Source organism: Curtobacterium sp. VKM Ac-2889, from assembly GCF_015350855.1.
GTDB classification, from domain to species: Bacteria; Actinomycetota; Actinomycetes; order Actinomycetales; family Microbacteriaceae; genus Curtobacterium; species Curtobacterium poinsettiae.
Genome location: NZ_JADKSC010000001.1, coordinates 852,375 through 903,443, shown reverse-complemented (window position 1 = coordinate 903,443; position 51,069 = coordinate 852,375). Strand labels below are relative to the sequence as shown.

61 protein-coding genes (1 of these 61 cut by a window edge) are annotated in these 51,069 nt (G+C 69.3%); 4 read left to right on the top strand and 57 right to left on the bottom strand.

Translation table 11 applies throughout. The features are described from left to right. Positions 1-241: 241 nt before the first annotated feature. From tsaD to glmS, 9 genes are all read right to left on the bottom strand, one after another. Positions 242-1,297: a tRNA (adenosine(37)-N6)-threonylcarbamoyltransferase complex transferase subunit TsaD gene (gene tsaD, locus ITJ50_RS04600; RefSeq protein WP_071250154.1), complete on the bottom strand. Its 1,056-nt coding sequence runs from the start codon at positions 1,295-1,297 to the stop codon at positions 242-244. After that, entirely contained in the window at positions 1,284-1,829 is a 546-nt protein-coding gene (gene rimI, locus ITJ50_RS04595) for a ribosomal protein S18-alanine N-acetyltransferase (protein ID WP_194589999.1), read from the bottom strand. Before rimI ends, tsaD begins: the two co-directional genes overlap by 14 nt. Then, positions 1,826-2,461: a tRNA (adenosine(37)-N6)-threonylcarbamoyltransferase complex dimerization subunit type 1 TsaB gene (gene tsaB, locus ITJ50_RS04590; protein ID WP_194589998.1), complete on the bottom strand. Its 636-nt coding sequence runs from the start codon at positions 2,459-2,461 to the stop codon at positions 1,826-1,828. Before tsaB ends, rimI begins: the two co-directional genes overlap by 4 nt. A gap of 20 nt (positions 2,462-2,481) precedes the next feature. Beyond that, the gene (locus ITJ50_RS04585) at positions 2,482-2,844 is read right to left on the bottom strand and encodes a GNAT family N-acetyltransferase (RefSeq protein WP_323749884.1); all 363 of its coding nucleotides are present in this window, start codon (positions 2,842-2,844) and stop codon (positions 2,482-2,484) included. Positions 2,845-2,936: 92 nt separating this feature from the next. Then, complete coding sequence (tsaE, locus tag ITJ50_RS04580; protein WP_017885491.1) at positions 2,937-3,452, bottom strand: tRNA (adenosine(37)-N6)-threonylcarbamoyltransferase complex ATPase subunit type 1 TsaE; 516 nt, start codon at positions 3,450-3,452, stop codon at positions 2,937-2,939. Next, positions 3,449-4,615 carry an alanine racemase gene (alr, locus tag ITJ50_RS04575; protein WP_194589997.1) on the bottom strand — a complete coding sequence of 389 codons (1,167 nt, stop codon included), beginning with the start codon at positions 4,613-4,615 and terminating at the stop codon, positions 3,449-3,451. Before alr (ITJ50_RS04575) ends, tsaE begins: the two co-directional genes overlap by 4 nt. Beyond that, on the bottom strand, positions 4,612-5,715 hold the full coding sequence (gene alr / locus ITJ50_RS04570; protein ID WP_042537487.1) for an alanine racemase: 1,104 nt from the start codon (positions 5,713-5,715) through the stop codon (positions 4,612-4,614). The genes alr (ITJ50_RS04575) and alr (ITJ50_RS04570) overlap by 4 nt, the downstream gene beginning before the upstream one ends. Beyond that, positions 5,712-6,107: a holo-ACP synthase gene (locus ITJ50_RS04565; protein WP_017885494.1), complete on the bottom strand. Its 396-nt coding sequence runs from the start codon at positions 6,105-6,107 to the stop codon at positions 5,712-5,714. The genes alr (ITJ50_RS04570) and ITJ50_RS04565 overlap by 4 nt, the downstream gene beginning before the upstream one ends. 8 nt (positions 6,108-6,115) lie before the next feature. Next, positions 6,116-7,963 (bottom strand): glutamine--fructose-6-phosphate transaminase (isomerizing), encoded by a 1,848-nt coding sequence (gene glmS / locus ITJ50_RS04560; RefSeq protein ID WP_194589996.1) that lies wholly within the window; start codon positions 7,961-7,963, stop codon positions 6,116-6,118. A 70-nt stretch (positions 7,964-8,033) separates the two neighbouring features. Here glmS and ITJ50_RS04555 point away from each other — a divergent pair, with 70 nt between their 5' ends. Beyond that, positions 8,034-8,519: a glutathione peroxidase gene (locus tag ITJ50_RS04555; RefSeq protein WP_017885496.1), complete on the top strand. Its 486-nt coding sequence runs from the start codon at positions 8,034-8,036 to the stop codon at positions 8,517-8,519. Positions 8,520-8,624: 105 nt separating this feature from the next. Beyond that, positions 8,625-9,569, top strand: coding sequence for a type I pantothenate kinase (gene coaA, locus ITJ50_RS04550; RefSeq protein WP_056072020.1), 945 nt, complete (start codon positions 8,625-8,627; stop codon positions 9,567-9,569). Between the two features lie 93 nt (positions 9,570-9,662). Here the strand turns inward: coaA and glmM are convergent, their stop codons facing one another. The 13 genes from glmM to infA all read right to left on the bottom strand — a co-directional run bounded on the left by glmM (position 9,663) and on the right by infA (position 21,710). Then, positions 9,663-11,036 carry a phosphoglucosamine mutase gene (gene glmM / locus ITJ50_RS04545; protein ID WP_056072023.1) on the bottom strand — a complete coding sequence of 458 codons (1,374 nt, stop codon included), beginning with the start codon at positions 11,034-11,036 and terminating at the stop codon, positions 9,663-9,665. A 22-nt stretch (positions 11,037-11,058) separates the two neighbouring features. After that, entirely contained in the window at positions 11,059-11,544 is a 486-nt protein-coding gene (gene rpsI / locus ITJ50_RS04540; RefSeq protein ID WP_017885499.1) for a 30S ribosomal protein S9, read from the bottom strand. A gap of 37 nt (positions 11,545-11,581) precedes the next feature. Further along, positions 11,582-12,028 (bottom strand): 50S ribosomal protein L13, encoded by a 447-nt coding sequence (gene rplM, locus ITJ50_RS04535; protein WP_017885500.1) that lies wholly within the window; start codon positions 12,026-12,028, stop codon positions 11,582-11,584. 332 nt (positions 12,029-12,360) lie between these two features. After that, positions 12,361-15,432 carry an ExeM/NucH family extracellular endonuclease gene (locus tag ITJ50_RS04530; RefSeq protein WP_194589994.1) on the bottom strand — a complete coding sequence of 1,024 codons (3,072 nt, stop codon included), beginning with the start codon at positions 15,430-15,432 and terminating at the stop codon, positions 12,361-12,363. A gap of 84 nt (positions 15,433-15,516) precedes the next feature. Continuing rightward, complete coding sequence (locus ITJ50_RS04525; RefSeq protein ID WP_194589993.1) at positions 15,517-16,260, bottom strand: MBL fold metallo-hydrolase; 744 nt, start codon at positions 16,258-16,260, stop codon at positions 15,517-15,519. Beyond that, positions 16,257-17,165, bottom strand: coding sequence for a tRNA pseudouridine(38-40) synthase TruA (truA, locus tag ITJ50_RS04520; protein WP_194589992.1), 909 nt, complete (start codon positions 17,163-17,165; stop codon positions 16,257-16,259). Before truA ends, ITJ50_RS04525 begins: the two co-directional genes overlap by 4 nt. Positions 17,166-17,241: 76 nt before the next feature. After that, on the bottom strand, positions 17,242-18,360 hold the full coding sequence (locus tag ITJ50_RS04515) for an FUSC family protein (RefSeq protein WP_056072035.1): 1,119 nt from the start codon (positions 18,358-18,360) through the stop codon (positions 17,242-17,244). A 141-nt stretch (positions 18,361-18,501) separates the two neighbouring features. Continuing rightward, positions 18,502-19,068 carry a 50S ribosomal protein L17 gene (gene rplQ / locus ITJ50_RS04510; protein ID WP_042537495.1) on the bottom strand — a complete coding sequence of 189 codons (567 nt, stop codon included), beginning with the start codon at positions 19,066-19,068 and terminating at the stop codon, positions 18,502-18,504. Between the two features lie 63 nt (positions 19,069-19,131). After that, positions 19,132-20,127, bottom strand: coding sequence for a DNA-directed RNA polymerase subunit alpha (locus tag ITJ50_RS04505; protein ID WP_017885506.1), 996 nt, complete (start codon positions 20,125-20,127; stop codon positions 19,132-19,134). 205 nt (positions 20,128-20,332) lie between these two features. Further along, a complete protein-coding gene (rpsK, locus tag ITJ50_RS04500) occupies positions 20,333-20,731 on the bottom strand; it encodes a 30S ribosomal protein S11 (RefSeq protein WP_017885507.1) in 399 nt (132 codons plus the stop codon). 9 nt (positions 20,732-20,740) lie between these two features. After that, the gene (gene rpsM / locus ITJ50_RS04495; RefSeq protein ID WP_017885508.1) at positions 20,741-21,115 is read right to left on the bottom strand and encodes a 30S ribosomal protein S13; all 375 of its coding nucleotides are present in this window, start codon (positions 21,113-21,115) and stop codon (positions 20,741-20,743) included. 186 nt (positions 21,116-21,301) lie between these two features. After that, entirely contained in the window at positions 21,302-21,418 is a 117-nt protein-coding gene (gene rpmJ, locus ITJ50_RS04490; protein WP_022903266.1) for a 50S ribosomal protein L36, read from the bottom strand. Positions 21,419-21,488: 70 nt separating this feature from the next. Continuing rightward, positions 21,489-21,710, bottom strand: coding sequence for a translation initiation factor IF-1 (gene infA / locus ITJ50_RS04485; RefSeq protein WP_017885509.1), 222 nt, complete (start codon positions 21,708-21,710; stop codon positions 21,489-21,491). A gap of 296 nt (positions 21,711-22,006) precedes the next feature. Here infA and ITJ50_RS04480 point away from each other — a divergent pair, with 296 nt between their 5' ends. Next, positions 22,007-23,296 (top strand): LCP family protein, encoded by a 1,290-nt coding sequence (locus ITJ50_RS04480; protein WP_042537499.1) that lies wholly within the window; start codon positions 22,007-22,009, stop codon positions 23,294-23,296. Between the two features lie 150 nt (positions 23,297-23,446). Here the strand turns inward: ITJ50_RS04480 and map are convergent, their stop codons facing one another. The 34 genes from map to ITJ50_RS04310 all read right to left on the bottom strand — a co-directional run bounded on the left by map (position 23,447) and on the right by ITJ50_RS04310 (position 47,019). Beyond that, positions 23,447-24,226, bottom strand: coding sequence for a type I methionyl aminopeptidase (gene map, locus ITJ50_RS04475; protein WP_042537634.1), 780 nt, complete (start codon positions 24,224-24,226; stop codon positions 23,447-23,449). A gap of 59 nt (positions 24,227-24,285) precedes the next feature. Then, positions 24,286-24,876 (bottom strand): adenylate kinase, encoded by a 591-nt coding sequence (locus ITJ50_RS04470; RefSeq protein WP_017885512.1) that lies wholly within the window; start codon positions 24,874-24,876, stop codon positions 24,286-24,288. Next, positions 24,873-26,195: a preprotein translocase subunit SecY gene (gene secY / locus ITJ50_RS04465; RefSeq protein WP_017885513.1), complete on the bottom strand. Its 1,323-nt coding sequence runs from the start codon at positions 26,193-26,195 to the stop codon at positions 24,873-24,875. Before secY ends, ITJ50_RS04470 begins: the two co-directional genes overlap by 4 nt. Before the next feature lie 147 nt (positions 26,196-26,342). Further along, positions 26,343-26,807, bottom strand: a complete 465-nt coding sequence (rplO, locus tag ITJ50_RS04460; RefSeq protein WP_017885514.1) for a 50S ribosomal protein L15 — start codon at positions 26,805-26,807, stop codon at positions 26,343-26,345. Next, a complete protein-coding gene (gene rpmD / locus ITJ50_RS04455; protein ID WP_017885515.1) occupies positions 26,804-26,989 on the bottom strand; it encodes a 50S ribosomal protein L30 in 186 nt (61 codons plus the stop codon). Before rpmD ends, rplO begins: the two co-directional genes overlap by 4 nt. After that, entirely contained in the window at positions 26,989-27,837 is an 849-nt protein-coding gene (gene rpsE, locus ITJ50_RS04450) for a 30S ribosomal protein S5 (RefSeq protein ID WP_017885516.1), read from the bottom strand. Before rpsE ends, rpmD begins: the two co-directional genes overlap by 1 nt. Further along, positions 27,834-28,208 carry a 50S ribosomal protein L18 gene (gene rplR, locus ITJ50_RS04445; protein ID WP_031259041.1) on the bottom strand — a complete coding sequence of 125 codons (375 nt, stop codon included), beginning with the start codon at positions 28,206-28,208 and terminating at the stop codon, positions 27,834-27,836. Before rplR ends, rpsE begins: the two co-directional genes overlap by 4 nt. A 2-nt stretch (positions 28,209-28,210) precedes the next feature. Then, positions 28,211-28,747 (bottom strand): 50S ribosomal protein L6, encoded by a 537-nt coding sequence (gene rplF, locus ITJ50_RS04440; protein WP_017885518.1) that lies wholly within the window; start codon positions 28,745-28,747, stop codon positions 28,211-28,213. Positions 28,748-28,753: 6 nt separating this feature from the next. Further along, the gene (rpsH, locus tag ITJ50_RS04435) at positions 28,754-29,152 is read right to left on the bottom strand and encodes a 30S ribosomal protein S8 (RefSeq protein WP_017885519.1); all 399 of its coding nucleotides are present in this window, start codon (positions 29,150-29,152) and stop codon (positions 28,754-28,756) included. A 153-nt stretch (positions 29,153-29,305) separates the two neighbouring features. Continuing rightward, positions 29,306-29,896, bottom strand: a complete 591-nt coding sequence (gene rplE / locus ITJ50_RS04430) for a 50S ribosomal protein L5 (RefSeq protein ID WP_042537502.1) — start codon at positions 29,894-29,896, stop codon at positions 29,306-29,308. Continuing rightward, positions 29,896-30,255 (bottom strand): 50S ribosomal protein L24, encoded by a 360-nt coding sequence (rplX, locus tag ITJ50_RS04425; RefSeq protein WP_017885522.1) that lies wholly within the window; start codon positions 30,253-30,255, stop codon positions 29,896-29,898. The genes rplE and rplX overlap by 1 nt, the downstream gene beginning before the upstream one ends. Before the next feature lie 3 nt (positions 30,256-30,258). After that, complete coding sequence (rplN, locus tag ITJ50_RS04420; protein ID WP_017885523.1) at positions 30,259-30,627, bottom strand: 50S ribosomal protein L14; 369 nt, start codon at positions 30,625-30,627, stop codon at positions 30,259-30,261. A 31-nt stretch (positions 30,628-30,658) separates the two neighbouring features. Then, a complete protein-coding gene (gene rpsQ / locus ITJ50_RS04415; RefSeq protein WP_017885524.1) occupies positions 30,659-30,943 on the bottom strand; it encodes a 30S ribosomal protein S17 in 285 nt (94 codons plus the stop codon). Beyond that, the gene (rpmC, locus tag ITJ50_RS04410) at positions 30,943-31,263 is read right to left on the bottom strand and encodes a 50S ribosomal protein L29 (RefSeq protein ID WP_017885525.1); all 321 of its coding nucleotides are present in this window, start codon (positions 31,261-31,263) and stop codon (positions 30,943-30,945) included. The genes rpsQ and rpmC overlap by 1 nt, the downstream gene beginning before the upstream one ends. Beyond that, entirely contained in the window at positions 31,263-31,682 is a 420-nt protein-coding gene (rplP, locus tag ITJ50_RS04405; RefSeq protein WP_017885526.1) for a 50S ribosomal protein L16, read from the bottom strand. Before rplP ends, rpmC begins: the two co-directional genes overlap by 1 nt. 2 nt (positions 31,683-31,684) lie before the next feature. Continuing rightward, positions 31,685-32,497 carry a 30S ribosomal protein S3 gene (rpsC, locus tag ITJ50_RS04400; RefSeq protein ID WP_017885527.1) on the bottom strand — a complete coding sequence of 271 codons (813 nt, stop codon included), beginning with the start codon at positions 32,495-32,497 and terminating at the stop codon, positions 31,685-31,687. Further along, entirely contained in the window at positions 32,497-32,889 is a 393-nt protein-coding gene (rplV, locus tag ITJ50_RS04395) for a 50S ribosomal protein L22 (RefSeq protein ID WP_017885528.1), read from the bottom strand. Before rplV ends, rpsC begins: the two co-directional genes overlap by 1 nt. 25 nt (positions 32,890-32,914) lie before the next feature. Beyond that, positions 32,915-33,196, bottom strand: a complete 282-nt coding sequence (rpsS, locus tag ITJ50_RS04390) for a 30S ribosomal protein S19 (protein WP_017885529.1) — start codon at positions 33,194-33,196, stop codon at positions 32,915-32,917. Between the two features lie 11 nt (positions 33,197-33,207). Then, a complete protein-coding gene (rplB, locus tag ITJ50_RS04385; RefSeq protein WP_017885530.1) occupies positions 33,208-34,047 on the bottom strand; it encodes a 50S ribosomal protein L2 in 840 nt (279 codons plus the stop codon). An 18-nt stretch (positions 34,048-34,065) separates the two neighbouring features. After that, positions 34,066-34,365, bottom strand: a complete 300-nt coding sequence (gene rplW, locus ITJ50_RS04380; RefSeq protein WP_017885531.1) for a 50S ribosomal protein L23 — start codon at positions 34,363-34,365, stop codon at positions 34,066-34,068. Further along, positions 34,362-35,021: a 50S ribosomal protein L4 gene (gene rplD, locus ITJ50_RS04375; protein WP_027466730.1), complete on the bottom strand. Its 660-nt coding sequence runs from the start codon at positions 35,019-35,021 to the stop codon at positions 34,362-34,364. Before rplD ends, rplW begins: the two co-directional genes overlap by 4 nt. Positions 35,022-35,023: 2 nt before the next feature. Then, positions 35,024-35,680, bottom strand: coding sequence for a 50S ribosomal protein L3 (gene rplC, locus ITJ50_RS04370; protein ID WP_017885533.1), 657 nt, complete (start codon positions 35,678-35,680; stop codon positions 35,024-35,026). 12 nt (positions 35,681-35,692) lie between these two features. After that, on the bottom strand, positions 35,693-36,001 hold the full coding sequence (gene rpsJ, locus ITJ50_RS04365) for a 30S ribosomal protein S10 (protein ID WP_017885534.1): 309 nt from the start codon (positions 35,999-36,001) through the stop codon (positions 35,693-35,695). Between the two features lie 521 nt (positions 36,002-36,522). Then, entirely contained in the window at positions 36,523-37,350 is an 828-nt protein-coding gene (locus ITJ50_RS04360) for a DarT ssDNA thymidine ADP-ribosyltransferase family protein (RefSeq protein ID WP_052481641.1), read from the bottom strand. A gap of 79 nt (positions 37,351-37,429) precedes the next feature. Further along, positions 37,430-38,407, bottom strand: coding sequence for a DNA topoisomerase IB (locus tag ITJ50_RS04355; RefSeq protein ID WP_042537504.1), 978 nt, complete (start codon positions 38,405-38,407; stop codon positions 37,430-37,432). 173 nt (positions 38,408-38,580) lie between these two features. Further along, positions 38,581-39,768 carry an elongation factor Tu gene (tuf, locus tag ITJ50_RS04350; RefSeq protein WP_017885537.1) on the bottom strand — a complete coding sequence of 396 codons (1,188 nt, stop codon included), beginning with the start codon at positions 39,766-39,768 and terminating at the stop codon, positions 38,581-38,583. A gap of 147 nt (positions 39,769-39,915) precedes the next feature. Further along, entirely contained in the window at positions 39,916-42,033 is a 2,118-nt protein-coding gene (gene fusA, locus ITJ50_RS04345; RefSeq protein ID WP_017885538.1) for an elongation factor G, read from the bottom strand. Between the two features lie 87 nt (positions 42,034-42,120). After that, the gene (rpsG, locus tag ITJ50_RS04340) at positions 42,121-42,591 is read right to left on the bottom strand and encodes a 30S ribosomal protein S7 (RefSeq protein ID WP_017885539.1); all 471 of its coding nucleotides are present in this window, start codon (positions 42,589-42,591) and stop codon (positions 42,121-42,123) included. Positions 42,592-42,596: 5 nt separating this feature from the next. Then, positions 42,597-42,965: a 30S ribosomal protein S12 gene (gene rpsL, locus ITJ50_RS04335; RefSeq protein ID WP_017885540.1), complete on the bottom strand. Its 369-nt coding sequence runs from the start codon at positions 42,963-42,965 to the stop codon at positions 42,597-42,599. A gap of 228 nt (positions 42,966-43,193) precedes the next feature. After that, positions 43,194-44,426 (bottom strand): hypothetical protein, encoded by a 1,233-nt coding sequence (locus tag ITJ50_RS04330; protein WP_017885541.1) that lies wholly within the window; start codon positions 44,424-44,426, stop codon positions 43,194-43,196. A 37-nt stretch (positions 44,427-44,463) separates the two neighbouring features. Then, positions 44,464-44,991, bottom strand: a complete 528-nt coding sequence (locus tag ITJ50_RS04325; RefSeq protein ID WP_042537507.1) for a DUF6121 family protein — start codon at positions 44,989-44,991, stop codon at positions 44,464-44,466. Positions 44,992-45,018: 27 nt separating this feature from the next. Continuing rightward, a complete protein-coding gene (locus ITJ50_RS04320; RefSeq protein ID WP_194589991.1) occupies positions 45,019-45,630 on the bottom strand; it encodes a CBU_0592 family membrane protein in 612 nt (203 codons plus the stop codon). Between the two features lie 161 nt (positions 45,631-45,791). Then, complete coding sequence (locus ITJ50_RS04315; RefSeq protein ID WP_194589990.1) at positions 45,792-46,040, bottom strand: hypothetical protein; 249 nt, start codon at positions 46,038-46,040, stop codon at positions 45,792-45,794. 61 nt (positions 46,041-46,101) lie between these two features. Further along, positions 46,102-47,019, bottom strand: a complete 918-nt coding sequence (locus ITJ50_RS04310) for a prepilin peptidase (RefSeq protein WP_228500613.1) — start codon at positions 47,017-47,019, stop codon at positions 46,102-46,104. A gap of 185 nt (positions 47,020-47,204) precedes the next feature. Here ITJ50_RS04310 and ITJ50_RS04305 point away from each other — a divergent pair, with 185 nt between their 5' ends. Further along, positions 47,205-47,600 carry a VOC family protein gene (locus tag ITJ50_RS04305; RefSeq protein WP_017885546.1) on the top strand — a complete coding sequence of 132 codons (396 nt, stop codon included), beginning with the start codon at positions 47,205-47,207 and terminating at the stop codon, positions 47,598-47,600. A gap of 129 nt (positions 47,601-47,729) precedes the next feature. On the opposite strand, the gene rpoC is transcribed toward ITJ50_RS04305, so the two are convergent. After that, positions 47,730-51,069: the 3' portion of a DNA-directed RNA polymerase subunit beta' gene (gene rpoC / locus ITJ50_RS04300; protein ID WP_017885547.1), read on the bottom strand. It continues 542 nt past the right edge of the window; the window shows 3,340 of its 3,882 coding nt (coding positions 543-3,882); its start codon lies beyond the right edge, outside the window — the gene reads right to left on this strand; it ends in the stop codon at positions 47,730-47,732.

Sequence of the window (51,069 nt, the reverse complement as noted above, 5' to 3'; positions counted from 1 at the left end):
TGGCCGTGCGGGTTCTGGGGCGCTTCCGGAGCCGACGGGGCCTGCGGCGCGTCAGGTGCTTGCGGGGCGTCCGGGGCGGGTGCACCGTCGGGCTGTCCGTTCGCCGCGCCGTTCGGCGTCTCGCCCGGCTTCGGCCACTCGTTCTGATCGGACACCGTCCACCCCTCTCGGGCGTCCGGTCTCTCCGACGCCCGTGTGAATCCTCCCACAGGCTCCCCCAGAAGGACCGGGGCCGAACTGGTCAGACCTGGACGGTCGTCACCGGCAGGGTCGAGTCCGCCGCGATGCCGAGGTCGCTCGGCGCGTGCCCCTCGGCCACGAGTCGGGCGCCGACGGCGGCGATCATGGCGCCGTTGTCCGTGCACAGGTCGAACGGCGGGATCCGCAGCCGCACGCCCACGGCCGCGCAGCGTTCCTCGGCGACCTGCCGCAACCGGGCGTTCGCGACGACGCCGCCACCGAGTAGCAGCCGGTCGACACCGGTTTCGCGGCAGGCGTTCAGGGCCTTGGTGAGCAGGACGTCGACGACGGCCTCGCGGAAGCTCGCGGCGACGTCGGCCACCGGCACCTCTCGGCCCTCGTCGCGGCAGCGTTCGACCCAGCGTGCCACCGCGGTCTTCAGCCCCGAGAACGAGAAGTCGTACCGGTGTGCGGCCATGTCCTTCGGCAGCGTCAGCCCGCGGGGGAACCGGATCGCCGTCGGGTCGCCCTCGGCCGCGGCCCGGTCGATCTGCGGGCCGCCGGGGTAGGGCAGTCCGAGCAGCCGCGCGACCTTGTCGAACGCCTCGCCCGCCGCGTCGTCGATCGTCTCGCCGAGCAGTTCGACGTCACCGACCAGGTCCCGCACCAGCAGCAGCGACGTGTGCCCACCTGAGACGAGCAGCGCGATCGTCGGCAGCTCGATCTCGCTGCCGTCCTCGCGCAGCACGTCGGCACCGACGTGCCCGACCAGGTGGTTGACGCCGTACAGCGGCTTGCCCGTGGCCACGGCGAGCGCCTTCGCTGCCCCCACCCCGACCATGAGCGCCCCAGCCAGACCCGGCCCGGCGGTCACTGCGACGGCGTCGAGCTCGTCGAGGGTGACGCCGGCACGGTCGAGTGCCTCGTGCAGCGTCGGGGTCATCGCCTCCAGGTGGGCCCGTGCGGCGACCTCGGGCACGACCCCGCCGTAGCGCGCGTGCTCGTCCATGCTCGAGGCGATCACGTTCGCCAGCAGGGTGTTCCCCCGCACGATCCCCACGCCCGTCTCGTCGCAGCTCGTCTCGATGCCGAGCACCAGTGGTTCAGTCGCGCTCACCGAGGGCCTCCTGTCCGATGGGTCCGACGTCCGACGACGGTTCCGCGTCCGGGCCGGGCAGCTCCGCCCGCATCACCCACGCGTCGATGCCGTCCGGTTGGTAGTAGCGCGGCCGGGTCGCGATGTGCTCGAACCCGAACGCCGTGTACATCGCCTGCGCCACGGGGTTGTCCGCCCGCACCTCGAGGAACACCTCGCGCACCCCGCGGCGCCGGGCCTCGTCGAGCAGTTCCGTGAACAGGACCCGTCCGAGCCCCTTGCCGCGCTGATCGGCGGCGACCGCGATGGTCTGCACGTCGGCCACCGGGTTGCCCGCCAGAGACGAGAGTCCGGCGTACCCGACGACCATCGGCGCTGCGGTGTCGTCGACGGTCTCGATCACGACGTAGTACCCGTGCGGCGAGTACAGCTCGCCCGACATCTGCGACGCCGACCAGGCGTCCGACGGGAACGAGACGTGCTCGAGCCACATGATGTCGTCGAGGTCCTGCGGGTGGGCTCGGCGCAGGCGGAGCCCGTCCGGCAGGGTCACTGCTTCACCCGTTTCGGCGCACCGGGCACCGTGACGTCGGGGTCGCGCAGGTACAGGGGGGTGTCCTGGTCGAACGCCGCGCCGGACGCGAGTCGGTCCGCGGCGAGCGCGCCGAGCCTCCAGGCCGGGATGGACGTGACGGTCACGCGGTCCCAGCCCACCGCTGCGGGCCGGGAGGCGCGGATCGCGTCGTCGAGATCGGCGGGCTTGGCGAGTCCGGGGCCGGCCACGCGGACGCCGTCGGCGTCGTAGGCGCTCCAGTAGACCTCGCGGCGGCGGGCGTCCGTGAGGACGACGAAGGGGCCGGCGAGGCCGGCGACGCGCTGGTCGAGGGCGACGGCGTCGTGGCTGACGAGCGGCAGGACGGGGACGCCGCGGGCTGCGGCGAAGGTGCGGGCGGCGGCGATGCCGACGCGCAGGCCGGTGAAGGGGCCCGGGCCCATGCCGGCGACGACACCGGTGACGTCGGCGCCGGTGATGCCCGCCTCGGCGAGGGTGTCGGCCAGGAACGGGCCGATCACCTCGGCGTGCCGGCGGCTGTCCTCGGTGTCGCGGGTCGCGAGGGCCTGGCCGGTGGCCGGGTCGACGACGGCGACGGAGGTCCCGGCGGAGGTGTCGATCGCGAGCAGCACCCGTCCATCGTAGGCGGCGGTCAGCGCACCGGCAGTCCCAGGGACCACGCGACCTCGTGCTCCAGCTGCCCCGTCCGGCGGAACAGGCGGACCTGGTGGGTGTCCGGCAGCGCGGCAGCCAGGGCCTGTCGGTCGGCGGGTGCGAAGCCGAGCGACTGCCAGAACGGACCGGAGCGACGGGAGAACAGCCACGCACGCCGGGCGCCGGCCTCGGCGGCCCGGTCGATCGCGAACCGTGCGAGGCGGGTGCCGGCTCCGGACCCACGGTGCTGCGGAGCGACGGCCACGCTGCGGACGAGGACGTGCACGCCGTCCGCGCTCGACTCGAAGCCGGTGCTGCCGATCACGCTGCCGTCGTCGGCGCGGTCGGTCCAGAGCCGCACGGTCGGGACGTCGAGCCCGGCCAGGGTCAGGTCGGCCTCGACGAGGAACGCCCGGAGCGCCTCGACGTCGTCCGCGGCGACGGGCCGCAGGGTCAGAGGACCACGCCCTGCCAGCGCGGACCGGAGGCGGTGACGACGACCCGGCGGGGCTCGTCGGGGACGTCGTCCGGGTCCGTGTCGTCGGGAGCTGCGGGTCCGGCGTCGGCACCGGTCGCCCGCGTGATCTCGACGTCGAGCAGGCTGTCGCTGACGCCGTCGACCATCCCGCGGCCCCACTCGACCACCACGATCGCGGCGTCCCAGTCGAGGTCGAGGTCGTCGAGCTCGACCGGGTCGGACAGGCGGTAGGCGTCCACGTGCACCAGGTCCGGCCCGGCGGTGGTCGGGTGCGTCCGGGCGAGGACGAAGGTCGGGCTGGACACCTGTCCACGCGCACCGAGTGCTGCGCCGAGCCCACGGGTCAGGGTCGTCTTGCCGGCGCCGAGGGGGCCGGTCAGCACGACGAGGTCTCCGGCGCGCAGCACCCGGGCCAACCGGGCACCGAGCTCCCCCATCGCCTCGGTGCCGTCGACGGTGGTGTCGAGCAGGACGTGGGACGACCCGGTCACGGCCGCTCGCCCCGCAGGTACTCCCCGACGCGTCCCTCGATGTCGTGACCCTCGTAGGACCGGGGCACACGGCTGCCGATCCGGCAGACGATCTCTTCACCGATGGTCTCGAGCGCCGCGCCCCACTCGAGCACGGTCATCTCGTCGTGCTCGCCGGTGCCGAAGAGGACGACGGTGTCACCGGTCCGCACGTCGTCGTCGCCGACGTCCACCAGGAACTGGTCCATCGCGACGCGGCCGGCGATCGGGTAGCGCTTGCCGCCGATCGCGACCTCGATGCGGCCCTGCGCCAGTCGCGGGACCCCGTCGGCGTACCCGACGGGCACGAGCGCCAGGGTCGTCTCGGTCGCGGTGCGGTACGTGTAGTCGTACGAGACGCCGGTGTCGACGGGGACACGCTTCGTCTTCGCCACCGACGCGGTCAGGGTCATCACCGGCTCGAGCCCGAGGTCTGCTGCCGAGACCCCGTCGGCCCCGGGGATGCCGAACAGGTTCGCACCCATCCGGACCATGTCCTTGCGGAACTCCTTGCGTTCCAGCCCCGCGAGCGACGCGGCGACGTGCTCCGTCGGGACGTCGAGCCCCAGGTCCTCGGCGATCTCGATCGCGGCGTCGAACACGGCGACCGCGGCGCTGTCCTCGTGGTCGGACGACTCCGCCAGGTGCGTGTAGGCGGCGACGACCTCGAGGCGGCCGTTCCGCTGGGCGTCCCGCGCGGCCTCGACGAGGGCCGGCCAGTCCGCGGGGACCGCGCCGTCGCGGTGCAGTCCGGAGTCGACGCCCAGGTGGACCCGGGCGGGGCGCTGGTCGACGGCGTCGACGATGCGCTGCAGTTCGGCGACGTTCGAGACACCGAGGTCGACGGCCGAGTCGATGGCGTCACGGAAGTCCAGGTCGGGGTCGTGCTGCCAGGTGAACAGGTGGACGTCCTCGCCCACCCCGATCGACCGCAGGCGCAGGGCGGCGGGGACCGTCAGCACACCGATCCACCTGATGCCGGCGTCGACTGCGGCGAGCGCGATCGGTTCGAGGCCGTGCCCGTACGCGTCGGCCTTCATGATCGCCATGACCTCGACCGGGTCCATCCACTCGCGGACACGCTCGAGGTTGGCGCGGTACGCGTCGAGGTCGATGCGTGCCTGACGCAGCGGTGCGGAGCTCACGTGGTCCTCCGTTCCACGCTGCGGCCGATCCGGGCGACCACCTCGTAGTTGATCGTGCCGATGGCGTCGGCCCAGTCCTCGACGGCGGGGTCGCCGTTCGCGGGGTCGCCCCACAGCACGGCCTCGTCGCCGACCTGCACGTCCGCGTCGCCGACGTCGACGTGCATGGCGTTCATCGCGACGCGTCCGACCACCGGGAACGTGCGGTCCCCGATGCGCACCGAGACCCGGTTGCCGAAGTCGCGGTCGAAGCCGTCCGCGTAGCCCAGGCCGATCACAGCGAGGCGGGTGTCGGTCTCGGCGCGCCAGGTGTACCCGTACGAGACGCCGTCACCCGCGGCGACCGGCACGGTGCGGAGCACGGCGGCGGTGACCCGCATCGCCGGACGCAGCCCCAGGTCGGCCGAGGTGCGGCCGTCGAAGGGGCTCAGTCCGTACAGGGCGAGTCCGACGCGGGACAGGTCGTGGCGGGTCTCCGGCACGGCGATGCTCGCGGCACTCGCGGCGAGGTGCACCACGTCCGGCACGATGCCGTTCGCGGCGAGACCGTCCAGCGCACGCTGCAGTGCGGCGTCCTGGTCGAGGTCGTCGGTGCGCGAGGCGTTCGACAGGTGGGACATGAGCCCCTCGACCCGGGTGCGGTTGCCGCCGCGGGCCAGGGCACCGGCGGTCGCGAAGAGCTCGGCCCACTCGGACTCGACCGCCCCGTTGCGGCTCAGGCCCGTGTCGACGCACAGGTGCACGGCACGGACGTCGGAGTCCGCGGCGGCGGACAGCTGCTCGACGCTCGACACCGCCGGCGTGACGTCGAACTGCGCGGCGCGACGGAAGTCCTCGTCGGGGGCGTGCAGCCACGTGAGGATCCGGACACCCTCGTCGATGCCGCCCTGCCGGAGCGCGACGGCCTCGTCGATGTCGGCGACCCCGAGCCACTCGGCGCCCGCGTCGACGAAGGCCTGCGCGGCGTCGAGGGCCCCGTGGCCGTAGGCGTTCGCCTTGACGACCGCGATCACACCAGCCGGGGCGACCCGGTCGGCGATCGTCGCGTAGTTCTCGATCAGGGCTCCGCGATCGATCGTGATGCCGGTGAACGCACTCACCGGGCCGTTCCTTCCAGGACCACGTCTGTTCCTTCCAGGACCACGAACGCGGTCGCGATCCCTCCATCATGCGAGAGCGACAGGTGCACGCTCGTCACGCCACGCGCATCCGCGACCCGGCGCGCACCCTGGCGCAGGGTGAGCGAGGGGTTCCGCTGGTCGTCGGACACGACCTCGAGGTCCTGCCAGCTGAGCCCGGCACTCGACCCGAAGGCCTTGATCAGTGCTTCCTTGGCGGCGAACCGTGCCGCCAAGGACGCGATCGGACGGGGTTCGCCGTCACGGACCTGCTCGGACGGCGTGAACAACCGCGCCCGCATCGCCGGTGTGCGTTCCAGCACCCGTTCGAACCGCTCCAGGTCGACCACGTCGACCCCGATCCCGATGATCACCGTCTCGACTACTCGACGGTGACCGACTTCGCCAGGTTGCGTGGCTGGTCGACGTCGAGGCCCTTGGCCGCGGCGAGCTCCATGCCGAACATGTGCAGCGGGGCCACGGCGAGCAGCGGCTCGAACAGCGGGGTCGCGAGCGGGATCCGCAGGACCTCATCGGCGAAGGGCAGCACCGCGGCGTCGCCTTCTTCCGCGATGGCGATGACCCGGGCACCGCGGGCACGGATCTCCTGGATGTTCGAGACGACCTTCGGGTGCAGCGATCGCGGGTCGCGGGGCGACGGCACGATGACGAAGACGATCTGGCCCGGCTCGATCAGCGCGATCGGACCGTGCTTGAGCTCACCGGCGGCGAAGCCCTCGGCGTGGATGTACGCGAGTTCCTTCAGCTTCAGCGCACCTTCGAGCGCGATCGGGTAGCCGACGTGGCGACCGAGGAACAGCACGCTCCGGGTGTCCGCCATCCAGCGGGCCAGGTCCTTGATGCCGGCGGCGTCCTCGATGGTCTGCTGCAGCTTCGGTGCGAGCCCCTCGAGCTCGGCCACCTGCTCGGCGATCTGCTCGGAGGTGAGCGTGCCGCGCAGCGTCGCCAGGTGCAGCCCGAGCAGGTACAGCGCGACGCCCTGGGCGATGAACGCCTTGGTGGACGCGACGGCGACCTCGGGCCCCGCGTGCGTGTAGATCACGGCGTCGGACTCACGCGGGATCGTGGCGCCCTGGGTGTTGCAGATCGACAGGACCTGGGCGCCCTGTTCGCGGGCGTACTTGACGGCCATGAGCGTGTCCATGGTCTCGCCGGACTGGCTGATCGAGACGACCAGGGTGCGCTCGTTCAGCACCGGGTCGCGGTAGCGGAACTCGTGGGCGAGCTCGACCTCGACCGGGATGCGGGCCCACTGCTCGATGGCGTACTTGCCCAGGATGCCGGCGTAGGCGGCGGTGCCGCAGGCGATCACGATGACCCGGTCGACGGTCGCCAGGCGCTCGGCGATCGGGTCGAGGTCGGTCAGGGTGACGGCGCCGTCGTGGACGCGGCCGAGGATCGTCTTGGCGACGGCCTCGGGCTCCTCGCTGATCTCCTTCGCCATGAACGAGGACCAGCCGCCCTTGTCGGCGGCGGAGGCGTCCCAGTTGACCTCGAACTCGGTCGGCGTGGCGGGGGTGCCGTCGAAGTGGATGACGTCGACGCCGTCGGGGCGGATCGTGGCGATCTCGTCCTGCCCGATCGACAGCGCGCGCTGCGTGTAGGCGACGAACGCGGCGACGTCCGAGCCCATGAAGTTCTCGCCGTCGCCGAGCCCGACGACCAGGGGCGAGTTGCGACGGGCGCCGACGACGACACCGGGCTGGTCGGCGTGCACGACGAGGAGCGTGAAGGCCCCCTCGAGCCGCTGCACGGCCTGCTGCATGGCGGCGGTCAGGTCACCGGTGTCGCGGAAGGCCCGCCCGACCAGGTGCGCGGCGACCTCGGAGTCGGTCTCGCTGCGGAACTCGATGCCCTCGGCCTGCAGTTCGGCGCGGAGCTCGGAGAAGTTCTCGATGATGCCGTTGTGGATGAGGGCGAGCTTGTCGCCGTCGGCCAGGTGTGGGTGGGCGTTGCCGTCGGTCGGGCCGCCGTGGGTCGCCCAGCGGGTGTGCCCGATGCCGGTCGTGCCGTCCGGGATCGGCGACGACTCGAGTTCGTCGACCAGGGCCTGGAGCTTGCCGGCCTTCTTGGCCGACACGAGGTCTCCGGCTGGGTCGACCACGGCGATGCCCGCCGAGTCGTAGCCGCGGTACTCGAGGCGGCGGAGGCCACCGAGGAGGACGTCCTGGCTGCTGTTGCTGCCGACGTAGCCGACGATTCCACACATGGGACCGATCCTACGGTCTGCCTGGACGCCGACCCTGCGAAGTCCCGGGGGTGGGGATAACGTTTCGGCCATGGGACGCTTCGACGACATCGCCATCACCACGCTGCACGGCGAGGACACCACGTTCGGCGCCTACGCCGACAAGGCCGTACTGGTCGTGAACGTCGCCTCCCGGTGCGGCCTCGCCCCGCAGTACGAGCAGCTCGAGGCCCTGCAGAAGCAGTACGGCCCCCGCGGGTTCACGGTGCTGGGCTTCCCGAGCAACCAGTTCCTGCAGGAGCTCGGCTCGTCCGAGGCGATCGACGAGTACTGCTCCACCACGTGGGGCGTGACGTTCCCGATGTCCGAGAAGGTCAAGGTCAACGGCAAGAGCGCCCACCCGCTCTACCAGGCCCTCAAGGAGACCCCGGACGCCGACGGCAAGGCCGGTCGGGTGAGCTGGAACTTCGAGAAGTTCCTCGTCGCCCCCGACGGCACCGTCACGCGCTTCCGCCCCACCACGAAGCCGGACGCCCCCGAGGTCGTCGCCGCCATCGAGGCGGCCCTGCCCGCCTGACGCGTCGCGTCCTGCGGGCGCGCACCGAGCACTGGCCGGGAGGCCCGGGGCACGTGAGCCGACCGGCTCACGTGCCCCGGGCCTCCCGTCTGTACGCTCGATCCCATGCCGATCCCGGAGACCGCCGTCGCGCACCCGACCCCGTTCGTGGAGATCCCGCGTGCCGAGTGGTCGCAGCTCGCACCCAAGGAGCACCTGTCGCTCACCGAGACCGAGATCGTGCAGCTGCGCGGACTCGGCGACCGGTTGGACATGCAGGAGGTGCAGGAGGTCTACCTGCCCCTGTCCCGCCTGCTCACGCTCTACGCGGCCGGCGCACGGAACCTGCACGCCGAGACGAGCCGGTTCCTGGGTGAGCGCGCCGGACGCACGCCGTTCGTCATCGGCGTCGCGGGTTCCGTCGCCGTCGGCAAGTCCACCGTCGCCCGTCTGCTGCGGGAGCTGACGAAGCGCTGGCCGGACACCCCTCGCGTGGAGCTCGTGACGACCGACGGCTTCCTGTACCCGAACGCCGAGCTGGAGCGCCGCGGGATCATGGACCGCAAGGGCTTCCCGGAGTCGTACGACCGCCGCTCCCTGCTGCGCTTCGTGAGCCAGGTGAAGAGCGGGGCAACCGAGGTCCGGGCACCGTACTACTCGCACCTGGTCTACGACATCGTGCCTGATGCCGAGATCGTCGTCCGGCAGCCCGACGTGCTCATCGTCGAGGGTCTCAACGTGCTGGCGCCCCCGGTGCACGGGCGGCTCGCGCTGTCCGACCTGTTCGACTTCACGATCTACGTGGACGCGAAGACCAAGGACATCGAGTCCTGGTACGTCGACCGGTTCCTCGCCCTGCAGGAAGAGGCGTTCTCGAGCCCCGACTCGTTCTTCCACCGGTTCGCCTCGCTCTCGCGTGAGGACGCGGTGCGGACGGCGACCGAGGTCTGGCGGGCGATCAACGAGCCGAACCTGCTCGAGAACGTGCTGCCCACGCGCTCCCGCGCCACCCTGGTGCTGAAGAAGGGCGCGAACCACAAGGTGAACTCGGTCCTGCTCCGCAAGATCTAGCGCGAGCGGGTAGCAAAACACCGGTGTTCGCGAGCTGAACCGCGTCCTGCGCGTGTTCAACCGGCGAACACCGGTGTCTTGCGGAGGGGAACCCTACGCGGCGTCGAGCGCCAGGCGGTCCTGCACGACGGCGGCGAGCTCCTCGGCGATGCGCTGGGCGTCGTCCTGCGACGCAGCCTCGACCATGACCCGCACGACCGGCTCGGTGCCGGAGGGTCGGAGCAGCACGCGACCGGTGTCGCCGAGTGCCGCGGACGCCGCAGTCACGGCGTCCTGCACGCCCTGGTCGGCGAGCCCGTGACGATCGACGCCGCGGACGTTGAGCAGCACCTGCGGGAACACCGTCATGCACGAGGCGAGCTCCTGCAGGGTCTTGCCCGTCCGCGCCATCTCGGCGACCAGGTGGAGCCCGGTGAGGATGCCGTCGCCCGTGGTGGCGAACTCGTTGAAGATGATGTGGCCGGACTGCTCGCCACCGATGGAGTAGTCGCCCTCGGTCATCTTCTCGAGCACGTAGCGGTCGCCGACACCGGCCTCGATCACGGTGATGCCCGCGTCGGCCATGGCCCGCTTGAGCCCGAGGTTCGACATGACCGTCGCGACGAGGGTGTCGTCCTTCAGGCGTCCGCGCTCCTGCAGCGACAACGCCAGGATCGCCATGATCTGGTCGCCGTCGATCGCGTTGCCCGCGGCGTCGACCGCCAGGCAACGGTCCGCGTCGCCGTCGTGCGCGATGCCGACGTCCGCGCCGGCTTCGAGCACGGCGCGCGACAGGTTGTCGATGTGGGTCGACCCGACGCCGTCGTTGATGTTCCAACCGTCGGGGTCGGCACCGATGAGCGTCACGCGGGCACCCGCGTTGACGAAGACCTCGGGTGAGACGCCAGCGGCGGCACCGTTGGCGCAGTCGAGCACGACGTGGATGCCGTCGAGCCGGTGCGGCAGCGTGCCGAGCAGGTGGACGACGTAGCGGTCCTCGGCGTCGGCGAACCGCGAGATGCGCCCGACGTCGATGCCGGTGGGGGTCGGTGCGGAGTGGTCGTGCATGGCCGCTTCGATGCGGTCCTCGACCTCGTCCGGCAGCTTGCGACCACCCGTGGCGAAGAACTTGATCCCGTTGTCGGGAGCGGGGTTGTGCGACGCGGAGATCATCACGCCGAAGTCGGCGTCGATGTCCGCGACGAGGAACGCCGCGGCGGGCGTGGGGATGACCCCGGCGTCGAGCACGTCGACGCCGGCCGAGGCGAGCCCGGCCGCGACGGCGGCACCGAGGAACTCGCCGGAGACGCGCGGGTCACGCGCGAGGACCGCGCGCGGGCGCGGTCGACCCGACGCCCGGCGGGCGTCGGCATGGTGTCCGTGTGTGAGGACGGCCGCGCTCGCCTGGGCAAGACCCAGTGCGAGCGCGGCCGTCAGCTCGCCGTTGGCGAGACCACGAACCCCGTCGGTACCGAACAGACGCGGCATGGCGATCTTCAGCCGGTGACGACTAGCGCTTCGAGAACTGCGACGCCTTGCGGGCCTTCTTGAGACCGGCCTTCTTGCGCTCGATGACGCGGGCGTCACGGGTGAGGAAGCCGGCCTTCTTGAGGGCCGCGCGGTTGTTCTCGCGGTCGATCTCGTTCAGGGTGCGGGCGATGGCGAGGCGGAGCGCGCCGGCCTGGCCCGAGGGGCCGCCACCGGTGATGCGGGCGACGACGTCGTACGAGCCGAGGAGCTCGAGCACCTTGAACGGGTCGTTGATGAGCTGCTGGTGCAGCTTGTTCGGGAAGTAGTCCTCGAGCGTGCGGCCGTTCACGACGAACGTGCCGGAGCCCGGAACGAGGCGAACGCGCGCGATGGCCTCCTTGCGGCGCCCGACGGCACCGCCGGAGACGTTGAGGATCTGACGGGGAGCAGCCTCGGCAGCGGCGGGTGCGCTCTCCGTGGTGAAGCTCTCCGGGGTCTGGTCGAGGGAATCAGCGATCTGAGCCATGAGTTTCTCTATGTCCTTGAAGTCGTCGTGGCCGGAACTACTGTGCGACCTGGTCGAAGATGTACGCCTTGGGCTGCTGCGCGGCGTGCGGGTGCTCCGCGCCGGCGTAGACCTTCAGCTTCTTGAGCTGCTCGCGGCCGAGGGTGTTCTTCGGCAGCATGCCGCGGATCGCCTTCTCGACGGCGCGGGTGGGGTGCTTCTCGAGCATCTCCGGGTAGGAGGTCGCCGTCAGGCCGCCCGGGTACCCCGAGTGACGGTAGTAGACCTTCTTCGCGAGCTTCGAACCGGTCAGTGCGACCTTGTCGGCGTTCACGATGATGACGTAGTCACCCATGTCCATGTGCTGGGCGAAGGTGGCCTTGTGCTTGCCGCGCAGGAGCGCCGCGGCGTGGGTGGCGAGACGGCCGAGGACGACGTCGGTGGCGTCGATGACGATCCAGTCGTGCTGGACGTCTGCCGGCTTCGGTGAGAACGTGCGAGTCACAGGAGTGCTGCTTTCGTGTCGAGGTGAGGAGTCCGTGAATCCCACTCCGGTCGGGAGTTCCGCGAGCAGAAGCACGGGGAACACCTCGGTTGGAGGGCTCATCTGACTGTCCGCGCGCGGGGCGCACAGACCAAGGTGAGAGCCTAGCCGACGCGAGGTACGTCGGTCAAACGCGGCCGCGCGCGGCCTGGAGGCGCGGGGCGGCCCCGCACCGCGCCTCCAGTCCGCCGCGCGGTCGCGCCCACCGCGCATGGGTGAGCAGAAGACGTCGGGTCCGCACCGCGAACCCGACGTCTTCTGCACACTCATCGCCCCGACGTGGGGCGTGGGGACTACTCCGCAGTCGCAGCCCGACGGCGGCGACGCACGATCAGCACACCCGCACCCGCCGCGAGCAGCAGGAACGCCACCAGCGCACCGGCACCGAGCCCCGAAGCACCCGTGAATGCGAGCTGCCCGTCCGCGGTGATCGTGATCGGGGTCCACCCGATCAGCGTGCCGTCCGCAGCCGTCACCGCGAGGCGGTGCGCACCAGCCACCGTGTCGGCAGGGATCGTCACCCGGACCGTCCCGTCAGCAGCGACCACAGCCGTGCCGATCAACCTCGGAGTCGAGAACAGCCACACGTTCACCGTGTCACCGGCAGACGCCGTACCCACCGTCACCGTGATGGTCTCCCCCGCACGAGCCGACGCCGGCGCCGAGATGCTCCCACGGTTCGCGTCGGTGAGACCGGTCTCCGACGGGGCCACCGGCGGCACCGCCCCGGGAGCCGACGGAGTCGGAGCGGGGGTCGGCTTCGAGGGCGTCGGGCTCGGCACCGGGGTCGGGTCGGTCCCGGGCTCGGTGCCCGGGTCCGTGCCCGCGGCGTCCAGGTCGAAGCCGACCAGGATCGGGTCGTGGTCGCTCGCCCGGTACACGTCGTCGGTGTACAGGTTCGTCGCGTTGTAGTTGTAGCGGCTGTACTCCAGGCCCACCGACTCGACCGAGTTGATGTTCCAGATGTCCACGCCCGTGACCGTCTCGAGTGCGGCCTTCGAGGCGAACACGTGGTCGAGCGAACCGCTCAGGCCGGAGAACACGTAGGAGTACTCGGTGCTGTCCCGAGCCGGGCCGAGGTCGGTGTAGCCGGCGTCGTCGAGGACGACCACCGGGTCCTCCTTGCTGTAGGCGTTGAAGTCGCCGAGCATGAACACCTTGTCGGTGCCGTACTGGTCCTGCATGGCGCTGGAGAAGGTCACGAGGGCCTTCGCCTGGGCCACGCGGGACGCGTTCGACGCTCCCTGCCCGTCACCCTGGTCGGCGTTCTCACCGGTGCCGGAGCCCTTGGACTTGAAGTGGTTCGCGATCACCAGGAAGTCGTCGTCCGCGGTGCCACCGACCGGGCGGAACGCGTCCGCGACGGGCTGGCGGGCGTTCGTGAACGCGTCGTCGAGCAGGATCGTGGACTCGCCGACGGGCTCGACGCGGGCCTTCTTGTAGATGAGTGCGAGGCGGATGACGTCCTCGCTCGCGGGCACGACGGCCGGGGACTTCGCGTACGCCCAGGTGTCCTGGCCGGTGGCGGCGTTGAGTGCGTCGACCAGGGTGGCCACCGCGGCGTCGCGGTCCTGGCCGAAGCGGGCCGAGTTCTCGATCTCCTCGAGCGAGACGACGTCGGCGTCCAGCCCGTTGATGGCCTTGACGATCTTGACCTGCTGGCGCAGGAAGTCCTCCTGCTCAGCGGCGCCGCGGGCGTCGCAACCGGAGTTCACCGTGACGGGGTCGCCGGCACGGTCGGTGTAGTACTTGCAGCCGGTGAGCTCGTCGCCCGTGGTCGGGAAGTAGTTGAGCACGTTGAAGCCGGCGAGCTTCAGGTCACCGCCGACGTCCTGCGGTGCCGGCTGGCGCACCTTCGAGAACGACGCCGGCAGGTCGGCCGCCGGGGTCGCACCGGTGATCGGCGCGGTCGGCTGGAACTTCCACCCGTTGTTGCGGTAGTCGAGGACGACCGGCTCGGTGAAGGTGGCGGCGGCCCCGACGGTGACGGGGCCCTGGGTGAGCCACGACACCGGGATGCCCTGGTTCGCCTGGGTGAGGAAGTTCGTGCTCGCGCCGTCGTCGAGCGTGACCTTGCGCGCGGCGTTGTCGGCCTCGACGGCCTTCGCCTCGGCGCTGCCGGGGCGACCGACCTCGGTCGGCTGGATCAGACGCTTCGTCCCACTGGCGAGCACGACCTCGCCGTACTGGTTCGTCGTGTAGTTGTCGGCGACGGTGTACGCGCCCTGGGGAGCGACGAGCATGCTCTCGAGCGACTCCCGCTGGGCGTCGGACGACGGGAACGCGACCGCGGCGGGCTGCGGTGCCGCGACGGTGTCGTCGAGCTGCTGCAGCGACGAGGCGCCGGACACCGTGAGCTCGGTCAGGCCGAAGTACTCGGACACGGCGCCGGTGACGCGGACGTGGTCGCCCCGCTGCACCAGTCCGGCGGTTGCGGACGAGAACACGAACACGGCGTCGGACGCGGTGTGGGCGCCGAGGTCGATCGCGCCGCCGGTGCCGGCGGTCTGGATCGTGTAGCCGTCGAAGCCACCGGTGCCGTACACCGCGGTGACGACGCCGTCGGTCGTGACGTTCTTGCCGGCGTACGGCGAGGTGTCCGTGGTGCCCTGCAGCTGGGCGATGGTCACCGTCTCGGCGGGGGTGCCGGGCGTGGGGGTCCCGCCGTCGCCCGGGTCGGTCGGGTCCGTGGGTTCGGTCGGCGCCGTCGTCTCGCCCGCGGCGTTCCGCGGGGTGAGCGTCGTCGTCACCGAGAAGTCCGCGCCGTTGACGTCGGTGTCCGTGGTGCCCTGGCGGACCAGGCCGTTCGGCACCGAGTTGTCCCCGGTCACGGTGCGGACGGTCGACTCGAACGTGTTCGAGGCGCCGTAGCCGAGCAGGTCGACGACGCCGTCGGTGCCTGCGGCGACGGGTCCGGCGGCGAGCGCCAGCGGTGCGGTGGCGTCGGAGAGCACGAGGGTGCCCGTGGTGCCCGACGGGGTGAGCGACGCGGTGTCGTCGGCGGCGGGCAGGTCCTCGCCGGCCGCGGTGGACCCGCCGTTGCCCGCCATCGACACCAGGAAGGTGCCCTTCGCAGGCACGGTGCCCGCGAGCGCGCTGGCCGAGAAGGTGCCGGTGCCCGTCGCGGAGCGGTACTGCAGCGACCACCCGTGGAGCGACACCGGGGCGTCGGTCGGGTTGCCGATCTCGACGAACTTCTGGTTGTAGGAGGCGCCCTTGCTGCCCGCCTTCAGGTAGGCCTCCTCGATGACGAGGCCGGTCCCCTCGGGGTTCGCTGACGCTGCGGTGACGGTGACGAGTGGTGCCGCGAGGAGCGTCGCGGCCGCCGTGGCGCACAGCAGAGTGCGCCCGAGGGTGTTGGCCATGCCCGCACGCTACCGACCTGCGGGGACATTCAGGTTGCGCTGAGGTGAATGATTGCGTTCGGCAACATCAGCGATGCGGCGGCATCAGCCGATCGGCAGCCAGGTCCCGCCCACGCGCCGCACGGCTGGTCCGTGTCCGGGCAGTACCAGTGCCGGGAACGGCAGCGCCCGCGCCGACTCGAGCGCGCGGTCCTGGTCGGCGGTGAAGAACGGCGTGATCATCCGCGGCCGCGGGGCCCACGACCCGGGCTGGGTGTCGTGGCGACTGACGACCGCGTCGCCCGTCACGATTGCGTCGGCTGCGGGCAGCAGGTACGCCGTCGAACCGTCGGTGTGCCCGACGGCCGGGAACGGCGCGATCGCGCGTCCCGCGAAGTCCGCGCCCGTGAACGCACGCGCCGACGGCACGGTGGTGGGCCGCAGGGCGTCCGACCGGATCGCCCGTGCCAACCAGGCGAGGACGCGTGGGCTGGCGAGCCGACCGCCGATCTCCGCCGGGGTGACCTGCTGCCGCTCCGGCCCGCGGACGTTGTCGAGCTCGTCGGCGTGCGCGAGCACCTCGACGTGCGGGTACCGCTCCAGGATCCCGGGGATGCCGCCGACGTGGTCGACGTGTCCGTGCGTGACGTAGACGCGTCGGAGGTCGGCGGGGTCGTGTCCGGCGGCGCGCACGGTGTCGAGCACCAGGTCCGTGTCGGCCGGGTACCCCGCGTCGATGAGCGCGACGCCGCCCTCCTCCGCCAGCACCACCCAGTTGGACACGGGGCCCTCGACGAAGACGACTCCGGGGGCGACGGACACGACGGAACGGGGTTCGCGCGGGCTCATCCCTCGACGGTACCGTCCGCCGAGCGTCGGGCCCGGGTCTGCTCCGCCCGCTCCGCGAGCGCAGCGTCCGCCGGGTAGCCCACCTCGGTCAGGGTCAGTCCCATCGCGGGCGCCGTCTTGAACGCGCTGGTGCGTTCCTCGGCGACGCGCAGTTCCTCGAGGCGGTCCGGGCCGAAGCGGCCCTCGCCGACGGCGATGGTCGCGCCGACCATGGCCCGCACCATCGAGTGGCAGAAGGCGTCGGCCTGGAGGCGCGCCACCAGCACGCCGTCCGGCTCGCGGTCCCAGCGGAACTGCTGCAACGTCCGGATGGTGGTCGCCCCCTCGCGCGGCTTGCAGAACGTCGCGAAGTCGTGCAGCCCGAGCAGCGTCAGCGCACCGCGCTCCATCGCTGCCGGGTCGAGCCGCGCCGCGTGCCAGAGCGTGTGCCCACGCCGACGTGGATCGCGCGGGCCGTCGGCGTCCGCGATCCGGTACTCGTACCGGCGCCAGAGTGGCGAGAACCGGGCGTCGAACCCGGCGGGCGCCACCGAGGCCCCGGTGACGACGACGTCCCCCTCGGGTGCCGCGATGCCGTTCACCCGCTTGCGCAACCCGTCGAGGGGTGAGCGGCCCGACCCACGCTTCCCGGTGAGTGCTGCCCACTGCTCTGCCGACAGGTCCAGGTGCGCGACCTGCCCGGTGGCGTGCACGCCGGCATCGGTGCGTCCGGCGACGGTGAGCAGCGGCGGTTCGCCCCAGCGGGTGAAGACGGTGGCGAGGGCGGCTTCGAGGGCACCCTGCACGGTCCGGAGCCCGGGCTGCCGTGCCCACCCGGAGAACGCGGCCCCGTCGTAGGCGATGTCGAGCCGCAGCCGCACGTCGGCGGTGCTGTCGGAATCCTGCAACCCGGCCGTCTCGTCCACGTGACCACCGTAGCGGGGGTGGTCCGTGCCTCCCGGCCGGTGCCCCGTCCACCGGGTCGTGGCTGCCTGCACCCGTTCAGCCGCGCGGTCGACCGAACGCTGACGGGCCCGTGCGGGTGTCGAGGTCGTCGGTGGCGCGTCGCTCGGACTCGACGATCCCGCGCAGGGCGACGAGCGCGGCCGACGTGACGGCGACGTGGGAGGGGTTCTCGCGCGAGGCGTCGAGCGCTTGCTCGAGGTCGGCGATCGCCGCCTCGGCCTGGTCCTCCGGGGAGTCGCCGCGGATCGTGCTGGCGATCTTCCGGAGCGCCTCGGCGATGGGCGTGGCGAAGGCGGGGTCCGGCCGCCCGACGCCCTCGGACACCGGGCCGGAACGTGCCACGAGCTCGGTGAGGTCCGTCGTGTACCAGGCGACCCGTTCCAGCGCGCGGAAGCGTCCACCGTCCTTCTGGAGCCGTGCGCGGGATCCGCGCAGGGCACCGCGGGGGTTGAGCCGTCGGCTCTCGTGCGCGATCGCCACGCGCGACCGCACGTCGGCGATGGCGCGGTCCAGGCGGTCCTGCTGGTGGTCCCACGCCTTCTCGTCGCGCTTGCCCTCCTCAAGCACGGCAGCCAGGCCGTCGAGGTGATCGGCGAGCACGCCGTTCACCGCGTCGATGCGGTGTTCGGCGTCCCAGAAGTGCAGCGGCGGGAACACCAGGAAGTTGACGAGCAGCCCGACGACCACGCCCACGGCCATCTGCACCAGGTACCCGAGCGAGTAGCCCTCGGCGTGCGCGCCGCCGACGAGCAGCACGAAGAGCGCCGCGGTGGACACCCACGAGCTGCCCTCGCCCAGCACGCGGAACCCACCGACGAGCACACCGACGCCGACCGCCAGGGCGATCGCCAGGAAACCGGGGTCCCCGACCCACATCGTGAACCCGGCGATCAGGATGCCGAGCGCGATCCCGACCAGGGTCTGCACGCCGCTCCGGATGCCCGCGAACACCGTGGTCTGCATCGCGACGACGGCACCGAGCGGTGCGTAGTAGGGGTACTCGGCCGCGACGCCCGGCATGTGCTGCGCCACGAACCAGGCGATCACCGCGGCGGCAGCGGCCTTGCCGGCGTGCAGCAGGCGCGGCTGCGTGCCCGAGGTCCGGCTCCACCGCCAGACCCGTGTCCCCAGACCCGCTACGTGCTGGAACGCCATGACTTCCCTCCGTCGCACCCGGCCGGTGACGTTACGCCGAGCCGTCGGTGAGCACGACCAGCCTCGGGCACGACGAAGCCCCCGCGACCTGGGTCGCGGGGGCTTCGTGGTGGTGGTGCAGCGCGCCAGAGGCGCACCGGACTACTTGGTGTCGGCGTCGTCCGACTTCTCGGCGGCGTCGGCCTCGACCTCGGCAGCTGCCTCGGTCTCGGACTCGGTCTCGACCGGGGCGGACTCCTCGGTGGTCTCGGTCTCCTCGACCGGGGCCTCCTCGGTGGTCTCGTCGGCGGCCGGGGCGGCAGCAGCGGCCGGAGCCGAGTTGCGCTTGACCGGAGCGGGCGTGCTCGAGACAGGCTCGAGGACGAGCTCGATCGACGCCAGCGGGGCGTTGTCGCCCTTGCGGAAGCCGAGCTTCGTGATGCGGGTGTAACCACCCTGGCGGTCCTCGACCTGGGGGGCGATCTCGGTGAACAGCGTGTGCACGACGGACTTGTCGCGCAGGATGCTGATCACACGACGACGCGCGTGCAGGTCGCCGCGCTTCGCGAACGTGATGAGACGCTCCGCGACCGGACGGAGGCGCTTGGCCTTCGTCTCGGTGGTCGTGATGCGACCGTGCGTGAAGAGGGCGTTGGCGAGGTTGCTCAGGAGCAGGCGCTCGTGGGCGGGACCGCCACCGAGGCGGGGGCCCTTGGTGGGCTTCGGCATGTCAGTTCTCCAGTGGTGAAAGTGGTGCGCGCGGTGTCAGCGCGCTTGCGCGTGAGCGCGAGGTCAGTTGTTGGACTCGTCCTCGTCGTACCCGCTGTAGAAGTGGGCGCCGTCGAATCCGGGGACGGTGTCCTTGAGGGACAGGCCGAGCTCGGTGAGCTTGTCCTTGACCTCGTCCACCGACTTCTGACCGAAGTTGCGGATGTTCATGAGCTGCGTCTCCGACAGGGCGACGAGCTCGGACACCGTGTTGATGCCCTCCCGCTTCAGGCAGTTGTAGCTGCGGACCGACAGGTCGAGGTCCTCGATCGGGGTCTGCAGTTCGTTCGAGAGCACGGCGTCGACCGGCGCGGGGCCGATCTCGATGCCCTCGGCCGCCGTGTTGAGCTCGCGAGCGAGCCCGAACAGCTCGACCAGCGTGCGACCGGCCGACGCGATGGCGTCGCGCGGCGTGATGGCCGGCTTCGCTTCGACGTCGACGACCAGGCGGTCGAAGTCCGTGCGCTCACCGGCACGCGTCGCCTCGACGCGGTAGGTGACCTTGAGGACGGGCGAGTAGATCGAGTCGATCGGGATCTGACCGGCTTCGCTGAACTCGGAACGGTTCTGCGTCGCCGAGACGTAGCCACGGCCACGCTCGATCGTCAGCTCGAGCTCGAAGCGCGCGGTGTCGTTCAGGGTCGCGATGACGAGTTCCGGGTTGTGGATCTCGACGCCGGCCGGAGCGGAGATGTCCGCTGCGGTGACCTGACCGGCACCCTGCTTGCGCAGGTACGCCGTGATGGGCTCGTCGTGCTCGCTGGAGACGACCAGGCTCTTGATGTTGAGGATGATCTCGGTGACGTCTTCCTTGACACCGGGAACGGTGCTGAACTCGTGGAGGACGCCGTCGATGCGGATGCTGGTGACAGCCGCGCCGGGGATCGAGGAGAGGAGCGTGCGGCGCAGCGAGTTGCCGAGGGTGTACCCGAAGCCGGGCTCGAGCGGCTCGATGACGAAGCGCGAGCGGTGCTCGGAGATCGGCTCCTCGGTCAGGGTGGGGCGCTGTGCAATGAGCACTGTGGGATTCCTTTCGGCGAAGTGTCCGCTATATGACACTTGGCGGTACGACGGGGCCGCATGGGCCCCGACGGGTCTGTTGAGTTGTGATCACGCGCACACACGTGCGCGATCGAACGACCAGGAATGGCCGCGGGCCCTGCCCGCCCTCGCCGGAACGGATCCGGTCAGGGGACGAGCAGGGCGCGGCCGGTTGCTCCTCGCGTCAGACGCGGCGGCGCTTGGGCGGGCGGCACCCGTTGTGCGCCTGCGGCGTGACGTCGTTGATCGAGCCGACCTCGAGGCCAGCGGCCTGGAGGGAACGGATCGCGGTCTCGCGACCCGAACCCGGGCCCTTCACGAAGACGTCGACCTTCTTGACGCCGTGCTCCTGCGCCTGACGCGCAGCGGACTCGGCAGCGAGCTGCGCCGCGAACGGCGTCGACTTGCGCGAACCCTTGAAGCCCACGGCACCCGAGGACGCCCAGCTGAGGACGGCACCCGACGGGTCGGTGATGCTGACGATCGTGTTGTTGAACGTGCTCTTGATGTGGGCCTGGCCCACAGCGACGTTCTTCTTCTCCTTGCGGCGCGGCTTGCGCGCGGCAGTCTTGGGGGTAGCCATCGGGGTCTCCTATCGAGCCTTCTTCTTGCCTGCCACGGTGCGCTTCGGTCCCTTGCGGGTACGAGCGTTGGTCTTGGTGCGCTGACCGCGCACCGGGAGACCACGACGGTGGCGGAGACCCTCGTAGCTGCCGATCTCGACCTTGCGTCGGATGTCGGCGGCGACCTCACGGCGGAGGTCACCCTCGACCTTGAAGTTGCCCTCGATGAAGTCACGGAGGGCGACGAGCTGGTCGTCGGTCAGGTCCTTGACGCGGATGTCACCGGAGATACCGGTCTCCGTCAGTGCCTGGACGGCGCGGGTACGGCCGACGCCGTAGATGTACGTGAGTGCGATCTCCACGCGCTTCTCGCGCGGGATGTCGACGCCTGCTAGACGTGCCATGTGATGGCTGCTCCTGTTGTCGATGGAGGTGTGGCGCAGTACCGGTGCTCGGGCCTCCGCCCCGAGGTGTCCCCCGGCCGTCGTGCGGTCGGGTTCTGGTACTGCGTTGTCGATCTTCAGTTGTGGGTCGTGCTCGAGCAGCCTGGTGCCCGAGGGACACCGTCGGCGCCGGTCACGCGCCCGGGACTAGCCCTGGCGCTGCTTGTGACGCGGGTTGCTCTTGCAGATCACCATGACGCGGCCCTTGCGGCGAATCACACGGCAGTGTTCGCAGATGGGCTTGACGCTGGGGTTGACCTTCATGGTTCTTTCCTCGTGCTCGCTGGCTTCGTGCTCGGCAGGATTGCCGTGCCGTTCCTTTCCAGCTCGCGGATCACTTGTAGCGGTAGACGATCCGGCCGCGGGTCAGGTCGTACGGGCTCAGCTCCACGATCACGCGGTCCTCGGGGAGGATGCGGATGTAGTGCTGGCGCATCTTCCCGGAGATGTGCGCGAGGACCTTGTGTCCGTTCGTCAGCTCAACGCGGAACATCGCGTTGGGCAGAGCTTCGAGCACCGAGCCTTCGATCTCGATGACGCCGTCTTTCTTGGCCATAGCCTCACTGTCGCTTGGTTGTGGAACAGGTGTGATCCCCGAACCGGTCTGCGGGTCGGTCGCCACACCCGAGAGGGCATGACACACCAAAGATCGATCTTATGTGGTAAACCCGCAATTGCCAAGTGGGGGCGCGGAACACCCCACGTCTGGGGCTTCCGGAGCAGTGTCTGAGCGTTCCACAGTGGTTTGACGGCGCGCTCCGGGCGCGCTCATGCGTGCGAACCGTAGTTTTGCTCCGCAGCCACGTCCGCCGCGCCAGCAGCCAACGCGACGGACCACCGAACGGAGAACACGTGCCCGACGCCACACGACGCCCCTTCGCCAGTCACGGCAAGCAGGCCCGTCGCCGGGGTTGGGGCACGCTCGTCACCGTCGTGGCGTCCGCCGTCGCCGTCCTGCTCGTCAGCGGCACGAGCGTCGCCGCGATCGCCGGCGCACAGCTGTCGTCCGCTCCCCGGACCGTCGCGCTCAGCACCGACGACCAGAGCACCGCGAAGACCGCCGACATCTCGGCGATCAAGGGCGGGGCGAACATCCTGCTCATCGGCAGCGACACCCGTGTCGGCCAGTTCGACTCCGACGAGGACGTCGAGGGCGCTCGCAACGACGTCACGATGCTCATCCACATCTCAGCCGACCACCAGCAGCTCACCGCGGTCAGCTTCCCCCGTGACCTGATGGTCCCGATCCCGGCGTGCACGAACCCCGCGACCGGCACGACCTACCCCGCCGCGACGTCGGCGATGTTCAACACCGCACTCGGCAACGGTGGTGTCTCCTGCGTCGTGGACACGGTCGAGAACCTGACCGGCCTGAGCATCCCCTACGCCGGCCTGATCACCTTCGACGGTGTCATCGAGATGTCGAACGCCCTGGGCGGCGTCGACGTCTGCGTCGCCCAGCCGATCGACGACACGTTCACCGGCCTGCACCTGACGAAGGGCTCGCACTCGCTCCAGGGCACGGACGCCCTGGCCTTCCTGCGCAGCCGCCACGGTGTCGGTGACGGCAGCGACCTGGCCCGGATCAGCTCGCAGCAGGTGTTCCTCTCGGCGCTGCTCCGCAAGGTCACCTCGGACGGCACCCTCTCGAACCCCATCACGCTCTACAAGCTGGCCGGCGCCGCGCTGTCCAACATGACGCTCTCCGACGGGCTGGCGCAGACCGGGACACTGGTCAAGCTCGCCGCCGCCCTGCGTGGGATGAGCACGGCCAACATGCTCTTCGTGCAGTACCCCGTCGTCGACGACCCCGCCGACAACGCGCGCGTGGTCGTCGACCAGGAGACCGCGCACACGCTCAACGTGGCGCTGCAGAACGACGTCCGGTCCTCGCTGAGCGACTCGAGCACCGGCCGGGCGTCCGAGGAGTCGACGTCGAGCGGCGGATCGTCGGGCACGACCGGGTCGTCGGGGTCGTCGGGATCGTCGGGAACGTCGACTGGCGGTTCGTCGCCTGCCGGCACCCCCGCACCCTCGTCGAGCGCAACGGCCACCCGGACGCCTGCCGCGTCGGCGACACCGCTGCCCTCGTCGATCACCGGGCAGAGTGCCTCGGAGCAGACCTGCTCCGTCGGCAACTGACGGCCGCCGCCGTCGGTCGCCCACCCGCACGGTCCGCCTGACGCGCCCTGAGCGCGCGCCGCACACACGGGGACCCGGCGGGGCGGACCCGGGCCGCGCCTCCAGGTCGTCAGGCCGTCAGGCCGTCAGGCCCAGCCCTGGAGGCCCGCCCTACGGGATCGGGACGGGCGTCACGCCCAGCGGGGCCAGGCCCCGTGCGCCGCCGTCGGCGGCGGTGAGCACCCAGATGCCGGACGCGTGCACCGCGACGCTGTGCTCCCAGTGGGCGGCGTCCTTGCCGTCCAGCGTGCGGACCGTCCAGTCGTCGTCGTCCGTCGAGCTGTCGATCGACCCGGCCGTGACCATGGGCTCGATGGCGACCACCAGGCCGGGCTTGACGGCCGGACCGGCGCCACGGACGCGGTAGTTGAAGACGGGTGGTTCCTCGTGCATCGACCGGCCGATGCCGTGGCCGGTGTAGTCCTCGACGATGCCCCACGAACCGGTCTCGTCGATCGCGTCCTCGACCGCCGAGCCGACCTCGTGCAGGTTCTTGGCGCTGGCCAGTGCTGCGATGCCGTGCCAGAGCGACCGCTCCGTCGTGTCGCAGAGCGCCTGCCGAGCCACCGTGACCGTCTCGTCGCCACCGGGGACGACGGTCGTGAAGGCGCTGTCGCCGTTCCAACCGTCGACCTCGGCACCGGCGTCGACCGACACGATGTCACCGGGCGCGAGCACGCGGTCGCCGGGGATCCCGTGCACGATCTCGTCGTTCACCGAGACGCACAAGGTGTGGCGGTAGCCGGGGACGAGCTGGAAGTTCGGGATGCCGCCGCCGTCGCGGATCGTGCGCTCCGCGATCACGTCGAGCGCACCGGTGGTGACGCCGGGACGGATCGCTGCACGGACGGCGTCCAGCGCCTCAGCCGTCAGCAGCCCCGGGCGGACCATCGCCCGGAGCTCGTCCGGGGTCTTGTAGATCGAGGGCTTCCGGAACCGCACCACGCTGGTCAGACGGCCGCGGCGAGCCCGCGACCCGACAGTGCGGTCTGGATCCGGTCGCCGACCTCGTCGATGCCGCCGAGGCCGTCGACGTCGACCACCAGGCCACGCTCGCCGTACGCCGCCACGATGGGCGCCGTCTGCTCGGCGTAGACCTGCTGACGACGACGGATCGTCTCCTCGTTGTCGTCGCTGCGGCCCTGGTCCTCAGCACGCTTCAGCAGGCGACCGACGAGCTCGTCCTGGTCCGCGACGAGCTGCACGACGGCGTCGATCCCGGTGCCCTGCTCAGCGAGCAGTGCGTCGAGGTACTCGACCTGGCCGACAGTCCGGGGGTAGCCGTCGAGCAGGAACCCGTTCTCGGCGTCCGGCTCCTGCAGACGGGACTTGACGAGCTCGTTCGTGAGCGAGTCCGGCACGTAGTCGCCGGCGTCCATGATCGCCTTCGCCTGGACGCCGAGGGGCGTGCCCTCTGCCACGTTCTTGCGGAAGATGTCCCCGGTCGAGATGGCGGGGATCCCGAAGGACTCGGCGATGCGGCCGGCCTGGGTGCCCTTCCCGGCTCCGGGAGGTCCGACGATGATGAGACGTGCGCTCAACGGAGAAGCCCTTCGTAGTGACGCTGCTGCAGCTGGGAGTCGATCTGCTTCACGGTCTCGAGACCGACACCCACGATGATGAGGATGCTCGCGCCACCGAACGGGAAGTTCTGGTTCGCGCCGAACAGCGCCAGTGCTGCCAGCGGGATGAGCGCGATGAGACCGAGGTAGAGCGAGCCGGGCAGCGTCACCCGGGTGAGGACGTAGTCGAGGTACTCGGCGGTCGGACGCCCGGCACGGATGCCGGGGATGAACCCGCCGTACTTCTTCATGTTGTCGGCGACCTCTTCGGGGTTGAAGGTGATCGCCACGTAGAAGTACGTGAACCCGACGATGAGCAGGAAGTACAGGACCATGTAGAACCAGTTGTCACCCGAGGTCAGGTTGTTCTGGACCCACGTCACCCACGCGGCCGGCTCGGAGCCGTCGGAGGGCTGGTTGAACTGCGCGACCAGGGCCGGCAGGTACAGCAGCGACGAGGCGAAGATGACGGGCACGACGCCGGCCATGTTCACCTTGATCGGGATGTACGTGTTGTTGCCGCCGTACGTCCGCCGCCCGACCATGCGCTTGGCGTACTGCACGGGGATCCGGCGCTGTGACTGCTCCACGAACACGACGGCCATCATGATCACGAGTCCGACGAGGATCACGAACAGGAAGAGTTCGAAGGACTGCGACTGCTCGATCGCCCAGAGCGCCGACGGGAACTGCGCCGCGATCGACGTGAAGATCAGGAGCGACATGCCGTTGCCGATGCCGCGCTCGGTGACGAGCTCGCCCATCCACATGATGATGCCGGTGCCGGCGGTCAGCGTGACGACCATCAGCATGATGGCGTACCAGCTGTCGTTCGAGATGATCGACGTGCAGGAGGCGGAGGCGTTGGTGCCGAACAGGGCGCCGGAACGAGCGACCGTGATCAGGGTCGTGGACTGCAGGACGCCCAGCGCGATCGTGAGGTACCGCGTGTACTGCGTCAGCTTCGCCTGGCCCGACTGGCCCTCCTTGTAGAGGGTGTCGAAGTGCGGGATGACCACGCGCAGCAGCTGCACGATGATCGACGACGTGATGTACGGCATGATGCCGAGCGCGAAGACCGAGAGCTTCAGCAGCGCGCCGCCGGAGAAGAGGTTGATCAGGTCGTAGAGGCCGCCGGAGGACGACGCGCTGGCGAGACAGCTCTGCACAGCGGTGTAGTCGACGAACGGTGCCGGGATGTACGACCCGAGACGGAACAGCGCGATGATCGCGAGGGTGAAGCCGATCTTCTTGCGAAGATCAGGGGTGCGCATGATGCGCGCGACCGCTCTGAACACGATGACTCCGAACTTGTGGGACCGGGGCCGTCGATCGCGGCCGGACCGGTTTCGGTCGGCAGGGCCGACCCGGCTGGCGGATGCCGGCCACTGTCAAGGAAACCGTAACGGCGGCCCGTGCGCAAACGCACGGGCCGCCGACGGGGGTTACTGGGAGACGGTGCCGCCAGCAGCCACGATCTTCTCGGCGGCGGACGCCGAGACCTTGTCGACCGCGACCGTGATCTTCACGGTGATGTCACCCTGACCGAGAACCTTGACCTTCTCGTTCTTGCGGACGGCGCCCTTGGCGACCAGGCCCGCAACGGTGACGTCGCCACCATCGGGGTAGAGCTCCGAGATCTTGTCCAGGTTCACGACCTGGTACTCGACCCGGAACGGGTTCTTGAACCCGCGGAGCTTCGGGGTGCGCATGTGCAGCGGCATCTGCCCACCCTCGAAGCCGACCCGGACCTGGTAACGGGCCTTCGTGCCCTTGGTACCACGCCCAGCGGTCTTGCCCTTCGAGCCCTCACCGCGACCCACACGGGTGCGGTCCTTCTTGGCGCCCTCTGCGGGACGGAGGTGGTGCAGCTTCAGCACCTGCACGCGCTCGTTCTTCTCGTCGCTCATGCGTCGACCTCCTCGACCTTCACGAGGTGCGCCACCGTCGCGATGTACCCGCGGTTCTGGGAGTTGTCCTCACGCTCGACCGAACGGCCGATGCGCTTGAGGCCCAGGCTGCGCAGGGTGTCGCGCTGGTACTGCTTCTCGCTGATAACGGACTTGATCTGCGTGATCTTCAGCATCGCCATCACGCACCTGCCTTCTCGGTCGCGGCACGCAGGGCTGCGGCCTCGGCCTGGAGCAGACGGGCCGGGACGACCCGCTCGACGTCGAGGCCACGACGGCTCGCGACGGCGCGGGGCTCCTCGAGCTGCTTCAGAGCCTCGACGGTCGCGTGCACGATGTTGATGGTGTTCGACGAGCCGAGCGACTTGCTCAGCACGTCGTGGATGCCGGCGCACTCGAGCACGGCGCGGACCGGACCACCGGCGATGACACCGGTACCGGGGCCTGCCGGACGCAGGAGGACGACGCCAGCGGCGGCTTCACCCTGCACCGGGTGCGGGATCGTGTTGCCGACGCGGGGGACGCGGAAGAAGTTCTTCTTCGCCTCTTCGACGCCCTTGGAGATCGCCGTGGGGACCTCCTTGGCCTTGCCGTAGCCGACGCCCACGAGGCCGTTGCCGTCGCCGACGACGACGAGCGCCGTGAAGCTGAAGCGACGACCACCCTTGACGACCTTCGACACGCGGTTGATGGTCACCACGCGCTCGAGGAACTGGCTGTCGCCACCGCGGTTGTTGCGGTCACGGCCCTGCTGACGGTCACGACCGCCACCACGACGGCCACGGTTGTCAGCGGAGTCGCGGTTGTTGGACGCGGAACCCGCGGCGGTCTCGACCGGACGCTCGGCGACGGCAGGTGCCTCCGCCTCCTTGCCGGTCTTGGCGCCCTCGGCAGGTGCCTCGGCGGTCGCATCGGTGGCCGTGGCCTCCGTGCTCGCCTCGGTGGCCTCCGTGGTCTCGACTGCCTCGGTCTCCGTGGCCTCGACGGCCTCGGTCTTGGCGTCTTCGTTGGTGTTCGCGTTGTCGCTCACAGGTTCAGCCCTCCTTCACGGGCACCATCGGCGATCGCGGCGACGCGACCGGCGTACTTGCTGCCACCGCGGTCGAAGACCACGGCCTCGACGCCAGCCGACTTCGCGCGCTCGGCGAGGAGCTCACCGACGCGACGGGCCTTGGCGGTCTTGTCGCCGTCGAACGAGCGGAGGTCTGCCTCCATCGTCGAGGCGCTGGCGAGGGTGTGACCCTTCGCGTCGTCGATGACCTGCACGAACACGTGACGCGACGAGCGGGTGACGGCGAGACGGGGACGAGCCTCGGTGCCGGTGATCTTCTTGCGGAGACGGTTGTGACGACGCGCCTTGGCGGCCGCCTTGCTCTTGCCTCGTGTCTTGAGGAGTCCCATGATCACTTACCTGACTTTCCGGCCTTGCGGCGCACGTTCTCGCCGGCGTAACGGACACCCTTGCCCTTGTAGGGCTCGGGCTTCCGGAGCTTCCGGATGTTCGCGGCGACCTCGCCGACAGCCTGCTTGTCGATACCGGCGACGGTGACCTTGTTGTTGCCCTCCACCGCGAAGCTGATGCCCGCCGGCGGCTCGACCGTGATCGAGTGGGAGTACCCGAGCGCGAACTCGAGGTTCGAGCCCTTGGCCGCGACACGGTAACCGGTGCCGACGACCTCGAGGCCCTTGGTGTAGCCCTGGGTCACGCCGATGATGTTGTTGGCGATGAGGGTCCGGGTCAGTCCGTGGAGCGAACGCGACTCGCGCTCGTCGTCCGGACGGGTGACGAGGACCTGGTTCTCCTCGACCTTGGCCTGGATGGGCTCCGCGATGACGAGCGCGAGCTCGCCCTTCGGGCCCTTGACCGCCACGTTCTGACCGTCAACGGAGACGGTGACGCCGGCGGGGATGTCGATGGGGAGACGTCCGATTCGTGACATTGTCGATCACCACACGTAGGCGAGGACTTCCCCACCCACGCCCTTCTGCTCGGCTTCGCGGTCGGTCAGGAGGCCGGAGGAGGTCGAGAGGATCGCCACACCGAGGCCACCGAGGACCTGGGGGATCTCCGTCGACTTCGCGTAGACCCGGAGGCCCGGCTTCGAGACGCGCTTGATGCCGGCGATCGAACGCTCGCGCTCGGGGCCGTACTTCAGGTCGATGGTGAGGGTCTGCCCGACTCGGGCGTCCTCCACCTTCCACTCGCTGATGTAGCCCTCACGCTTGAGGATGTCGGCGATGTTCTTCTTGAGCTTGGAGCTCGGGAGCGCGACTGCGTCGTGGTGCGCGGAGTTCGCGTTCCGCAATCTGGTCAGCATGTCTGCGACCGGATCGGTCATCGTCATGATGTTCGTCCATTTCTCGCCTGGTTTCGACACCCGTTCCACGAATGCCGACCTGAGCGATCGAGTGATCCCGGGGCGGTTCCCCGAGATCGGTGTGTTCGTGCGTGCGGGCCGGAGGACGTGAATCCTCCGGCCCGCACTGCTCGAAGTAGCTTAGACCGTCTGCTCGTTGGAGCGGAACGGGAACCCGAGCTGCCGGAGCAGCGCGCGTCCCTCGTCGTCCGTCTTCGCGGTGGTCACGACAGTGATGTCGAAGCCGCGGACACGGTCGATGCGGTCCTGGTCGATCTCGTGGAACACGGACTGCTCCGTGAGACCGAACGTGTAGTTGCCGTTGCCGTCGAACTGCTTGTCGCTGAGACCGCGGAAGTCGCGGATGCGGGGCAGTGCGAGCGTGACCAGGCGGTCGAGGAACTCCCACGCGCGGTCACCACGGAGGGTGACGTGCGCGCCGATGGCCTGACCCTCGCGCAGCTTGAACTGTGCGATGGACTTGCGGGCGATGTTCACCTGGGGCTTCTGACCCGTGATCGCCGTGAGGTCCTTGATGGCCCCCTCGATGATCTTCGAGTCGCGAGCTGCCTCACCGACACCGGTGTTCACGACGACCTTGACCAGGCCGGGGACCTGGTTGACGTTCGCGTAACCGAACTGCTCGGTGAGGGCCGTCTTGATCTCGGCCAGGTACTTCTGCTTGAGGCGCGGCTGGATCTTGCCAGCGGGCGCAGCAGTCGTGTCAGTCATCAGAGCTTCTCACCAGACTTCTTCGCGTAGCGGACACGGACGGTCTTCTTGACGCCGTCCTTCTCCACCTCTTCGGTGCGGAAACCGACACGCGTCGGCTTCTTCGTCTTCGGGTCGACGAGCGCGACGTTCGAGACGTGGATCGAGGCTTCGTGCTGCTCGATGCCACCGGTCTTCGAACCACGCTGCGTCTGGCCGACGCGGACGTGCTTCGTGACGAAGTTCACGCCCTCGACGACGACGCGGTTCTTGTCCTTGAGGACCTCGATGACCTTGCCCTGCTTGCCACGGTCGCCGCCACGCTCCTGCGTCGCGCCCGTGATGACCTGGACGAGGTCACCCTTCTTGATGTTCGCCATGGCTTACAGCACCTCCGGCGCGAGCGAGATGATCTTCATGAACTTCTTGTCACGGAGCTCGCGACCGACCGGACCGAAGATGCGCGTACCGCGCGGGTCGCCGTCGGCCTTGAGGATCACTGCCGCGTTCTCGTCGAACTTGATGTAGGAGCCGTCCTGACGACGGGTCTCCTTCTTGGTGCGAACGATGACGGCCTTGACGACGTCACCCTTCTTCACGTTGCCGCCGGGGATGGCGTCCTTCACCGTGGCGACGATGACGTCACCGAGGCCGGCGTAGCGACGACCCGAGCCACCGAGCACGCGGATGGTCAAGATCTCCTTGGCACCCGTGTTGTCGGCGACCTTCAGGCGGGATTCCTGCTGAATCACTGCTGTCTCCTATTCCGAAGCAGGCCGAGGCCTACTTGGCCTTCTCGAGGATCTCGACCAGGCGCCAGCGCTTGGACGCGCTGAGGGGACGGGTCTCGCTGATCACGACGAGGTCGCCGACACCAGCGGTGCCGAGCTCGTCGTGGGCCTTCACCTTGGACGTACGACGGATGATCTTGCCGTAGAGCGCGTGCTTCACGCGGTCCTCGACCTCGACCACGATGGTCTTGTCCATCTTGTCGCTCGTCACGTAGCCGCGACGCGTCTTGCGGTAGCCGCGAGTGAGGGCGGCGGAGTTCTTCTCTTCGTTCGCCATTACTTCTCCTCGGCGGTCTCGGCCTCGGTCGACTCGGCCGGCTTGTCAGCCTTCTTCGTCGTCTTCTTGGCCTTGGGGGCGGTCTCGACGGGCGCGGGAGTGGCACGGATGCCGAGCTCGCGCTCGCGGAGGACGGTGTAGATGCGGGCGATGTCGCGCTTGACGGCACGGAGACGACCGTGGCTCTCCAGCTGGCCGGTGGCCGACTGGAAGCGGAGGTTGAAGAGCTCCTCCTTGGCCTTCTTCAGCTCGTCAGCGAGACGCTCGTTCTCGAACGTGTCGAGCTCCGTCGGACGGAGCTCCTTGGAACCGATCGCCATTATGCGTCGCCCTCCTCGCGCTTGATGATGCGTGCCTTGAGGGGCAGCTTGTGGATTGCACGAGTCAACGCCTCGCGGGCGATCTCCTCGCTGACGCCGGAGAGCTCGAAGAGCACCCGGCCCGGCTTCACGTTCGCGACCCACCACTCGGGCGAGCCCTTACCGGAACCCATGCGGGTCTCGGCGGGCTTCTTGGTCAGCGGACGGTCCGGGTAGATGTTGATCCAGACCTTGCCACCACGCTTGATGTGACGCGTCATGGCGATACGAGCGGACTCGATCTGACGGTTGGTCACGTACGCCGGGGTGAGGGCCTGGATGCCGTAGTCGCCGAAGCTGACCTTGGTACCACCGGTTGCCTGACCCGAACGCTTCGGGTGGTGCTGCTTGCGGTGCTTGACTCGACGGGGAATAAGCATGGTTACGCCTCAACTCCTGCGCCGGCCGGCGCGTCCTGCGGGGCCTGCTGCGGGCGACGGTCACCGCGGTCGCCGCCACGACGGTCGCCGCCACGGTCTCCACGCTCACCGCGCGGGCCGCCACGACGCTCGGGGCGCGACGAACGCTGGTTCGCCTGCTCGCGAGCGAGCTCCTTGTTCGTGATGTCGCCCTTGTAGATCCAGACCTTCACGCCGATGCGGCCGAACGTGGTCCGGGCCTCGTAGAAGCCGTAGTCGATGTTCGCGCGGAGCGTGTGCAGCGGCACACGGCCTTCGCGGTAGAACTCCGAACGCGACATCTCGGCGCCGCCGAGACGACCCGACACCTGGATGCGGACACCCTTGGCGCCGGCGCGCTGTGCACCCTGCAGGCCCTTGCGCATGGCGCGACGGAACGCGACACGAGCGGAGAGCTGCTCGGCGATGCCCTGCGCGACGAGCTGGGCCTCGGTCTCGGGGTTCTTGACCTCGAGGATGTTCAGCTGGATCTGCTTCTTGGTGAGCTTCTCGAGCTCACCGCGAACGCGCTCCGCCTCGGCGCCGCGGCGGCCGATGACGATGCCCGGACGAGCCGTGTGGATGTCCACGCGGACACGGTCACGGGTGCGCTCGAGCTCGATGCGTGCGACACCGGCGCGGTCGAGGGTCTTCTTCAGGTACTCGCGCACCTTGATGTCCTCGGCCACGTAGTCGGCGTAGCGCTGACCGGCCTTCTTGCTGTCGGTGAACCAGTGCGAGACGTGGTCCGTCGTGATCCCGAGACGGAAACCGTACGGGTTGACCTTCTGGCCCATTAGTTGCTCGCCTTCTTGCTCGTCGCGGCAGCCTCGACCTCGTCCGGCGTCGCGAGGACGACCGTGATGTGGCTGGTGCGCTTGTTGATGCGGAAGGCGCGGCCCTGGGCGCGCGGCTGGAACCGCTTCAGGGTCGTGCCCTCGTCGACGAAGACGCGGCTCACGTAGAGGTCGCGCTCGTCGAGGAAGCTGTTCGTCGAGTCCGCCTTGACCCGTGCGTTCGCGATCGCCGAGGCGACCAGCTTGTACACGGGCTCCGAAGCGCCCTGGGGGGCGAACTTCAGGATGGCGAGGGCCTCGTGGGCCTGCTTGCCGCGGATCAGCTCGATGACGCGACGGGCCTTCTGAGGCGTGACGCGGATGTGTCGCACGCGTGCGATCGACTCCACCATTTCGTTCCTCCTCTGCGTCGCCGCCTCAGCGGCGACGGCCCTTCTTGTCGTCCTTCACGTGACCACGGAAGGTGCGGGTCGGCGCGAACTCGCCGAGCTTGTGACCGACCATCGACTCGGTGACGAACACCGGGATGTGCTTGCGGCCGTCGTGGACGGCGATCGTGTGCCCGAGCATGTTCGGGACGATCATCGACCGACGCGACCACGTACGGATCACGTTCTTGGTGTTGGCCTCGTTCTGCGTGACGACCTTGCGGAGCAGGTGCTCGTCGACGAAGGGGCCCTTCTTCAGACTGCGTGGCATCTTCTGAACTCCTACTTGCGCTTCTTGCCGGCGTTACGGCGACGGACGATGAGCTTGTCGCTCGGCTTGTTCGGCTTGCGCGTACGGCCCTCGGACTGGCCCCAGGGGCTGACCGGGTGACGACCACCGGACGTCTTGCCCTCACCACCACCGTGCGGGTGGTCGACCGGGTTCATGGCGACACCACGAACGGTCGGGCGGACGCCCTTCCAGCGCATGCGGCCGGCCTTACCCCAGTTGATGTTCGACTGCTCGGCGTTGCCGACCTCGCCGATCGTGGCGCGGCAGCGTGCGTCGACGTTGCGGACCTCGCCCGACGGCAGACGGAGCTGCGCGTAGGGGCCGTCCTTGGCGACGAGACGCACCGAGGCGCCGGCGGAGCGGGCCATCTTGGCGCCGCCACCGGGGCGGAGCTCGATGGCGTGCACGACGGTACCCACGGGGATGTTGCGCAGCGGCAGGTTGTTGCCGGGCTTGATGTCGGCGCCGGGGCCCTGCTCGACGACGTCGCCCTGCTTCAGCTTGTTCGGCGCGATGATGTACCGCTTCGTGCCGTCCACGTAGTGCAGGAGCGCGATGCGCGCAGTGCGGTTGGGGTCGTACTCGATGTGAGCGACCTTGGCGTCGACGCCGTCCTTGTCGGAGCGACGGAAGTCGATCACGCGGTACTGGCGCTTGTGGCCACCACCGATGTGACGCGTGGTGATACGGCCGGAGCTGTTGCGACCACCGGTCTTCGGCAGCGGACGAAGCAGTGACTTCTCCGGAGTCGAACGGGTGATCTCAGCGAAGTCGGCGACCGACGAGCCGCGACGACCGGGGGTCGTCGGCTTGTAGTTACGAATAGCCATGATTTATCCCTCTGGTCCTCAGCCGACAGCCGTGAAGATGTCGATCGAACCGGACTTGAGCGTCACGATGGCGCGCTTGGTGTCCTTGCGCTTGCCGAGACCGAACTTGGTGCGACGGGTCTTGCCCGGGCGGTTCAGCGTGTTGATGCTCGCGACCTTGACGTTGAAGATCTTCTCGATGGCGAGCTTGATCTCGGTCTTGTTCGAGCGGGGGTCCACGATGAACGTGTACTTGCCCTGGTCGATGAGCGCGTAGCTCTTCTCCGAGACGACCGGCGAGATGACGACGTCGCGCGGGTCCTTGTTGAAGCCGCTCATGCGGTGATCTCCTTCGCGGTCTTCGACGCGATGAAGGCGTCGAGGGCGCTCTTGCTGAAGACGACGGCGTCCGAACGCAGCACGTCGTAGGCGTTGAGCTGGCCGTACGAGAGCGCGTGGACGTTCGACAGGTTGCGGATCGACTTGAGCGTCAGCTCGTCGTCCGTCTCGAGCACGACGAGCACGTTCTTGACGGGCGCGACCTTCTCGAGGAGCGTGCGGGCGGTCTTGGTCGACGGCAGTTCAGCCGCGACGAAGCCCTCCACAGCGGAGATGCGGCCACCGCGGGCGCGGTCCGAGAGCGAGCCGAGCAGAGCAGCGGCGATCATCTTCTTCGGGGTGCGCTGCGAGTAGTCACGCGGGGTCGGTCCGTGGACGACGCCACCGCCGGTGTGCTCCGGAGCACGGACGGAACCCTGACGGGCGCGGCCGGTGCCCTTCTGCTTGAACGGCTTGCGACCGGCACCGCGGACTTCGCCGCGGTTCTTGGTCTTGTGGGTGCCCTGACGCGCGGCTGCGAGCTGCGCGGTGACGACCTGGTGGATCAGCGGGACGTTGGTCTCGACGTCGAAGAGAGCTGCGGGGAGCTCGACGGTGCCGGACTTGGCACCCGATGCGTCGAGGACGTCGATCGTGGTTGCGGTCGTGGTGGCCATGATCACTTACCCTTCACGGCGGTGCGGACGAAGACGGAGCGGCCACGAGCACCGGGGACGGCGCCCTTGACGAGCAGCAGACCCTTCTCGGCGTCGACGGCGTGCACCGTGAGGTTGAGGACGGTCACGCGGTCGCCACCCATACGACCGGCCATGCGCATGCCCTTGAAGACACGCGACGGGGTCGAGGAAGCACCGATCGAGCCGGGCTTGCGGTGGTTGCGGTGCGCACCGTGCGAGGCGCCGACGCCGTGGAAGCCGTGGCGCTTCATGACACCGGCGAAGCCCTTGCCCTTGGAGGTACCGACGACGTCGACCTTCTGGCCCGCCGTGAACGTGCTGTCCACGGTGAGCTCCTGGCCGAGCGTGTACTCAGCGGAGTCGTTGGTACGGATCTCGGTGAGGGTGCGACGCGGGGTCACGCCAGCGGCCTCGAAGTGGCCAGCGGCCGGCTTGTTGACCTTGCGCGGGTCGATGGCACCGGCGGCGATCTGGATCGCCTCGTAGCCGTCGCGCTCAGCGTTGCGGATCTGGGTGACCACGTTCGGGCCGACCTCGATCACGGTGACGGGGATGAACTTGTTGTTCTCGTCCCACACCTGGGTCATCCCGAGCTTCTTGCCGAGGAGGCCCTTGACGGTCTTGGTTGAGTTCGCCATTGGTCAGCCCCCTTACAGCTTGATCTCGATGTTGACGTCGGCCGGCAGGTCGAGTCGCATGAGCGAGTCCACGGCCTTCGGCGTCGGGTCGACGATGTCGATGACCCGCTTGTGCGTGCGCTTCTCGAAGTGCTCGCGCGAGTCCTTGTACTTGTGAGGGGAACGGATCACTGCGATCACGTTCTTCTCGGTGGGGAGCGGCACCGGGCCGACCACGGTTGCACCGGCACGGGTCACCGTGTCGACGATCTTCCGGGCCGACGTGTCGATGACCTCGTGGTCATACGACTTGAGCCGGATGCGGATCTTCTGTCCCGCCATGTGTCTCTTGTCCTCTCTGCGCCGCGCACCCTCTGGCCGCCTGACGCCGCTCGGTTCCGCATTCCTGCAGACCGTGCTGTTTTCCTGAACCAACCGGCCGCATCCACTGGGGATGACCGCTGTTCACCTGTCAACCTCGCGGGCGACCGTGGCCGTCCAGCGTGGGCAATCGACTGCCTCGTGCTCCGGGCGCAGCAGTGGTGCACCGCGTCCGTCACATCTCGGGGAGTCGTGTTCTGCTGCCTGCGGCCCAACCCAGCCCTGCTGAACAAGGGGGTTGTGCACTGCCAGAGCAGTGATCCTGTGGGCGTACACCCACGGGGAATTCGGAACCGGACAAGTCTCGCATAGCCCCGGCCCACGTGCAACCCGGGCGTGTCGCGAATTGCCGGGCGTGTCCCGCCGGCTCGCTTGCCCGGATCCACGGGGATCGGACGGTCTGGAGGCCCGGCTCGGCCCCGCAACGCAACGCACCCTCCGGACGTGGTCCGGAGGGTGCGTCGACACGGGTCAGGAGACCGTCACTCGGCGGTCACCGGGGGCACGAACCACGGCGGGAAGACGGCCACGCGGGGAGCGTGTCCGCCGTGGTCGGCGAGCACGGCGCGGACGGTCTGCCGGGCCTTGTCGTTCGGCACACCGATCACGGCCACCGAGGTGAACGGCACGCTCGGACCGGCGAGCAGCTCGAGGCCGTGCATCTCCGGGTCCGTGAAGTCGGTGCGACGGATCAGGTTCGTGCCGGCGTCGGGGCCGACGGCGAACCGGACGTCGTCGGCGTCGGCGTCCTGGTCCGCGACGATCACCGAGGCGCCGAACGCCGAGACCGGCACGACGAGCACCACGTAGTCGATCGCGCGGGTGCGACGGGCGGCATCGGACCAGCGTTCACCCTCGGCGCCCGTGCGGAGCTCGTCCCACCGCGTCGCGTCGGGCGACAGCGTGAACGGCACGTGCCCGGCGATCGAGGAACCGTCCGGTGCCTCGGCCTCGGCACGTGCGGCACGGGTGTCGGCGGAGCTGACGTCCACGACAGGCTCGGCCTGGTCGGCCGCCAGGATCGCGCCGGCGCCGACGATGCCGTCGAGGTTGTCGATGTGGGTGACGTGGTGGGCACGGAGCGCTGCGAACTCACGTGCCTCGGGCAGGTCGGCGGACGACGAACGGAGCGACGTCGGCGACCGGAGCGACGTGTTCGGCCCGGAGGCCGGCGGGTCGACGCGCAGGTTGGTGGTGATGCGGGTCCGGCGTGGTGCCGGGGTGGCTGGGATCTCCGACGCCTCGCGCTGCCGGGGTGCGCAGATGTCGCAGAGCTCGGTGGGGAAACCGTGGATGCACTCGTCGGTCACGACTGTTGTGGGTCCTTCCGTGCCGTGTGGGGTGGTCCGGCACGTCGACCAACGCTACGTCATCCGGACGGCCCCCGGGTCATTGTCGGTAGAGCAGTGCCCGGACCTCGGCCTCGGCGGACGCCAGGCGGTCCGGATCGATGGTCTCCCCGTGGTCGTACGCATCGAGCAGACGGGGGTCGATGTAGCTCTGTCGGCACACCGTCGGGGTGTTGCCGAGCTCGTCGCTCGCGGCCTTCACCGCGTGCGACACGGCCTTCTTCCGCTTGGCCTGGGATGACTGCGGCCCGGTCTTCGCCAGGTCGACCGCGGCCGCGACCGTCCCGTGCAGGGTCCGGAAGTCCTTCGCGGTGAACTCGTCGCCGGCACGTTCCTTCACGTAGGCGTTGATGTCCTCGGCGGAGAGCGGCTCCCACTCCGCCCCACGGCGCTCGCGGAACGACAGCAGACGCGCATTGGGTCCGCGACGCTTCATGCCGACGATGACCCGCGCCAGGTCGTGGTCGTGGATCGACGACGACCACTCCTGCCCGCTCTTGCCGGGGAAGTCGAGTTCGATGTCGTCGCCGGACACGTGGGCGTGCGCGCAGAGCAGCGTGGACAGCCCGCGGCTGCCGTGCTCGGTGGCGTACCGCTCGGACCCGACCCGGAGCGACCCCTGATCGAGCATCCGGAAGGCTGCGGCCAGCGCGCGCCGGCGGTCCGGTTCCGGCCGGCGGAGGTCCTGTGTGACACCGCGACGGGCGACCGGCAACGACTCCGCCAGCGCGAGCGCGCGGTCGTACTTGATCCGGTCCATCCGTTCACGCCACGACGGGTGGTACATGTACTGGCGACGGCCAGCACCGTCCGTGCCCGTGGCCAGGATGTGGCCGTTCGGGTACGGCGAGATCCAGACGTCGTCCCACGCCGGCGGGATCACGAACTCCTCGAGCCGACGGCGCTCGTCCGGATCGGTCACGGTCTTGCCGTCGGGGTCACGGAACGAGAAACCGCGTCCGGAACGGACGCGGTGGTAGCCGCGACCGGAGGTCGCGGATCTGCGGAGGCGGGTCACGTGCCCGAGCCAACTCCGTGAAGCCTGTGACGGGGCACGGGGCGGACAGGAGGCCCGTGGCCGACCCCGCCCCGTGCCTCCTGTCCGGCGCCCTGTACGGCGCGCCAGTGGCCGGGTACGACGAAGCGGGGCCGGACCCGAAGGCCCGACCCCGCTGTCGCAAGGAACCGGAGTTACTTGATGATCTTCTCGACCGTACCGGCGCCGACCGTACGACCACCCTCACGGATGGCGAAGCGGAGGCCCTCTTCCATGGCGATCGGCTGGATCAGCTCGACCGTCATGGCGACGGTGTCACCGGGCATGACCATCTCGGTGCCCTCGGGCAGCGTGATGACGCCGGTGACGTCCGTGGTGCGGAAGTAGAACTGCGGGCGGTAGTTCGCGTAGAACGGGTTGTGACGCCCACCCTCGTCCTTGGTCAGGATGTACGCGTTCGCCTGGAACTCGGTGTGCGGCGTGACCGAACCCGGCTTCACGACGACCTGGCCGCGCTCCACGTCCTCGCGCTTGAGGCCACGGATGAGCAGACCGGTGTTGTCACCGGCGACCGCGGAGTCGAGCAGCTTGCGGAACATCTCGATGCCCGTGACCGTGGTCTTCTGCGTCGCGCGGATGCCGACGATCTCGACCTCGGCGTTCAGGTTGAGCGTGCCACGCTCGACGCGACCGGTGACGACGGTGCCACGACCGGTGATCGTGAAGACGTCCTCGATCGGCATCAGGAACGGCTGGTCGGTGGCGCGCACCGGGTCCGGCACGTGCTCGTCGACCTGGGCCATGAGGTCCTGGACCGACTTGACCCACTTCTCGTCGCCCTCGAGCGCCTTGAGCGCCGAGACCTGCACGACGGGGGCGTCCTCGTCGAACTGCTGCGAGCCGAGGAGCTCGCGGACCTCGAGCTCGACGAGCTCCAGGATCTCCTCGTCGTCCACCATGTCGGACTTGTTCAGTGCGACGACGATGTAGGGGACGCCGACCTGGCGGGCGAGCAGGACGTGCTCACGCGTCTGGGGCATCGGGCCGTCGGTGGCGGCGACCACGAGGATCGCGCCGTCCATCTGTGCCGCACCCGTGATCATGTTCTTCACGTAGTCGGCGTGACCGGGGGCGTCGACGTGCGCGTAGTGACGCTTCTCGGTCTGGTACTCGACGTGCGAGATGTTGATCGTGATGCCGCGCTGGCGCTCCTCGGGAGCGTTGTCGATCTGCGCGAAGTCGCGGGCCTCGTTGAGGTCCGGGTACTGGTCGTGCAGAACCTTGGTGATCGCCGCCGTGAGCGTGGTCTTGCCGTGGTCGACGTGACCGATGGTTCCGATGTTGACGTGCGGCTTGGTGCGCTCGAACTTGGCCTTGGCCACTGTGGGTCCTCCTCAGGACTCGGAAGCGTCACCCCCGGCCGGCCCTGGATGGGCTCGGGACCGTTGGTGCGCGGTGTGTGTCTGTACTTTACTTGGTGGCGAGGGGCCCGTCGCCGGGCGCCCCCGCCTGTGGAGAAGCGCTGAGCGCTACTCCCCCGCGTTCTTCGCGATGATCTCCTCGGCGACCTTGGCCGGGACCTGGCTGTAGGTCTCGAAGGTCATCGAGTAGACCGCACGACCAGAGGTCTTCGACCGCAGGTCGCCGACGTAGCCGAACATCTCGGACAGCGGCACGCTCGCGCGGACCACCTTGACGCCCGAGGCGTCCTCCATCGAGGCGATCTGGCCACGACGGGAGTTCAGGTCACCGATGACGTCGCCCATGTACTCCTCAGGAGTACGGACCTCGACGGCCATGATCGGCTCGAGGATCGCCGGACCGGCCTTGCGAGCCGCTTCCTTGTAGGCGATCGAGCCGGCGATCTTGAACGCCATCTCGGACGAGTCGACGTCGTGCGCCGCGCCGTCCTTGAGGATGGCCTTCACGCCGACGGTCGGGTAGCCCGCGAGGATGCCGACCTGCATGGCGTCCTGGATACCGGCGTCGACCGACGGGATGTACTCGCGCGGGACACGGCCACCGGAGGTCGCGTTGACGAACTCGTAGACCTTCTCGCTCGTGACCTCCATCGGCTCGAGCGCGATCTGCACCTTCGCGAACTGACCGGAGCCACCGGTCTGCTTCTTGTGGGTGTAGTCGTAGCGCTCGACGATCTTGGTGAGCGTCTCGCGGTAGGCCACCTGGGGCTTGCCGACGCTCGCCTCGACGTGGAACTCGCGCTTCATGCGGTCGACGAGGATGTCGAGGTGGAGCTCGCCCATGCCCTTGATCGTCGTCTGACCGGTCTCGGCGTTGAGCTCGACGCGGAACGTCGGGTCCTCTTCGGCGAGCTTCTGGATGGCCGTGGAGAGCTTCTCCTGGTCAGCCTTCGTGTTCGGCTCGATGGCGACCTCGATGACCGGCTCCGGGAACGTCATCGACTCGAGGACGACCTGGTTGGTCGGGTCGCACAGGGTGTCACCGGTGGTGGTGTCCTTGAGGCCGATGACCGCGTAGATGTGGCCAGCGGTCACGTTGGCGACCGGGTTCTCCTTGTTGGAGTGCATCTGGAAGATCTTGCCGATGCGCTCCTTCTTGCCCTTGGTCGAGTTGATGACCTGGGCACCGGACTCGATCGAGCCGGAGTAGACGCGCACGTAGGTCAGACGACCGAAGAAGGGGTGCACCGCGACCTTGAACGCGAGCGCCGAGAACGGCTCGGTCGCGTCGGGCTTGCGGATGATCTCCTTCTCCTCGTCCTTGACGTCGTGGCCGATCATCGGCGGCACGTCGAGCGGGGACGGGAGGTAGTCGATGACGGCGTCGAGCATCGGCTGGACACCACGGTTCTTGAACGCGGAACCGCAGAGGACCGGGTAGAGCGTGCTGCTCACCGTGAGGGCACGGATCGCTGCCTTGATCTCGGCGACCGAGAAGTCGGTGTCGCCCTCGAGGTAGCGCTCCATGAGGACGTCGTCCGCCTCGGCCACGCGCTCGATGAGCTTCTCGCGGTACTCGGCGGCACGGTCCTGCAGGTCGGCCGGGATCTCTTCGATCTCGTACTTCGCGCCCATCGCGACGTCACCCTTGGCGTCGCCGCGCCAGGTGAGTGCACGCATCTGGACGAGGTCGACGACGCCTTCGAACGAGCTCTCGGAACCGATCGGCAGCTGGAGCACGAGGGGCTCCGCGCCGAGGCGGTTCACGATGGTGTCGACGGTGTAGTAGAAGTCGGCGCCCAGCTTGTCCATCTTGTTGACGAAGCAGATGCGCGGGACTTCGTACTTGTCGGCCTGACGCCAGACGGTCTCGGACTGGGGCTCGACGCCCTCTTTCCCGTCGAACACGGCGACGGCACCGTCGAGGACGCGGAGCGAACGCTCCACCTCGACCGTGAAGTCCACGTGACCGGGGGTGTCGATGATGTTGATCTGGTTGTTGTCCCAGAAGCAGGTCGTCGCGGCCGACGTGATCGTGATGCCGCGCTCCTGCTCCTGCGCCATCCAGTCCATCGTGGCAGCGCCGTCGTGGACCTCACCGATCTTATGCGTGATGCCCGTGTAGAACAGGATGCGCTCGGTCGTCGTGGTCTTGCCGGCATCGATGTGCGCCATGATGCCGATGTTGCGGACCTTGTTCAGGTCGGTGAGCACGTCCTGTGCCACAGGGTTCCTCCGGAAGAGTTGTAGGAGAGGTTGGCGGCCGTCCGGGCGCCGGGGTTCTTGACCACCGGCGCGCGGACGGTGCCGGGACTACCAGCGGTAGTGGGCGAAGGCCTTGTTCGACTCGGCCATCTTGTGCGTGTCCTCGCGGCGCTTGACCGCGGCACCGAGGCCGTTGGACGCGTCGAGGATCTCGTTCATGAGACGCTCGGTCATCGTCTTCTCGCGACGGGCCTTGGCGTACGAGGTGAGCCAACGGAGCGCGAGGGTGTTCGCGCGGTGCGGCTTGACCTCGACCGGGACCTGGTAGGTCGAGCCACCGACACGGCGGCTGCGGACCTCGAGGGTCGGACGGACGTTGTCGAGCGCCTTCTTCAGCGTCACGACGGCGTCCTGCTGGTTCTTGGCGGAAACGCCCTCGAGTGCACCGTAGACGATGCGCTCAGCGAGGCCCTTCTTGCCGTCGAGCAGGATCTTGTTGACGAGCTGGCTGACGATCGGCGCACCGTAGACCGGGTCGGCGACGACGGGACGCTTGGGAGCGGGACCCTTACGAGGCATCTAACTCAACCCTTCTTCGCACCGTAGCGGCTGCGAGCCTGCTTACGGTTCTTGACTGCCTGGGTGTCCAGGGCGCCACGGATGATCTTGTACCGCACACCCGGGAGGTCCTTCACACGACCGCCGCGGACGAGCACCATCGAGTGCTCCTGGAGGTTGTGGCCCTCACCGGGGATGTAGGCCGTGACCTCGGTGCCGTTCGAGAGCTTGACACGAGCGACCTTGCGCAGTGCCGAGTTCGGCTTCTTGGGGGTGGTGGTGTAGACGCGGGTGCACACACCACGCTGCTGGGGGTTCGCCTTCAGGGCGGGCGCCTTGGTCTTGGTGACCTTCGGCGTACGACCCTTGCGAACCAGCTGCTGAATAGTAGGCAACTGTTCTCCTGGTTCTTCGCTCGTGCTCTCTGGCCGGCGCGTTCCGCCGGCTTCCTCGTCCCACGCTGATCACCGCCGGACGGCGGGTGTTCGAGTGGGGGACGGAGTGGTCCGGCTGGGCGATCCCGCTCGCCGGACTTTTCGGGCGCGCCCGAGGGCGCACACCCGGTAGAGACTACCCGCGGAACGGGACGAAATCAATCCGGGTCACCCCGGGAACCGACACCGTCATGAGCCGGTGTCGGACGAGCCGTTGCCCACCGCCGAGCGGAACGTCGCACCGTCGCTCGAGAAGCCGGTGACGTACCCGCTCGCGTTGACGTTGAGCGGCCCCGCGGACGCCGTTCCGGTGCCGGCGGCACCCGAGATGTCCGCCGTGTACTTCGCCCGCCCGAACGTGGTCGTCGTGATCAACCAGCCGTTCGTCGTCCAGCTGCCGACCCGGACCGTCGGCCGCGTCTCGAGCGTCCACTTCTGGTTCGTGTAGGTGTACGCGGGGTTCTGGCCGTACGCGTAGAAGCTGCAGCCGGCCGGCGCGGCGTCGGTGGAGGCGATGCAGCCGTCCACCCAGTCGTCCACCGCTCGCTTGGCGGCCTGCTGCCCCGCGGTCGTGAGGGTGGTCGTCATCTGCACCGGGGTCGACGTCGTCCGGCCGAACCCGCTGACGTCCGCCGATCCACCACGTGCCGTGGTCCACTTGCCGCCGTCGAAGGCGACGTCGTAGGTACCGGGCAGCGCGCGGAGGCTCACCGTGCCGTCCTTCGCGGTCCGCACGTTCCGGCCTGCGACCGTGACCGACGCACCGGAGGGTCCGCGCACGGCGACGTCGACCGAGCCGAGCTCGGGGGCCTGGAGCTCCCAGACCGGGAACACACCCCAGTCGGTCCCGGTCTTGTCGAGCGTGAAGGTCGCGGCGACGTCCTGGCCACCCTGGCGCAGGTACGCCCGGACGGTCGCGGTGTCGCCGTCCGTCCGCGTCGCGGCGACGCGGTACCCGGTGACCTTGTCCGATGCCTTCGCGTAGGCGGCGTCACCGAGCAGCACGTCGGACTTCCCACGTTCGATGCCCGCGTCGTCGAGGGCGTCGGCCACGCGTCCGGCCGTCAGGTCGTCGAGGAACGCCCGCACGGGGCGGTCGGCCGAGTGCGAGGCGGAACCGACCGAGTACCCGACGACCCCGGCGACGAGCAGCAGGACGACGGCGGTGCCACCCGAGATGATCCCGATGAGCTGCCCGCGGCGGAGCTTCCGGCGGGGACGCTGCGGCACCGGCCCGGGCGCTCCGGCGAAGCCGGCGCCGGGCGCTCCGGCGAAGCCGGCGCCGGGACCGACCGCAGGACCAGGGCCGACCGTCTGGCCGGCTGCGGCGGACGCGCCGTCGGTGCCACGGATCGAGGCCACCGGCGGGACGGCGCCCCAGCCGCCCTGCTGGTCCGGATCCTGCGCGTGCTGGTCGCTCATCGTTCCCCCGTTTGGTGTGCGTCGTGCTGTCCGAAGACTACCGCTCGGCGGGTCCCTCGCCCGCGTTCGTCCGGTTGTGCCCGGAGAGTCCGCCCGACCCGTCCGCGCCGCTGGTCGCGTGCGTCCCGTCGGTCGCGACCGAGCCGCCCGCGGTCCGCGCCTGGTGGCGAGCCGTCGCGATCCCGCCGAGCACCGACAGGAGCGCCACCACGACGGAACCGACCACGAACGGGCCGAGGGCGTACCCCGCCGGGAAGACGAGGAGCTCGGTCGCGTCCGAGCGGACGAGTGCGTAGCCCACGGCTCCGACGCCGAGCATGACCAGGTAGACGGTCGCCGCCGCGACGAGGGCGGTCACCCCGGGGTTGCCGTCGCGGACACCCGCCGCGGTCGCCAGGAAGACGACCACCGCGCCGCCGACCACCATCGCGGGCCCGAGGTACGGGGTGGCGTCGGGCTGCGAGATGACCTCGACGTCGGCGAGCAGGGCTTCGAAGCCCGTGACGGCGATCACGAGCGCGATGAAGAGGATCGACGTCATCGTCGCGATCAGCCACCGGGACATGGGCCGATCGTATCGCCGACCGGCTGGTCAGCGAGCGGGTTCGGCGTGGTCCGTGTCGTCGGCGTGCGCACGGTCGGACTGCTCCTGCGCTGCGGCGACCAGGGCGAGCGCGATGGTCGCCGTGATGATCGGGACGGTCTCCGTCATCGGGGCGGGCGCCTCCGGCACCGTCGCGGGCACGAGATCCGACGTCGTCGGGCGGGTCGGGTCCGTCGCGACCGTCGCGTCCGCCAGGTCGACCTGCTGGAGGCCCGTGGTCGCGTCCGTCTCGCCGGCCCCCTCCGGCTCGTGGTCGCGCAGCGCCGGCCCGATGACCGGCAGGACCCCGGTCGTGGCCGGCGGCTCCGCGTGCAGGACCGGCGGCTCGGCCGCAGCGGACCCGTCGCGCTTCGCCGCGCGACGCGCACGGAGCATCTTCACCAGGACGACGACGGCGACGATCGCCCAGATGCCGTTGACGATCGTCGAGGGGACGGCGTGGTGGGCCGCGACGTTGACGGCCACCGCGAGGCCGCCGACCAGGTTGAGCAACTGGTAGAGCGGACCGTTCGGGATCCTGCCCGTGGAGAACAAGATGTAACCAGCAAGGACGGTTACCGCCCCGAACCAACCGAGGAACTCCACGATTCCGACCAACACGCGCGACTCCGGGCACGACGAGGAACGGCCGATTCGAGCCGACCGTTCGAGAGGGGATGAGCAGCCGCGGACACGGCGCCGTGAGCATCGTAATCTCCGCGACGGGCGTCGCGGAAGTGATGTCGGCGTGGCGCGGCCGACACCGGTCCGTGCGGGTCGGATCAGCCCGCCGCGGTGCCGCCTGCGTCCGTCGTCACGTCCTTCGAGCGGAAGCGCCCGATCGACCAGAGCTGGCGGAGTGCGCCCGCCACGGTGTTCGGTTCGAGCACCTCGCCCTGTTTCGTCGCGCCGACGGGTACCGGCACCTCGGCGAACCGCAGGATCGTCGATCTCACCCGGTCCGCGTCCTGCACCTCGACGGAACGGATCGCGGCGGCGCCGATGTCGACGCCGACGATGCTCTTCGACATGGGCGGTCCTTCCCCGTGACCGTCTTCGGGTCGGTCTGGTGAGGCAGCGCGTGACGAGGCGTCAGGCGAGTCCGAGCAGGCGCAGGTAGCCATCCCACGCGGGCGCACCGACGGCGATGCCGAGCCAGGCACCCGCGAGCATCCAGGGGCCGAACGGGATCCCGCTCCGGCGGCCCGCCCGGCGCACGGCCAGGAGGACGACTGCGAAGGTACCGCCGAGCAGGAACGCGGCGGAAGAACCCACCGCGAGGGGTCCCCATCCGAGGTACGCCAGCACGAGACCGAGCACGCCGGCGAGCTTCACGTCCCCGAGTCCCATCCCGCCGAGGACCGCCAGCGCGAGCAAGAGGTAGACACCGCCGAGGACGACGAGACCGACGATCCCGCGGACCGCGGCGCCCCAGTCCCCGGACACCGCCGATGCCACGAGCAGGAGCACGGGCAACACGATGTACGCCGGCAGCACGATCCGGTTCGGCAGGGTGTGGGTGTCGAGGTCGATGAGCGTCAACGAGATGCTGATCGCCATCAGGTACAGGAGCGCGACGAGCAGGGTCGCCGCGTGGATCGTTCCGGGAAGACCGTCCGGTGCCGCCGACGTCGACCACGGTGCGAGGACCGAGAGCACGGTCACCGCGACGAACAGGAGGCCCGTGGCGGCCTCGACGAGCGGGTACCGAGCCGAGACGGGCGCGTCGCAGTCACGGCACCGGGCACGCAGGAGGAGCCAGGACACCACCGGCACGTTGTCGCGCCCCCGGATCTCGTGGCCGCAGCCGGGGCAGGAGCTGGCCGGGGCGACGACCGACAGCCGGGCGGGGATGCGGTGCACGACGACGTTCAGGAACGACCCGATCGCGAGACCGAGCAGACCGACCAACGCGGTGACGAGGGGCAGCGCCGAGGTGGACACGGTGCCGGTCACCTCCCCGTCGGGGTGCCGTCGGTGCGGTCTCGCTGCGGTCGTTCGGGTGCACATGACGACCAGCCTCACGGACCGCGGACCGCTCCGTGGCCTCCGACCGGCAGTCGGTGGAGGACATCGGCGCGATGCCGCCTGTGGAGGAACACCGCGACGAACGACACCAGGTCGACACGGGCCGGACAGCGCGAGGCAGCGGAATCCCTCTCGACGCGCGCCCCCGCCCGGGCACATGATGAGACATGGACATCACGAGCGTGACCGTGGGGCTGCCCGTCACCGACATCGAGGCGTCCTGCCTCTGGTACGGCGCGGTCTTCGAGCGCACCGAGCCGGACCTCGAACCCGAGGACGGCGTCGCCGAGTACGAGGTCGGCGGCATCTGGATCCAGCTCTACGTCGACGAACAGGCCGAGGAGAACCCGGTCAGCGTCCGCTTCGGCGTCGACGACGTCGCCGCGCAGCACGCACGCATCGGCGCGCTCGGCATCGACATCGGCCCCGTCGAGTGCGTCGACGGCGCGGTCGACTGGTTCGACGTCCGCGACCCCGACGGCAACGTGCTGAGCCTGTTCTCGCTGGTCGACGAGACCGGTCGCGGCTCCGGCCGCGACAACGGCGCGGGCCGCGCGCTCTAGCCGCGACCCCACGGCGGACGGGAGGCCCGTGGCGGCCGGGCACCGTGCCTCCAGGCCGTCACGTGGTGACGACACGACGAAGGCCCCGCCTCCTTGCGGAGACGGGGCCTTCGTGGGATCACATCAGGCTCAGTTGTACGTGCCCGGCGTGAAGTCGTCCGACGAGAAGCTGTCGAAGTCGACGAAGCTCAGGTCGGCGTCCGAGAACGACGAGTCGTCAGCGAAGATGCGGTTGGGGTACCGCTCCGCCTTCGCCTCTTCGGTCGCGTTCACGTCCACGTCACGGTACCGGCTGAGGCCCGTCCCGGCAGGGATGAGCTTACCGATGATGACGTTCTCCTTGAGGCCGACGAGGTGGTCCTGCTTGCCCTCCATGGCCGCCTGCGTGAGCACGCGGGTGGTCTCCTGGAAGGAAGCGGCGGACAGCCACGACTCGGTCGCGAGGGACGCCTTCGTGATGCCCATGACCTCCTGGCGAGCCGAGGCGGTCTTGCGACCCTCCTGCAGCGCCGCACGGTTCAGCGCGTTGTAGCGCGACCGGTCGACGAGCTCACCCGGCAGCAGGTCGGTGTCGCCGTGGTCGACGACGGTGACCTTGCGGAGCATCTGGCGGACGATGACCTCGATGTGCTTGTCGTGGATCGGCACACCCTGCGAGCCGTAGACGTCCTGCACACCGTTGACCAGGTGCTTCTGGACCTCTCGGACACCCTTGACCCGGAGGACTTCCTTCGGGTCGACGGTGCCGGCGATGAACTGCTCGCCGAGCTCGACGTGCTGGTTGTCCTCGATGAGGAGCGTCGCACGCTTGAGCACCGGGTAGATGAACGGCTCGTCGCCGTTGTCCGGCGTCAGGATGATCCGACGGCCCTTGTCCGTGTCCTCGACGACGACGCGGCCGGGGGCCTCGGCGATCGGGGACGCGCCCTTGGGCGTACGGGCCTCGAATAGCTCCGTGACACGCGGCAGACCCTGGGTGATGTCGTCGGCCGAGGCCGAACCACCCGTGTGGAAGGTACGCATCGTCAGCTGGGTACCGGGCTCACCGATGGACTGCGCGGCGATGATGCCGACTGCCTCACCGATGTCGACCAGGTTGCCGGTGGCGAGCGAACGGCCGTAGCACTTCGCGCAGACACCGACGGCCGACTCGCAGGTCAGGACCGAGCGCACCTTGATGCTCTCGACACCGGCTGCCAGCAGCTTCTCGAGGAGCACGTCACCGACGTCCTCACCGGCTTCTGCAACGACCGTGCCCTTGGCGTCCACGGCCTCGGTGGCCAGGGTGCGGGAGTACACGGTGTTCTCGACGCGCGGGTCGCGGACGAGCTTGCCGTCGGCGTCCACGGTCGCGATCGGCAGCTCGAGGCCACGCGTCGTACCGCAGTCGTCCTCGCGGATGATGACGTCCTGGGAGACGTCGACGAGACGACGGGTCAGGTAGCCGGAGTCGGCCGTACGGAGCGCCGTGTCGGCCAGACCCTTGCGAGCACCGTGCGTGGCGATGAAGTACTCCGCCACGGTCAGGCCCTCGCGGTACGAGTTGATGATCGGGCGGGCGATGATCTCGCCCTTCGGGTTGTTCACCAGACCACGCATACCGGCGATGTTGCGGACCTGCAGCCAGTTACCACGAGCACCGGACGACACCATGCGGTTGATCGTGTTGTCGACGGGGAAGTTGTCCCGCATCTCCTGTGCGATCTCGTTGGTGGCCTCGGTCCAGATCTTGATCAGGTCGGCGCGACGCTCGGAGTCGGTGATCAGACCCTTGTCGAACTCGCCCTGCACCTTGGCGGCCTGGATCTCGTAGCCCGCGATGATCTCCTTCTTGCGAGGAGGCGTCACGACGTCCGACAGGGCGACGGTCACACCGGAGCGGGTGCCCCAGTAGAAGCCGGCGTCCTTGATCCGGTCCAGCGCAGCGGCCGTCTCGGTCTTGGAGTAGCGCTCGGCGAGGTCGTTGACGATCGCGGAGAGCACACCCTTGTCGGTGACCTTCTGGACGAACGGGTAGTTCGCCGGCAGGGTCTCGTTGAAGAGCGCACGGCCCAGGGTCGTCTCGAGCAGCAGCGTGTCGCCCTGCTCGTAGCCCTCGGGGGCTTCACCCTCGGCGAAGTGGACACCCGTCATGCGGATCTTCACCATCGCGTTGAGGTGCAGCGTGTGCTGGTCGTTCGCCAGGATCGCCTCGGCCACCGACGAGAACGCACGGCCCTCGCCCACGGCGCCCTCGCGGACGGTCGTGAGGTGGTGCAGACCGATGATCATGTCCTGTGCGGGCAGGGTCACCGGGCGGCCGTCGGACGGCTTCAGGATGTTGTTCGAGGCGAGCATCAGGATGCGTGCCTCGGCCTGGGCCTCGACCGACAGCGGCAGGTGCACGGCCATCTGGTCACCGTCGAAGTCCGCGTTGAACGCAGCACAGACGAGCGGGTGGAGCTGGATGGCCTTGCCCTCGACGAGCTGCGGCTCGAACGCCTGGATGCCCAGACGGTGCAGCGTCGGCGCACGGTTCAGCAGGACGGGGCGCTCGCGGATGATCTCCTCGAGCACGTCCCACACCTGCGGACGCGAACGCTCGACCATGCGCTTGGCCGACTTGATGTTCTGCGCGTGCGACAGGTCGATCAGGCGCTTGATGACGAACGGCTTGAAGAGCTCGAGCGCCATCTGCTTGGGCAGACCACACTGGTGCAGCTTCAGCTGCGGGCCGACGATGATGACCGAACGGCCCGAGTAGTCGACACGCTTGCCGAGCAGGTTCTGGCGGAAACGACCCTGCTTGCCCTTGAGCATGTCGCTCAGGGACTTCAGGGCGCGGTTGCCGGTACCCGTGACCGGACGTCCACGACGACCGTTGTCGAACAGCGCGTCGACGGCTTCCTGCAGCATGCGCTTCTCGTTGTTCACGATGATCTCGGGAGCACCGAGGTCGAGCAGGCGGCGGAGACGGTTGTTGCGGTTGATCACACGACGGTAGAGGTCGTTGAGGTCCGACGTGGCGAACCGGCCACCGTCGAGCTGCACCATCGGGCGCAGCTCCGGCGGGATGACCGGCACGACGCCGAGCACCATCGCCGCCGGCGAGTTGCCGGTGGCGAGGAAGGAGCTGACGACGCGCAGACGCTTGATCGCACGGATCTTCTTCTGGCCCTTGCCCTCGGCGATCTGCAGACGCAGCGCCTCGGCCTCGGCGGCCAGGTCGAACGCCTCGAGCCGGAGCTTGATCGCTTCGGCGCCCATGTAGGCGTCGAAGTAGATCCCGAACCGGTCCTGGAGCTCGTGGAAGACGGCGTCCTCGGGCTTGAGGTCGCCCACCTTGAGGTTGCGGAAGTCCTCCCACACACGCTCGAGACGGGTGATGTCCTCGTCGAACGACTTGCGGACCTGGGACATCTCCTTCTCGGCGGTGTCCTTGGTGCGGCGCTTGACGTCGGCCTTCGCACCCTCTTCCTCAAGGGCTGCG

Coding starts and splice junctions, on each gene's coding strand:
- map (WP_042537634.1), bottom strand. CDS start 24,226: ATGGTCCGCCCGGGGCTGCTGACGGCTGAGGCGCTGGACGCCGTCCGT.
- glmM (WP_056072023.1), bottom strand. CDS start 11,036: ATGCCGCGTCTGTTCGGTACCGACGGGGTTCGTGGTCTCGCCAACGGC.
- rpsJ (WP_017885534.1), bottom strand. CDS start 36,001: ATGGCGGGACAGAAGATCCGCATCCGGCTCAAGTCGTATGACCACGAG.
- rpsQ (WP_017885524.1), bottom strand. CDS start 30,943: ATGGCGAACGAAGAGAAGAACTCCGCCGCCCTCACTCGCGGCTACCGC.
- ITJ50_RS04515 (WP_056072035.1), bottom strand. CDS start 18,360: ATGGCGTTCCAGCACGTAGCGGGTCTGGGGACACGGGTCTGGCGGTGG.
- infA (WP_017885509.1), bottom strand. CDS start 21,710: ATGGCCAAGAAAGACGGCGTCATCGAGATCGAAGGCTCGGTGCTCGAA.
- rpmD (WP_017885515.1), bottom strand. CDS start 26,989: ATGGCGATGCTGAAGATCACGCAGATCAAGTCCGTTATCAGCGAGAAG.
- ITJ50_RS04310 (WP_228500613.1), bottom strand. CDS start 47,019: ATGTGCACCCGAACGACCGCAGCGAGACCGCACCGACGGCACCCCGAC.
- rpsG (WP_017885539.1), bottom strand. CDS start 42,591: ATGCCTCGTAAGGGTCCCGCTCCCAAGCGTCCCGTCGTCGCCGACCCG.
- rplV (WP_017885528.1), bottom strand. CDS start 32,889: ATGGTGGAGTCGATCGCACGCGTGCGACACATCCGCGTCACGCCTCAG.
- ITJ50_RS04555 (WP_017885496.1), top strand. CDS start 8,034: ATGGGACGCTTCGACGACATCGCCATCACCACGCTGCACGGCGAGGAC.
- rpsC (WP_017885527.1), bottom strand. CDS start 32,497: ATGGGCCAGAAGGTCAACCCGTACGGTTTCCGTCTCGGGATCACGACG.
- ITJ50_RS04330 (WP_017885541.1), bottom strand. CDS start 44,426: ATGAGCGACCAGCACGCGCAGGATCCGGACCAGCAGGGCGGCTGGGGC.
- ITJ50_RS04315 (WP_194589990.1), bottom strand. CDS start 46,040: ATGTCGAAGAGCATCGTCGGCGTCGACATCGGCGCCGCCGCGATCCGT.
- rplW (WP_017885531.1), bottom strand. CDS start 34,365: ATGAGCGGCTTCAACAAGGACCCGCGCGACGTCGTCATCTCGCCGGTC.
- rplD (WP_027466730.1), bottom strand. CDS start 35,021: ATGGCCACCACGACCGCAACCACGATCGACGTCCTCGACGCATCGGGT.
- rplB (WP_017885530.1), bottom strand. CDS start 34,047: ATGGCTATTCGTAACTACAAGCCGACGACCCCCGGTCGTCGCGGCTCG.
- rpsS (WP_017885529.1), bottom strand. CDS start 33,196: ATGCCACGCAGTCTGAAGAAGGGCCCCTTCGTCGACGAGCACCTGCTC.
- rplC (WP_017885533.1), bottom strand. CDS start 35,680: ATGGCGAACTCAACCAAGACCGTCAAGGGCCTCCTCGGCAAGAAGCTC.
- rpsM (WP_017885508.1), bottom strand. CDS start 21,115: ATGGCACGTCTAGCAGGCGTCGACATCCCGCGCGAGAAGCGCGTGGAG.
- rpsH (WP_017885519.1), bottom strand. CDS start 29,152: ATGACGATGACCGATCCGGTCGCAGACATGCTGACCAGATTGCGGAAC.
- rpmC (WP_017885525.1), bottom strand. CDS start 31,263: ATGGCGATCGGTTCCAAGGAGCTCCGTCCGACGGAGCTCGACACGTTC.
- ITJ50_RS04305 (WP_017885546.1), top strand. CDS start 47,205: ATGGACATCACGAGCGTGACCGTGGGGCTGCCCGTCACCGACATCGAG.
- coaA (WP_056072020.1), top strand. CDS start 8,625: ATGCCGATCCCGGAGACCGCCGTCGCGCACCCGACCCCGTTCGTGGAG.
- rpsK (WP_017885507.1), bottom strand. CDS start 20,731: ATGGCTACCCCCAAGACTGCCGCGCGCAAGCCGCGCCGCAAGGAGAAG.
- rpsI (WP_017885499.1), bottom strand. CDS start 11,544: ATGGCTCAGATCGCTGATTCCCTCGACCAGACCCCGGAGAGCTTCACC.
- rplQ (WP_042537495.1), bottom strand. CDS start 19,068: ATGCCGAAGCCCACCAAGGGCCCCCGCCTCGGTGGCGGTCCCGCCCAC.
- rplX (WP_017885522.1), bottom strand. CDS start 30,255: ATGGCGAACATCAAGAAGGGTGACCTCGTCCAGGTCATCACGGGCGCG.
- rplE (WP_042537502.1), bottom strand. CDS start 29,896: ATGACTGACACGACTGCTGCGCCCGCTGGCAAGATCCAGCCGCGCCTC.
- rplO (WP_017885514.1), bottom strand. CDS start 26,807: ATGAGCGACGAGAAGAACGAGCGCGTGCAGGTGCTGAAGCTGCACCAC.
- ITJ50_RS04525 (WP_194589993.1), bottom strand. CDS start 16,260: ATGAGCCCGCGCGAACCCCGTTCCGTCGTGTCCGTCGCCCCCGGAGTC.
- rplR (WP_031259041.1), bottom strand. CDS start 28,208: ATGGGACTCCTCAAGACACGAGGCAAGAGCAAGGCGGCCGCCAAGGCG.
- rplP (WP_017885526.1), bottom strand. CDS start 31,682: ATGCTTATTCCCCGTCGAGTCAAGCACCGCAAGCAGCACCACCCGAAG.
- ITJ50_RS04325 (WP_042537507.1), bottom strand. CDS start 44,991: ATGTCCCGGTGGCTGATCGCGACGATGACGTCGATCCTCTTCATCGCG.
- glmS (WP_194589996.1), bottom strand. CDS start 7,963: ATGTGTGGAATCGTCGGCTACGTCGGCAGCAACAGCAGCCAGGACGTC.
- rpmJ (WP_022903266.1), bottom strand. CDS start 21,418: ATGAAGGTCAACCCCAGCGTCAAGCCCATCTGCGAACACTGCCGTGTG.
- rplF (WP_017885518.1), bottom strand. CDS start 28,747: ATGTCACGAATCGGACGTCTCCCCATCGACATCCCCGCCGGCGTCACC.
- ITJ50_RS04530 (WP_194589994.1), bottom strand. CDS start 15,432: ATGGCCAACACCCTCGGGCGCACTCTGCTGTGCGCCACGGCGGCCGCG.